General features: G+C 62.8%; 49 protein-coding genes and 4 pseudogenes (1 of these 53 running past the window's edge). 32 read left to right on the forward strand and 21 right to left on the reverse strand.

The genetic code is table 11. From position 1 onward, the window contains the following. The first annotated feature begins 813 nt into the window (after positions 1–813). From J8I87_RS25100 to J8I87_RS25130, 7 genes and pseudogenes are all read left to right on the forward strand, one after another. Positions 814–2,469: a sialidase family protein gene (locus tag J8I87_RS25100; protein WP_209934728.1), complete on the forward strand. Its 1,656-nt coding sequence runs from the start codon at positions 814–816 to the stop codon at positions 2,467–2,469. A gap of 701 nt (positions 2,470–3,170) precedes the next feature. Beyond that, a pseudogene (locus J8I87_RS25105) lies at positions 3,171–3,370 on the forward strand (HEAT repeat domain-containing protein); the annotation flags it as partial. Beyond that, positions 3,367–3,741, forward strand: coding sequence for a gamma-butyrobetaine hydroxylase-like domain-containing protein (locus J8I87_RS25110; RefSeq protein WP_245254142.1), 375 nt, complete (start codon positions 3,367–3,369; stop codon positions 3,739–3,741). The pseudogene J8I87_RS25105 and the gene J8I87_RS25110, both read left to right, overlap by 4 nt. Positions 3,742–3,828: 87 nt before the next feature. Next, the gene (locus J8I87_RS25115) at positions 3,829–4,905 is read left to right on the forward strand and encodes an LLM class flavin-dependent oxidoreductase (protein ID WP_209934729.1); all 1,077 of its coding nucleotides are present in this window, start codon (positions 3,829–3,831) and stop codon (positions 4,903–4,905) included. Positions 4,906–4,924: 19 nt separating this feature from the next. After that, positions 4,925–5,746 carry a class II aldolase/adducin family protein gene (locus J8I87_RS25120; RefSeq protein ID WP_209934730.1) on the forward strand — a complete coding sequence of 274 codons (822 nt, stop codon included), beginning with the start codon at positions 4,925–4,927 and terminating at the stop codon, positions 5,744–5,746. Beyond that, on the forward strand, positions 5,746–6,342 hold the full coding sequence (locus tag J8I87_RS25125; RefSeq protein ID WP_209934732.1) for a cysteine dioxygenase: 597 nt from the start codon (positions 5,746–5,748) through the stop codon (positions 6,340–6,342). The genes J8I87_RS25120 and J8I87_RS25125 overlap by 1 nt, the downstream gene beginning before the upstream one ends. Then, on the forward strand, positions 6,339–7,946 hold the full coding sequence (locus J8I87_RS25130; protein WP_209934733.1) for a rhodanese-related sulfurtransferase: 1,608 nt from the start codon (positions 6,339–6,341) through the stop codon (positions 7,944–7,946). Before J8I87_RS25125 ends, J8I87_RS25130 begins: the two co-directional genes overlap by 4 nt. A gap of 24 nt (positions 7,947–7,970) precedes the next feature. Here the strand turns inward: J8I87_RS25130 and J8I87_RS25135 are convergent, their stop codons facing one another. Continuing rightward, positions 7,971–8,639: a substrate-binding domain-containing protein gene (locus J8I87_RS25135; protein WP_313065788.1), complete on the reverse strand. Its 669-nt coding sequence runs from the start codon at positions 8,637–8,639 to the stop codon at positions 7,971–7,973. Between the two features lie 15 nt (positions 8,640–8,654). Between J8I87_RS25135 and J8I87_RS25140 the strand changes: the two are divergent. Beyond that, positions 8,655–9,332: pseudogene (locus J8I87_RS25140) on the forward strand (aliphatic sulfonate ABC transporter substrate-binding protein); the annotation flags it as partial. 43 nt (positions 9,333–9,375) lie between these two features. Then, complete coding sequence (locus tag J8I87_RS25145) at positions 9,376–10,578, forward strand: acyl-CoA dehydrogenase family protein (protein WP_209934734.1); 1,203 nt, start codon at positions 9,376–9,378, stop codon at positions 10,576–10,578. Positions 10,579–10,633: 55 nt separating this feature from the next. Here the strand turns inward: J8I87_RS25145 and J8I87_RS25150 are convergent, their stop codons facing one another. Continuing rightward, positions 10,634–11,113 (reverse strand): alpha/beta fold hydrolase, encoded by a 480-nt coding sequence (locus J8I87_RS25150; RefSeq protein ID WP_245254143.1) that lies wholly within the window; start codon positions 11,111–11,113, stop codon positions 10,634–10,636. A 38-nt stretch (positions 11,114–11,151) separates the two neighbouring features. Here J8I87_RS25150 and J8I87_RS45730 point away from each other — a divergent pair, with 38 nt between their 5' ends. Then, the gene (locus tag J8I87_RS45730) at positions 11,152–11,280 is read left to right on the forward strand and encodes a hypothetical protein (protein WP_280923095.1); all 129 of its coding nucleotides are present in this window, start codon (positions 11,152–11,154) and stop codon (positions 11,278–11,280) included. A gap of 18 nt (positions 11,281–11,298) precedes the next feature. Here J8I87_RS45730 and J8I87_RS25155 read toward each other — a convergent pair whose 3' ends face one another. Genes J8I87_RS25155 through J8I87_RS25170 form a run of 4 tightly spaced genes read right to left on the reverse strand, consistent with a single transcriptional unit; the run spans position 11,299 to position 15,249 of the window. Beyond that, the gene (locus J8I87_RS25155) at positions 11,299–12,336 is read right to left on the reverse strand and encodes an ABC transporter substrate-binding protein (RefSeq protein ID WP_209934735.1); all 1,038 of its coding nucleotides are present in this window, start codon (positions 12,334–12,336) and stop codon (positions 11,299–11,301) included. A gap of 38 nt (positions 12,337–12,374) precedes the next feature. Then, positions 12,375–13,187, reverse strand: a complete 813-nt coding sequence (locus J8I87_RS25160; protein WP_209934736.1) for an ABC transporter ATP-binding protein — start codon at positions 13,185–13,187, stop codon at positions 12,375–12,377. Beyond that, positions 13,181–14,227, reverse strand: a complete 1,047-nt coding sequence (locus tag J8I87_RS25165; RefSeq protein ID WP_209934737.1) for an ABC transporter permease — start codon at positions 14,225–14,227, stop codon at positions 13,181–13,183. The genes J8I87_RS25160 and J8I87_RS25165 overlap by 7 nt, the downstream gene beginning before the upstream one ends. Positions 14,228–14,253: 26 nt before the next feature. Then, positions 14,254–15,249: an ABC transporter substrate-binding protein gene (locus tag J8I87_RS25170; protein WP_209934739.1), complete on the reverse strand. Its 996-nt coding sequence runs from the start codon at positions 15,247–15,249 to the stop codon at positions 14,254–14,256. 244 nt (positions 15,250–15,493) lie between these two features. Here J8I87_RS25170 and J8I87_RS25175 point away from each other — a divergent pair, with 244 nt between their 5' ends. Beyond that, positions 15,494–16,489: an aliphatic sulfonate ABC transporter substrate-binding protein gene (locus J8I87_RS25175; RefSeq protein ID WP_209934740.1), complete on the forward strand. Its 996-nt coding sequence runs from the start codon at positions 15,494–15,496 to the stop codon at positions 16,487–16,489. Positions 16,490–16,553: 64 nt separating this feature from the next. On the opposite strand, the gene J8I87_RS25180 is transcribed toward J8I87_RS25175, so the two are convergent. Next, positions 16,554–16,868, reverse strand: a complete 315-nt coding sequence (locus tag J8I87_RS25180; RefSeq protein WP_209934741.1) for a ParB/Srx family N-terminal domain-containing protein — start codon at positions 16,866–16,868, stop codon at positions 16,554–16,556. 330 nt (positions 16,869–17,198) lie between these two features. Between J8I87_RS25180 and groES the strand changes: the two genes are divergently transcribed. The 6 genes from groES to J8I87_RS25210 all read left to right on the forward strand — a co-directional run bounded on the left by groES (position 17,199) and on the right by J8I87_RS25210 (position 23,461). After that, positions 17,199–17,489 carry a co-chaperone GroES gene (groES, locus tag J8I87_RS25185; protein ID WP_209934742.1) on the forward strand — a complete coding sequence of 97 codons (291 nt, stop codon included), beginning with the start codon at positions 17,199–17,201 and terminating at the stop codon, positions 17,487–17,489. Between the two features lie 13 nt (positions 17,490–17,502). Beyond that, positions 17,503–19,143, forward strand: a complete 1,641-nt coding sequence (groL, locus tag J8I87_RS25190; protein ID WP_209934743.1) for a chaperonin GroEL — start codon at positions 17,503–17,505, stop codon at positions 19,141–19,143. 440 nt (positions 19,144–19,583) lie between these two features. Further along, on the forward strand, positions 19,584–20,423 hold the full coding sequence (locus J8I87_RS25195) for an ABC transporter permease subunit (RefSeq protein WP_209934745.1): 840 nt from the start codon (positions 19,584–19,586) through the stop codon (positions 20,421–20,423). Next, a complete protein-coding gene (locus tag J8I87_RS25200) occupies positions 20,420–21,151 on the forward strand; it encodes an ABC transporter ATP-binding protein (protein WP_209934746.1) in 732 nt (243 codons plus the stop codon). The genes J8I87_RS25195 and J8I87_RS25200 overlap by 4 nt, the downstream gene beginning before the upstream one ends. A gap of 40 nt (positions 21,152–21,191) precedes the next feature. Beyond that, a complete protein-coding gene (locus tag J8I87_RS25205) occupies positions 21,192–22,196 on the forward strand; it encodes an NrtA/SsuA/CpmA family ABC transporter substrate-binding protein (RefSeq protein WP_209934747.1) in 1,005 nt (334 codons plus the stop codon). Between the two features lie 17 nt (positions 22,197–22,213). Continuing rightward, positions 22,214–23,461, forward strand: coding sequence for an acyl-CoA dehydrogenase family protein (locus tag J8I87_RS25210; protein WP_209934748.1), 1,248 nt, complete (start codon positions 22,214–22,216; stop codon positions 23,459–23,461). Positions 23,462–23,510: 49 nt separating this feature from the next. Here the strand turns inward: J8I87_RS25210 and J8I87_RS25215 are convergent, their stop codons facing one another. From J8I87_RS25215 to J8I87_RS25240, 6 genes and pseudogenes are all read right to left on the reverse strand, one after another. Next, on the reverse strand, positions 23,511–24,575 hold the full coding sequence (locus J8I87_RS25215; RefSeq protein ID WP_209934749.1) for an LLM class flavin-dependent oxidoreductase: 1,065 nt from the start codon (positions 24,573–24,575) through the stop codon (positions 23,511–23,513). A gap of 26 nt (positions 24,576–24,601) precedes the next feature. Continuing rightward, positions 24,602–25,768 carry an FMNH2-dependent alkanesulfonate monooxygenase gene (gene ssuD, locus J8I87_RS25220; protein WP_209934751.1) on the reverse strand — a complete coding sequence of 389 codons (1,167 nt, stop codon included), beginning with the start codon at positions 25,766–25,768 and terminating at the stop codon, positions 24,602–24,604. Continuing rightward, positions 25,765–27,183, reverse strand: coding sequence for an LLM class flavin-dependent oxidoreductase (locus tag J8I87_RS25225; RefSeq protein WP_209934752.1), 1,419 nt, complete (start codon positions 27,181–27,183; stop codon positions 25,765–25,767). The genes ssuD and J8I87_RS25225 overlap by 4 nt, the downstream gene beginning before the upstream one ends. Continuing rightward, on the reverse strand, positions 27,183–28,427 hold the full coding sequence (locus J8I87_RS25230; RefSeq protein ID WP_209934753.1) for an SfnB family sulfur acquisition oxidoreductase: 1,245 nt from the start codon (positions 28,425–28,427) through the stop codon (positions 27,183–27,185). Before J8I87_RS25230 ends, J8I87_RS25225 begins: the two co-directional genes overlap by 1 nt. 3 nt (positions 28,428–28,430) lie before the next feature. Continuing rightward, positions 28,431–29,681 carry an SfnB family sulfur acquisition oxidoreductase gene (locus J8I87_RS25235; protein WP_209934754.1) on the reverse strand — a complete coding sequence of 417 codons (1,251 nt, stop codon included), beginning with the start codon at positions 29,679–29,681 and terminating at the stop codon, positions 28,431–28,433. Positions 29,682–29,843: 162 nt separating this feature from the next. Then, positions 29,844–31,017, reverse strand: a pseudogene (locus J8I87_RS25240) (acyl-CoA dehydrogenase family protein). Between the two features lie 306 nt (positions 31,018–31,323). Between J8I87_RS25240 and J8I87_RS25245 the strand changes: the two are divergent. Continuing rightward, a complete protein-coding gene (locus J8I87_RS25245) occupies positions 31,324–32,355 on the forward strand; it encodes an aliphatic sulfonate ABC transporter substrate-binding protein (RefSeq protein ID WP_209934755.1) in 1,032 nt (343 codons plus the stop codon). Between the two features lie 16 nt (positions 32,356–32,371). Next, positions 32,372–32,863: a hypothetical protein gene (locus tag J8I87_RS25250; protein ID WP_245254144.1), complete on the forward strand. Its 492-nt coding sequence runs from the start codon at positions 32,372–32,374 to the stop codon at positions 32,861–32,863. A 451-nt stretch (positions 32,864–33,314) separates the two neighbouring features. Here J8I87_RS25250 and J8I87_RS25255 read toward each other — a convergent pair whose 3' ends face one another. The 3 genes from J8I87_RS25255 to J8I87_RS25265 all read right to left on the reverse strand — a co-directional run bounded on the left by J8I87_RS25255 (position 33,315) and on the right by J8I87_RS25265 (position 36,876). Further along, complete coding sequence (locus tag J8I87_RS25255; RefSeq protein WP_245254145.1) at positions 33,315–34,931, reverse strand: glycoside hydrolase family 32 protein; 1,617 nt, start codon at positions 34,929–34,931, stop codon at positions 33,315–33,317. Between the two features lie 14 nt (positions 34,932–34,945). Continuing rightward, positions 34,946–35,212 carry a GntR family transcriptional regulator gene (locus J8I87_RS25260; RefSeq protein WP_209934757.1) on the reverse strand — a complete coding sequence of 89 codons (267 nt, stop codon included), beginning with the start codon at positions 35,210–35,212 and terminating at the stop codon, positions 34,946–34,948. 101 nt (positions 35,213–35,313) lie between these two features. Next, entirely contained in the window at positions 35,314–36,876 is a 1,563-nt protein-coding gene (locus J8I87_RS25265; RefSeq protein WP_209934758.1) for a glycoside hydrolase family 68 protein, read from the reverse strand. 196 nt (positions 36,877–37,072) lie between these two features. Here J8I87_RS25265 and J8I87_RS25270 point away from each other — a divergent pair, with 196 nt between their 5' ends. Together J8I87_RS25270 and J8I87_RS25275 are read left to right on the forward strand one after the other, a co-directional pair. Further along, positions 37,073–38,086: a substrate-binding domain-containing protein gene (locus J8I87_RS25270; protein ID WP_209934759.1), complete on the forward strand. Its 1,014-nt coding sequence runs from the start codon at positions 37,073–37,075 to the stop codon at positions 38,084–38,086. Between the two features lie 175 nt (positions 38,087–38,261). Then, positions 38,262–39,221: a substrate-binding domain-containing protein gene (locus tag J8I87_RS25275; RefSeq protein ID WP_209934760.1), complete on the forward strand. Its 960-nt coding sequence runs from the start codon at positions 38,262–38,264 to the stop codon at positions 39,219–39,221. A 52-nt stretch (positions 39,222–39,273) separates the two neighbouring features. On the opposite strand, the pseudogene J8I87_RS25280 reads toward J8I87_RS25275, so the two are convergent. Beyond that, positions 39,274–39,703: pseudogene (locus tag J8I87_RS25280) on the reverse strand (IS5/IS1182 family transposase); the annotation flags it as partial. 974 nt (positions 39,704–40,677) lie between these two features. Here J8I87_RS25280 and J8I87_RS25285 point away from each other — a divergent pair. Next, positions 40,678–41,919 (forward strand): polyhydroxyalkanoate depolymerase, encoded by a 1,242-nt coding sequence (locus J8I87_RS25285; protein WP_313065803.1) that lies wholly within the window; start codon positions 40,678–40,680, stop codon positions 41,917–41,919. A 304-nt stretch (positions 41,920–42,223) separates the two neighbouring features. Next, the gene (argP, locus tag J8I87_RS25290) at positions 42,224–43,180 is read left to right on the forward strand and encodes an HTH-type transcriptional regulator ArgP (protein WP_245254146.1); all 957 of its coding nucleotides are present in this window, start codon (positions 42,224–42,226) and stop codon (positions 43,178–43,180) included. 385 nt (positions 43,181–43,565) lie between these two features. Here the strand turns inward: argP and J8I87_RS25295 are convergent, their stop codons facing one another. Beyond that, the gene (locus tag J8I87_RS25295) at positions 43,566–44,852 is read right to left on the reverse strand and encodes an MFS transporter (RefSeq protein ID WP_245254147.1); all 1,287 of its coding nucleotides are present in this window, start codon (positions 44,850–44,852) and stop codon (positions 43,566–43,568) included. Beyond that, complete coding sequence (locus J8I87_RS25300; RefSeq protein ID WP_209934761.1) at positions 44,842–45,927, reverse strand: LLM class flavin-dependent oxidoreductase; 1,086 nt, start codon at positions 45,925–45,927, stop codon at positions 44,842–44,844. Before J8I87_RS25300 ends, J8I87_RS25295 begins: the two co-directional genes overlap by 11 nt. A gap of 343 nt (positions 45,928–46,270) precedes the next feature. Between J8I87_RS25300 and J8I87_RS25305 the strand changes: the two genes are divergently transcribed. From J8I87_RS25305 to ssuE, 9 genes are read left to right on the forward strand one after another with little or no spacing between them, the layout of a single operon-like run. After that, positions 46,271–47,446, forward strand: a complete 1,176-nt coding sequence (locus J8I87_RS25305; RefSeq protein ID WP_209934762.1) for a DUF1611 domain-containing protein — start codon at positions 46,271–46,273, stop codon at positions 47,444–47,446. Beyond that, positions 47,443–48,825: a 3-phosphoshikimate 1-carboxyvinyltransferase gene (locus tag J8I87_RS25310; RefSeq protein WP_209934764.1), complete on the forward strand. Its 1,383-nt coding sequence runs from the start codon at positions 47,443–47,445 to the stop codon at positions 48,823–48,825. The genes J8I87_RS25305 and J8I87_RS25310 overlap by 4 nt, the downstream gene beginning before the upstream one ends. Before the next feature lie 16 nt (positions 48,826–48,841). Beyond that, the gene (locus tag J8I87_RS25315) at positions 48,842–49,717 is read left to right on the forward strand and encodes a phytanoyl-CoA dioxygenase family protein (protein ID WP_209934765.1); all 876 of its coding nucleotides are present in this window, start codon (positions 48,842–48,844) and stop codon (positions 49,715–49,717) included. A gap of 10 nt (positions 49,718–49,727) precedes the next feature. After that, entirely contained in the window at positions 49,728–50,855 is a 1,128-nt protein-coding gene (gene hisC, locus J8I87_RS25320) for a histidinol-phosphate transaminase (RefSeq protein WP_209934766.1), read from the forward strand. Beyond that, entirely contained in the window at positions 50,852–52,096 is a 1,245-nt protein-coding gene (locus J8I87_RS25325) for an acetyl-CoA carboxylase biotin carboxylase subunit family protein (RefSeq protein ID WP_209934767.1), read from the forward strand. The genes hisC and J8I87_RS25325 overlap by 4 nt, the downstream gene beginning before the upstream one ends. A gap of 6 nt (positions 52,097–52,102) precedes the next feature. Further along, positions 52,103–53,467, forward strand: a complete 1,365-nt coding sequence (locus J8I87_RS25330; RefSeq protein ID WP_209934768.1) for an acetyl-CoA carboxylase biotin carboxylase subunit family protein — start codon at positions 52,103–52,105, stop codon at positions 53,465–53,467. Continuing rightward, positions 53,464–54,207 carry an iron-containing redox enzyme family protein gene (locus J8I87_RS25335; protein WP_209934769.1) on the forward strand — a complete coding sequence of 248 codons (744 nt, stop codon included), beginning with the start codon at positions 53,464–53,466 and terminating at the stop codon, positions 54,205–54,207. The genes J8I87_RS25330 and J8I87_RS25335 overlap by 4 nt, the downstream gene beginning before the upstream one ends. A gap of 53 nt (positions 54,208–54,260) precedes the next feature. Continuing rightward, entirely contained in the window at positions 54,261–54,542 is a 282-nt protein-coding gene (locus J8I87_RS25340) for a 2Fe-2S iron-sulfur cluster-binding protein (protein WP_209934770.1), read from the forward strand. Positions 54,543–54,556: 14 nt separating this feature from the next. After that, the gene (gene ssuE / locus J8I87_RS25345; RefSeq protein ID WP_209934772.1) at positions 54,557–55,171 is read left to right on the forward strand and encodes an NADPH-dependent FMN reductase; all 615 of its coding nucleotides are present in this window, start codon (positions 54,557–54,559) and stop codon (positions 55,169–55,171) included. A gap of 810 nt (positions 55,172–55,981) precedes the next feature. Here the strand turns inward: ssuE and J8I87_RS25350 are convergent. Then, positions 55,982–56,905 (reverse strand): helix-turn-helix domain-containing protein, encoded by a 924-nt coding sequence (locus tag J8I87_RS25350; protein WP_209934803.1) that lies wholly within the window; start codon positions 56,903–56,905, stop codon positions 55,982–55,984. 463 nt (positions 56,906–57,368) lie between these two features. Continuing rightward, positions 57,369–57,671: the 3' portion of a hypothetical protein gene (locus J8I87_RS25355; RefSeq protein WP_209934773.1), read on the reverse strand. The gene runs 36 nt beyond the window's last position; 303 of the gene's 339 nt are visible here — the last part of the coding sequence; its start codon lies off the right edge, out of view; it ends in the stop codon at positions 57,369–57,371.

Raw genomic sequence — 57,671 nt, forward strand, 5'->3', positions numbered from 1 at the left:
GTCTGTTTCATGCGCTTATTGTGCCTGGCAGGCTTCGGGTTGAACAGCATGATATGGGCGAGTTTTGAACACTTTCCCTAACGACGTCAATACTTATTTTCGATCCTATTCCCGCGGGTTAGTCGGCGATCTTGGAACTTTAATCGATGAATTGTCAACTATCTCCGCACCGATATCGAACGCTTGCCGTTAATTGCTAATCGGTGTGCAATCGACGAGAGTATTACGCGAATGGCAACGCACGACCTCCGTTGCTGCGGCTCGCAAGTTCATCTCGTCAATGTCTACAACGAGTCGTAGATCTACTCCGAGGCAGTGGCGCCAGACTGGCCTTTGGTGTTCGGTCGTGACTTGGCGACCGCGCAAAGCGGGGCTTATTGCACAGCTCCGTAATAAGAGCTCCTGATGCTTCGATGATGCTTTTCAAATCGCCTTTAAGACCGAGACACTGATGTAGTCAGCATCTTCACGCCATGAGGCTGATCGGGCGCGGTACGGAGGGCAGTTGAATTGAGGCGCCCTTCTGCTTCTTCAAGCACATACATGCTTCCATCGCCCTTCTGCAAACCCCATACCAAGTCAATAGCGATGGGGACGGCGCTTCATGGACCTGCATCCGTGATGAATTTTTCACACGGTCTCTGCCTCCGGGATCTAGTGTGCTTCAGTAGGCGCATCGGAGGTGTATCGGTGCATCTCTTGACGGGAAGTAGCAAGCGTTGGATTTGCGGTTGAGCAAGTCGCTTTCGCATGGCGCGGATGACGGGAACCCGGCAATGCGCAGGCGTTTTATCCTTTTTCAGGAGGCACAAAATGAAAATCAATCTTAGACGCCTGTCCAGCTTTGTTTGCCAGGGCATCGCAGCTGGCGGTGTCATCGCGGTTACGTGCCTGATCGGGCCAGGCTCCCAGGCGCAGACGCTAGGATCAACCGTCACCGTGGCTCAGGGCGATCCATTCAGCGGATGCACGGCAGACCAGTTGCAAGCGCAGGAGTCAGCATTCGGGAGCGTCCTGTTTCCGGCCACATCGATCGAGCCATGGGCGGCAACCGATCCGACCAACCCGTCTCGCCTCCTCGTCGGTCACCAGCAGGACCGCTGGAACAATGGTGGCTCGCGCGGACTCGTCGGCGTCGTCTCCAACGATGCGGGCGGCACCTGGACTAACTCGATCCCATCCGGCGTTACTGACTGCACCGGGGGCAAATTCCGTCGCGCGTCCGATCCTTGGGTAGACTTCGCGCAAGACGGAACGGCATTCTTTTTCTCGCTGGTGTTGGACCCCGCGCAGCCGACGACTCCGTTTGGCGCACGCAATAGCGCGATGCTGGTCAGTCGCTCCACCGATCACGGCGCGACGTGGCAACCGCCCGCTACGCTGATTCGCAACAACTCTCCGCACGTGCTCAATGACAAGAACGCCCTCACCGCTGATCCGACCGCGAACAAGTACGTCTATGCAGTGTGGGATCAGCTGAGCGTGTTCCCACAAACGAAGGAGGCCGCCCAGTTGCTCGCGGAAAACGATGGTGTCCTGATCGCGCGCAAATTGCGTGACGCTGCAGCGTCGGCAGCGGGCGGCGCTCCAGTTTTCAAGTTTAATTTCACTGGCCCGAGTTTCTTCTCGCGATCCACCGACAACGGTTTGACCTGGAGCACAGCCACCCCCATTTACCGGCCGGGCACGAACGCACAGACCATCAACAACATTGTGCGGGTGCTGCCTGACGGGACCCTGCTCAATTTCTTCACCGCGATCAACGTGACGCAGTCGGGTTTAAGCATTGGGTATATAAAGTCGGCAAATAAAGGCGTGAACTGGACGGGGCCGACGTTCCCCCACGACATCAGCGTGGTCGGAGTGGTAACTCCGGATAGCAGCGAGCCGGTACGCGATGCTTCCATTCTCTACAGCGTCGCTGTGAACCCAAAGTCGGGGGCGATCTATCTCACCTGGCAGGACGATCGCTTTTCAACTGCGACCTGCACCACCCCCACAGGATCGATTCCGATCGACGGGATCGTCTTCAGCGAGTCAGATAACGGTGGGGCTACATGGTCGACGCCCGTAATGATCAACAAGACGCCGTCAAACGGGACGAACCCCTGCCGTCAGCAGGCTTTCATCCCTGCGGTGGTAGCCTCGGGCGACGGCAATACGATCGTGGTGACTTACTATGACTTCCGTAACGACACTAACACCTCTGCCGGCTTCGAGGGCACCGATTATTTCGCGGTGTTCTGCTCCACTGCCACCGCGTGCACCAACCCTGCCAATTGGGTCAATGAGCGACGACTGACCGACGCCTCGTTCAACATGCTTGACGCTCCCGTGGCGGGTGGCCATTTCCTCGGCGATTACATGGGTCTGACCGCCAGCGGACCCGCAACCGTCTACCCTGTATTCGGCACAGCCACGAGTCCCAACGTAACGGCCGAATTTACCCGTAAGATCACCTTGCCGTGAGCGCAACCGGCGGCGACTAAGGGAGGTCGCCGCCGATTCCCCACAACAGCTCGTTCGGTGACGAGAATCGGCGGATTCGCGACGATGCTGAGAGAACGTCAGTAGCGGGATATGAATCGGACGTTTCCATGAGCGGTCACCAGCCTGCGCGAAGGACCACTCATGGCCGAAGCTTAACGATCGTCCCGTCACGCGTGAGCTTCCCGGCCGTGCAAACGCCCGTCGGGCCGTGGACGACCCGTTGCGGCCGGTCGAGCCCCCGAGGTGCAAGGGGCTGGTATCAGAGTTGAGCGGTCGCTCGGAACGGCCATTCGTGGACAAGTAATCGGTTCCTTCTTGTTCACACGGCGCACCCGCAACTCCTGCCATGCCCACCGAGTACAAATGCTATAAACACCGCCGCGATCGGCCGAATCGCTGCCCCACGGTGAATGACCTGCGACCCGAAACGACGGGTCCCCTGCCAGTTCAGCAGTCCACTACATATCGTGATTGCACTGGTGTCCGGAGATCAAGCGCGAATGTGCGCTAACACACAGTCTTTTCCAACCGGATGCGCTTTAACTTGCGCGAAGCTTACGCGTTGACCGGCCCGAAAACGGTTTAGGTCTTGGACAGTCGTTCACTTTCAACGTCGACGCGCTTTCGCACGAACATAACGAGAAGCAAGCGGGCGACTTCTAGCACATCGCACTTACTCAGAGCGCGCCGCCGCGCAGCCGGTGGCCGTGCTGCTGACGCATGCAATAGCAACCTGCGCAAGGAAGCGGCGCTCGCGCTCGGCGAACTGCGCGAGCCGTCCACGTTGGCCGCATTGAAAGAAGCACTCGACGACGCCGACCCCGAAGTCCGGAAGGCCGTGCGGATCGCGTTGCAGCAGATCGCGGACGCCACGCAATGAAAACGCCCCTGCGCATCGAAATCGACGGCACGGCGCACACGCTGATCTTGCATTGGCCGGACGGCGCGACGCAGCGCATCGCGCATCGTCTGTTGCGCCAGCATTGTCCGTGCGCCGAATGGAAACGCGTCCGTCTGCATGGCGCGCAACCCACAGCACCCGACGACATCGCCGTGCTCGACGTACACGCTGCGGGATACGGCGTGCAACTGCTGTTCAGCGACCGCCACGAGCGCGGCATCTTCCCGTGTGGGCCTTTCTGGCGCAACTGCCCGGCACGCATTGACACTTGCGCATGTCACGTCACGTCTAACATGCGCACCCGATATCTTTATCTGAATTTACTATTTAAATTCTGCATAACGCGGTGATAGCCTGATTTCGACCCGTAGACGCCGAGCGCGTCTGCTTTCGCATCTCAACGTCCGTCGAAGCGGAACATCCGGCAAGGAGCCAACGTGAGCGTCGAATTCATCGGCATGATCCAGCAGCGCAAGGTATCGGAAACGCATCTTCCTCAAGGCCCCGCGATCGATACCGATTACGTGCGCACCTTCGCTCAGGCCCACGAAGACGCGGGCTTCGACCGCATCCTCGTGCCGCACAGCTCGACCAGCCCCGATGCGACGATCACGATAGCCTACGCCGCGAGCGTCACGTCGCGCGTGCATTTCATGCTCGCGCATCGTCCCGGCTTCGTTGCGCCGACACTGGCTGCGCGGCAACTGGCGACGCTGGATCATTTCTCCGGCGGACGACTCGCCGTGCACTTCATCTCCGGCGGCAGCGACGAGGATCAACGCCGCGACGGCGACTTTTTAGCACACGACGAACGCTATGCGCGCACCGACGAGTACCTGCAGATTCTGCGGCGCGTCTGGACAGAGAACGCACCGTTCGATCATGAAGGCCGTTTTTATCGCTTCGAAAAGGCCTTTTCCGATGTGAAGCCGAAGCAGACGCCGCACGTGCCGATCTACTTCGGCGGTGCGTCCCAGGCGGCCCTTGCCGTCGCGGGCAAGCATGCCGCTGTCTACGCGTTGTGGGGCGAATCGAAACAGCAGGTGGCGGAACTGATTGCACGCGTGCGCGGCGAAGCGGCCAAACATGGGCGCACCGTGCGTTTCTCCGTGTCGTTCCGTCCGATCCTCGCCGCGACGGAAAAGGCGGCATGGGAGCGCGCCGAGCATATTCTCGAAGAGACGCGGCGTCTGCGCGTCGAACAGGGCTTCTCGCGCGGCGGCCCGCAACAGAGTGAAGGCGCAAAGCGCCTGCTTGCCGCAGCGGGAGACGGCGTGCGCGCCGACGACCGCTTGTGGACGGCTGTCGCAAAGGAGATCGGCGGACGCTCGAATTCGACGGCGCTGGTCGGCACGCCCGCACAAGTCGCGCAAACGCTCTCCGAGTATTACGACATCGGCGTGACGACGTTTCTCGTGCGCGGCTTCGATCCCCTCGAAGATGCAATCGACTACGGCCGCGAACTGATTCCCGCGACGCGCGAGCTGACTGCGCGTGCACGCCGCGCCGCTTGAGAACGGAGCGCATCCACGCATGAGCACCGCACTCCACGATACGCCCGCGTCCGCGCTCACGTTGCGCGACACGCCCGTCCGCAAATTCTGGTTCGACGACGACAACGCACCGCAGCGCACGCTCGCCGAAGAGCGCCGCCATCGTCAGGAGCGCCTTGCAGGCGCATTCCGTCTGTTCGCGCGCTATGGCTTCGCGCAAGGGCTCGCGGGGCACATCACCGCACGCGACCCCGAATGGACCGATCACTTCTGGGTCAATCCGCTCGGCAAGCATTTCGGCCGCATTCGCGTGTCCGATCTGCTGCTCGTCAATCGACATGGCGAAATCGTTGTCGGCGATGGCCCCGTGAATCAGGCTGCATTCGCCATTCACGCCGCGATACATGAAGCACGGCCCGACGTCGTCGCAGCCGCGCATACGCATTCACTGTACGGCAAGGCGTGGTCCACGTTAGGACGCAAGCTCGATCCGCTGACGCAGGACGCCTGCTCGTTCTATGAAGACCATGCAGTGTTCGACGACTTCCGCGGCGTCGTACTCGATACCGACGAAGCCGCGCGCATTGCGCACGCGCTCGGACAGCAAAAGGCGGTGATTCTGAAGAATCACGGCATTCTGACGGCCGGTCCAAGCGTCGAAGCGGCTGCGTGGTGGTACATCGCGCTCGACAACGCCTGCCATGCACAACTGCTTGCGCTGGCTGCCGGCACGCCTCAACCGATTCCGCACGACATCGCCGTCCTGACGCACCGGCAGGTCGGCCGCCCGGGCGGCGCACAGCATGCATTCGAGAGCCTCTACGAAGGACTGGTCGAAAAGGAACGGGAGTTGCTCGACTGATGCCGAATCACAAACTGCGCCATTTTGTCGGCGAAATCGCGGCGCTGATCGACGCGAAGCCTGCCGAACCGGAGCTGCTCGAACGCGGCGCCGCTGCATTGAAAAACCTGATCCGCGTCGACGACTGGTTGCCCGATGCGTTCGCCCAGCCGTCCGCCGAACGCTATCAGCAATACCTGCTGTATGCCGACGTACAGCAACGCTTTTCGGTTGTCAGCTTCGTCTGGGGACCTGGACAGGCAACGCCGATTCACGATCACACCGTGTGGGGTTTGATCGGCGTGTTGCGCGGCGCTGAACTCGCCGCGTCGTTCGAACGGCAAGACGACGGCGTGCTGCGCCAATGGGGCGAAGAAATGCGACTTGAAACTGGCGCTGTCGAAGCCGTTTCGCCGCGCATCGGCGATATTCACCGCGTGCGCAATGCGTACGACGATCGCGTATCCGTCAGCATTCACGTGTATGGTGCGAACATCGGCGCCGTTGAGCGCTCGACGTATACGCCCGACGGTCTCGGCAAGCCCTTCATCTCCGGCTACTCGAACGAAACCATCCCGAACCTGTGGGACCTCAGCAAGGAACGTCGTCATTCATGAAGTCATATCCCGTGCGTACATATGAAGAGGTGCGCGACGCGCTGCTGGCAAAGCGTGAGATCGCGCTGCTCGATGTGCGTGAAGAAGATCCGCACGCGCAGTGCCATCCGCTTTTTGCGGCCAATCTCTCGCTATCGCGCATCGAACTCGACGCGTGGACGCGGCTGCCGCGTCGCGACGTGCCTATCGTGCTGTTCGATGCAGGCGAAGGCTTCGCCCAACGTGCCGCCGACACGCTGACCTCGCTCGGCTATACGAACGTCGCGTTGCTCGCAGGCGGACTCGACGGCTGGATCAGCGCGGGCGGCGAAGTGTTCCGCGACGTCAACGTGCCGAGCAAGGCGTTCGGCGAATTCGTCGAAGCGCAGCGGCACACGCCGTCGCTGTCGGCGGAAGCGGTCGATGCACTGCTGAAGAATGGCGACGACATCGTCGTGCTCGACGCGCGCCGCTTCGACGAATATCAGACGATGAACATTCCGGGCAGCATCAGCGTGCCCGGCGCGGAACTCGTGCTGCGCGCGCGTGCGCTCGCGCCTGAGCCGACCACACGTGTGATCGTCAATTGCGCGGGACGTACGCGCAGCATCATCGGCACGCAGTCGCTCGTGAATGCGGGGCTGCCGAATCCCGTCGCGGCGCTGCGCAACGGCACGATCGGCTGGACGCTGGCCGGCCAGCAGCTCGAACATGGCAGCGAGCGGCGCTTCGATCTCCATGCGGGCCGCGACGGCGCGCAGCTCGACGCGTCGCGGCGCGCGTCGCTGGCACTCGCGCAACGCGCAGGTGTGAGCCGCACGACGCTCGACGAAGCCGCGCGCTGGGCCGCCGATTCCGCCCGCACCACGTATCGTTTCGACGTGCGCACGCCCGCCGAATACGAGCACGCGCACGCACCGGGCTTCCAGGGCGCGCCGGGCGGCCAGCTGGTGCAGGAGACAGACATGTTCGCGCCCGTGCGCGGTGCGCGTGTCGTGCTGTTCGACGATGACGGCGTGCGCGCGAACATGACGGCTTCGTGGCTTGCGCAAATGAACATCGACACCTACGTGGTGGACGGCGCATCGGCGGACGATCTGACCGCGAGCGGAGCGTGGCAGGCTGCCAGGCCGCAGCCCGCCTGGACACCGACGCTCACCCCGCAACAACTCGCCGCGCTGCTCGCGGATACGGCGAGCGGAACGGTCGTGCTCGATGTGACGACCAGCGCGAATCACGTGAAGGCACATATACCCGGCGCTCACTGGATCGTGCGCTCGCGGCTGTCGAACGCTTTCGACGATCTACGTGCATTGCCCGATGCGAAGCGCTATGTGGTGACGTGCGGCACGAGTGCGCTCGCGCCCTATGTCGCGCCGGACATTACGGCGCTGACGGGTAAGCGCGTGCAGGTGCTCGATGGCGGAACGTCGGCATGGGTACACGCGGGGCTACCCGTCGAAAGCGGCGAAACGCATCTCGCGTCGCCGCGCATCGACCGGTACCGGCGTCCGTATGAAGGCACCGATAATGCGCGCGAAGCGATGAATGCGTATCTGGAGTGGGAATACGGACTCGTCGCGCAACTGGAGCGCGACGGCACGCATGGCTTCTTCGTGATCTGATCTGCGCGTTCGTCGCGCAACACTTCATGCCGCGCGCGACAAACGCGCGGCTTTGAAGCTCCTTTCGATACTCGCGGCCAGTACCGTCAAGGCCGACTGCATCTTGCCGAGCGCGCGCGAGCGCACCATCCACACGGCGATTTCCGGCCTGAAGTCGCTGAGTGGAATCACGTCGAGTTGCGCCGCATGGGGGCTTGCATGCAGCAGTGGCAACGGTACGAGCCCCAACCCGACGCCATCCGCGACGAGGCCGAGTTGCAGCTCGGTGCCGAGCGTTTCGAGATTCAGTTTCAATGCGTAGCCTTGCGCAGCGAGCGCATGCTGCAAGCCCGCGCGAAAGCCACAGCCGTCGGGATTCAATACCCAGCCGTGCGCCTGACACTCGGCGAGCGTATGCACGCGCTTCTTCATGCTGCCCTTGCGCGCGACGACGGCCAGCTTCAACGGCCCGAGCGACTCGCCCAGCAGCGTGTCCGGCAGCGCACGATTGGCGGGCAGCAGCACCACGGCGGCGTCCAGTTCACCGTCTTCCACCTTTTGCAGCAGCGGATTGCCCCAGCCCGTCGACACGCGCGCCTGCAGTTCCGGATGCGCTTCGCGCAATGCATGCAAGGCCTTGAGCATCGCCACGTCCGCGACCGTCTGCGCGACGCCGATGCGCAGCACGCCCGCCAGCGGTGCATCGTCAGTCACGAGGTGTTTGAGCGCTATGCGGCCGGAGCCAAGGTGCGCGCGGTCGCGGTAACGCGCTCGCAGCCCATCGACCTCGCGATCATCGTCCCCTACCGGTCGCCGATCAAAAGCGCCGCCGATCTGAAAGGCAAGCGCATCGCCACGACACGCGGCTCGATCGGTCACTACCTTGCCATCGCGACGCTGGAGCGCGCGGGCATCGAACTGTCGGATGTATCGCTGCGCTTCATGCAACCCGCCGATGCCAAGGCCGCACTCGCGTCGGGCAACGTCGATGCGTGGTCCACGTGGGACCCGTACGTCGCGCTCGCCGAACAGCGCGATCACGACCGCAGCATCGCAAATGGCGTGAATCTGTCGTCGGGGCTGAGCTTTCAGGCGGCAACCGAAGAGTCAATCAAAGCCAAGCGCGCGGAAATCGCGGATTTCCTGAAGCGCGTCGCCGCGGGACAGCGCTGGGCGTTGTCGCATCCCGATGAAGTCGCCGCGATGCAGTCGCACGTCACGGGCTTGCCGCCCGATGTGTTGAAGACGGTCTATCAGCGCGCGCAGTTGCATCCCATCGCCATCGACGATCATGTGATCGCCGAACAGCAGAAGACCGCCGATCTCTATCGACGCGCCGATGTCATCAAGACGCGCCTCGATGTAGCGCCGAGTTTCGACCGTGAGTTTCCGCTGGATGCGCAATGATCTCATGCCGCTTCTTTTGCCAAGTCGATATTGATAGCCTGGTATGACTCGCCGCCACCCCGATACTGCGCTCATCGATACCGCGCGCGACGCCAATGCCCTCGAAGCGCTCGCGGACCTCGACAGCCCGCGCGCCGATGCCTGGCTCGCCGCGCTGACGAACGAATTCGCCGTCGGCGCCGCCGCGCTCGACGCCGGTCCACATTTCCCGCACGACAATCTGGCGACGCTGCGGCGCGCCGGGCTCCTCTCGCTGACCGTGCCGCGCGCGCTCGGCGGCCGCGAGGCGACGCTCGCGCAGACGCTGAAAGTGATACGCGCCATTGCGCGCGGCGAGCCGTCGACGGCGCTGATCGTCGTGATGCAATACCTTTACCATCTGCGGTTGCAATCGAATCCGAACTGGCCGCCAGCGCTCAAGGAGCGCATTGCGCGCGACGCCGTGGAGCACGGCGCGTTGATCAACTCGCTGCGCGTCGAGCCGGAACTCGGTTCGCCGTCGCGTGGCGGACTGCCTGCGACGATCGGCAGAAAGGAAAACGAACACTGGGTGCTCAACGGCCGCAAGCTGTACTCGACGGGCAGCCCGGGGCTGACGTGGTTCGCCGTCTGGGGCCGCACCGATGAAGCATCGCCGCGCGTCGGCACGTGGCTCGTGCATCGTGACATGCCCGGCATCCGCATCGGCGAACCGTGGAATCATCTCGGCATGCGCGCAACGGGCAGCCACGAAGTGATCTTTGACAACGTGCGCGTGCCGCTCGATCATGCTGTCGATCTGCAGACACCGGGGCCCGCGAACGGCATGGACCCCGTTACCAGCCAGTGGATGAACGTGTTGTTGCCGTCGATCTACGACGGCATCGCGCGCGCGGCCCACGACTGGTTCGTGAAATGGGCGGCGCAACGGGTGCCGTCCGGCCTGAATGCGCCGCTCGCGACGCTCGACAGCTTTCAGCAGACGGTGGGACGCATCGACGCGTTGCTGTTCAACAATCGCGTATTGCTCGACGCTGGTGCAGCCGGTCACGTGAGCGCGACGGAAGCGCCGACAATCAAATATTTCGTCAGCAAACATGCAATCGATGCCGTCGAGCTTGCGCTCGAAGCGAGCAGCAACCCAGGGTTGAGCCGCAACAATGCGCTCGAACGCCACTATCGGGATGTACTGTGCGCGCGTATTCACACGCCGCAGAATGACACGGTGCTGGGCAATCTCGGGCGCGCGGCGTTCGCGGCACTTTGATGCGACGAAGTCCAGTCGGCGCCTCTATGGCCGGCGGGACATGCCTATCCCCCTGCTATGCCTGAATGAACTGCAGCAGATCGGCGTTGACCAGATGCGCGCGCGTCGTGCATATGCCGTGCGGCGCGCCTTCGCAGACCTTCAGTTTGCCGTTCGGCACCAGCATCGACGACAGCTTGCCCGAATCGTCCCGCGGCACGATCCGATCGGCGTCGCCGTGCAGCCCAGCGTAGGCATGATCATCTTTTTCGGGTCTTCGATGAAGCCGTTTCCGAGAATGCAATGATGCAGTCGTAAGCGCTCTTGTTCGAGCATTGCATACCGGCAAACCCGCACGCGTCGCGGGATTGGCGGGCGTCTTCAGCATCAGCGGCAGAACGGCAGCAATCAGCACCGCCTTGCGCACGCGCTGCGTGTCGTGCCGTCCGATATCGCGCGCGAGCCCGCTGCCGCGCGTCGAGTGCCCGGCCAGCACGGCATCCTTCAGATCGAGATGTTCGATCAGCTCCGCGAGATCGTCCGTATAGCGGCTCATGGCCGACCGCGACGACGCTCGCGCATCAGGCGGCACAAATGCAGGCGCTTCTGCTGCAAAACACCGAGTCGACCGAATTGACGCGTGATTTGACCGAACATATCGCCCGGCTCACGCATGACGTCCGCGAGAAACTCGCACGCGACAAACATGCCAAGGTCGCTTGAAACGGAAAGCCGAAACGATCAGGCAAGCACATCCGAAAACACACGCGTGGCAAAGCGGCTCGAGTCCGTCCCGGCATTGACGACGCCGACCGATTTCAGATCGTCGGCATACAGCGCGATCTCCTTCTTGAACGCATCGCCTACAGGGTGATGGTGGTCTGTGTGGCTCTTCAGCATCGCCGTCAATTGCGCAACGTTCGCGCTCGGCGCATTCGGTGCGAAGATCGCCGCGGCCTCGGCAGGATTGTTCGCGGTCCATTCCGTCGCATCCAGCAGCGCCTGCGTGAGCGCCTGCGCCGTCGCGCGGTCCTTGCGGATCAGCGAACCGCGCACGCCCAGCACGCAGCACACGCGATTCGCGTATTCGCCGCACAGATTGTTCGATACCTCCTGCAGATGATCGGACTCGCGCAGCGTCCAGATGGTCGGGTCGCCGTCGGCAATCGCGTGCACTTCGCCTTTTTTCAAGGCCTCGCCGAGCAGAGTTGCCGGGTATTGCCGCCAGTGGACGTCACTCTCGGGGTCGACGCCGATCTTCTTCAGCGAGATCGCGAAGAAGTTCTTCGCCGGGCTCGCCATGTCGCTCACGCCGACCGTGCGTCCTTTCAGCCCTTGCAGATCGACGATGCCCGACGCTTTGGTCGCAAGCAGCCGCATGCAGCCGCCGTGGATGCCCGCCGTCAGCTTCACGTCGAAACCCTGTTCCAGCGGCTTGATCCAGCGCAGTGCCATGCCGACGCCCGCATCCGATTTGCCCGTCGCGATGGCTTCGAGCAGCTGATCGGTGGAACCGGCAAAGTTGATCAGCTCAACATCGAGTCCGTGCTTGCGGAAGAAGCCTTGCTTGACGGCCACGGGCACGGGCGCCGTGCAGATCGCGCCCGCGTTCCACGAGAGCTTGAGTGGCTTCAGGCCTTCGTCGGCGTAGGCGCGCACGCCGGGCAGGAATGATGCGCCGCCCAGCGCGGCCGCGCCCGCCGTCCATGCGGCCTTGCGCAGCCAGGCGCGGCGCGATGGATCGATGGCGGTTGGATGAGGGTTGTGATCGCGTTTCATGTGGTTGTTGTTCCAGTGCGTAGTGTGGTCGTGCGGATTCAGGTATCGAGGCCGAGTTGCGCGAGGACTTCGCGGCGCAACGCGACAAGTTTCGGATCATCGCGATGACGCGGATACGGCGCGTCGTTGCGCACTTCTGCGACGATGCGCGCCGGCCGCTCGCTCAGCACGATCACGCGGTTCGCGACATACAGCGCCTCTTCGACGTCATGCGTGACGAGCAGCACCGAGAAGCGCGCGGCCTGCCACAGGCGCACGAGCTCCCCTTGCATGCGGATGCGCGTCAGCGAATCGAGCTTGCCGAACGGCTCGTCGAGCACGAGCAGTTGCGGATCGTTGACGAGCGCGCGCGCCAGCGCCGCGCGCTGCGCCATGCCGCCCGACAGCTGATGCGGGAACGCATCCCCGAATTCACCGAGGCCGACCAGTTCGAGTGCGGCGTCGATGCGCGCCGCCGCATCCTCACGCGCTGCGCGGCCGCGTCCCGCCCGCTGCGCCTGCGGGCCGAGCCCGACGTTGTCGCGCACCGTGCGCCATGGAAACAGCGTCGGGTCCTGAAACACCACGACGCGCGACGGGTCCGGCCCGGCAATCGGCTCGCCGTTTGCATGCAGCGCGCCGCGCGCGGGCGTATCCAGTCCCGCCACGAGGCGCAGCAAGGTCGATTTGCCGCAGCCGCTCGCCCCGAGCAGCGCGACGAATTCGCCGGGCTCGACAGTCAGGCTGATGTCGTCGAGCACGGCCAGCGCCTCGCCGCGCAGCGCGAACTGATGACTGACGTTGCGCACGTCGATGCGCGCGCCCTGCCGCGCGTCCGTACGCGCGTGCAACGCTTGAGTAGCGGCTACCATTTGAGCAATCCCTTTTGCCAGGCCAACAGACGGTCGCGCACCTTGAACAGCAGCGTGATCAGACCGGAACACATCAGCGCCATCACGAGCAACGCGGCGTACATGTTCGAGTACGCGGCCCAGCCCTGCGCCCATTGCAGATACCAGCCGAGCCCCGCCTTCACGCCCATCATCTCCGCGACGATCAGCACCGAGAACGACGCGCCCAGCCCCATGAACAGGCCGACGAACACCGACGGCAACGCGGCAGGAATCGCCACGCGCAAGATCAGGAACGATGCGCGTGCGCCCAACGTGCGCGCAACGTCGTAGTACGCGGAGTTCACGCCCGCCACGCCGGACCACGTGAGCACCGCGACGGGAAATGCGCTGGCGAGCGCGATCAGAAAGACGCTGGCGCTGAAGCTCGACGGAAAGAAGAAGAACGCGAGCGGCAGCCACGCGGTGGCAGGCAACGGCCCGATCAGCCGCAGCACAGGGTGCAGCCAGTAACCGACCGCACGTGACCAGCCGATGCTCACGCCGATCACAAAGCCCGTCAGCGCGCCGAGCACGTAGCCATAAGCGAGCAGCACGAACGAATGTCCGACGCTCGATGCAAGCCGCGGCAGATCGTCGAAGTAGACCGCGATCAACGCCTGAGGCGGCGCGAAGAACGGACGCGGCAACCATTCGAGCTGCGCCGTGACGACTTCCCACGCAGTGATGCCGAGCGCGAGCGCGAGCAGCCACGGCGAGGCCGCCAGCCATCTGTCGATGCGCGCCTGCTGCGCGTCCGCTTGCGGCTTGAGCGGGCCGGTCGCTCGCCACGCACGCACGCCGATGGCCGCCGACAGTGCCGCCAGCGCGAGCTTCAAGATGATGAGTTCGCGCGTGTACGGCCAGTCGTCGAGCGCGTGCCACCATTGCGTGACGGCCGCGCCGCCGAGCCACGCGAGGGTCGCCAGCGCGGCGACGATCTGTCGCGTCGCTGCGCGCGGCGCGGCGGCGTTATCGGCGTGCAGGCGGGTGAGATCGATTGCCTGGGGGTTTGAGGACATGTCGATACGCTCCTTGAAATTGCGGCTCAGGCGCTGCCGATGGTCGTATCCGAGATCGCGCGCACGTCGATGCGGCGCGGCAGAATCGCATCGCGATACGCGGCGTCCGCAACCTTTTGCAAAACCGCGATATCCGCGTCGGACACGAAGTGCTGCTTCAGCGACGCGCGCTTCGTGATCTGCTTCGCCGCGTCGAGCGGCGAGCGCGTGAGCGTCGCGTAGATTTGCGCGTACGCGTCGGGATTGACGACAGCCCAGTCGCCCGCGCGCTGATAGCGCTGCAGCACGTCGGCAATCGCGGCGCGCTTGCGCGTATCGGCGAGCGCCGCGCCCGATGCGGTGATAAAGCCCAGCCCGCTGTTGATGCCCGTGCCGTCCCGCAGAATACGTGCGCCGCGTTGCAGCGCGATGCCGTAGTACGGATCGAAAGTCGCCCATACTTCGATCGAGCCGGACGCGAACGCGGCAAACGCATCGACAGGCAAGATGAAGCGCACGGATACATCGTCCCTCGACAACCCGGCTTCAGCGAGCGCGCCGTATAGCTGGAACTGTGAAATGCTGCCGCGCGCCGATGAGACGAATACCGTGCGCCCCTTAAGATCCGCGACCGTGCGGATCTTCGAATCCTGCGCGACGAGAATGCCGAGCTGCGCGCCGGAGCCGACGCGCGTCGCGACGATCTTCAAGGTCGGATCGCCAACCGCAGCCGCGAGAACGGGCAGATCGCCGGCGGGCGCGAGATCGACGGCGCCCGCGCGCTGCGCTTCGAACAGCGGTGCAGCGCCCTGAAAGTTCGCCCAGCGAAACGCATACGGCGTGCCGTCGAGTACCTTGGCGGCCTCGGCCAGCGCGCGCGTGCCACCGGCCTGATCGCCTAGCACGAGGGTGGTCGACGCCGCGTCGGCTGCCTGCGCACTGCGCACGGGCGATAGCGAAACGGCGGCAACGGCAGGCGCTGCCGCGAGTGCGCGCAGCACACGCCGCCGCGCGGAAAAAGACGTTGGAACAGAAGCGCTCATGGGCCCTCACAGTCGATATGCAGGCAAGCGTAACGACGAAGGACCACAGTGAGAATTATTCTATTTATATATGTTTATCTCACGGCAATATTTATGTTTTGCATGTTTCAAAGCATGCGCACGCTTATCGTCAGGCGTGTGATCCATAGCTGAAAGCGTCGCTTAGAAAGCGGCGATTCCGTTGCTACGATGGCGAACCGATCCATTGCTTCATTCGGCTCAACCTGGAAAACGGAATACACGTATGGCGCCCATCACACGCCGCGCGTTCGCGCGCCTCGCACTCGCTTCGCTGTTTGCACTGACGTCGGCGCACAGTTTCGCGCAAGCTTCGGCTTCGCCTATTGCGCTGCGCATCGGTTATCAGAAATCGTCGACGCTCATCACGCTGCTCAAGGCGCGCGGTTCGCTGGAAAAAGCGCTCGCGCCGCTGAACGTGCGTGTCACATGGAACGAGTTCACGAGCGGCTTGCCATTGACGGAAGCCCTCAATGTCGATGCCGTCGATTTCAGCGCCGACGTGGCCGACACCGTGCCGATCTTCGCGCAGGCCGCGCATGCACGCTTCGTGTACGTGGCCCAGGAAGCGCCTTCGCCGGGCGCGCAGGCCATCATCGTCAAGAACGACAGTCCGCTCAAAACGCTCGCCGATCTGAAGGGCAAACGCATCGCGGTGACGAAAGCGGCGGGCAGCCACTATCTGTTGCTGGCCGCGTTGAACAAGGCGGGGCTCGCAGCGACGGACGTGAAGATCAGCTACCTCACCCCCGCCGACGGGCGCGCGGCATTCGAACGCGGCAGCGTCGACGCGTGGATCACCTGGGACCCGTACGCGGCGTCCGTCGACAAGAACGCCGACGTGCGCATTCTTGCGAACGGCAACGGGCTCGCCTCGTATCAGCGCTACTATCTCGCGTCGCGCACGTTCGCGGACGCGCATCCGGACGTGGTCCAGGTCGTGTTCGATCAACTGAAGGAAGCGGGCGAATGGCTGCGCGCGCATCCCGATGATGCGGCCAGGACGCTCGCGCCCGTGTGGGGACTCGACGCTGCGACGATCGAACGTGCGAATGCGCGGCGCAGTTATCTGGTGCGCGCGGTTGCCGCGCAGAATTTCGGCGAGCAGCAAATCATCGCCGATACGTTCTACAAGAACGGGCTGCTGCCCGCGCGCGTCGAGACGAATCAGGCGCAGTTGTGGGACTTTGCCGCGAAGCGGGCGCAGGCGGTCGGCGGCTAGCGCGGGCAGGGTCGGCGATGAATCTCGTCCTTCATTGTCAGTGCTTGCATAAGTCTTCCGGGGCCTAGTTGACCATATCGTTGCCCGTGAAGCTATCGATCTCCTTGACCTGAGACCAGTCCGCATGCGGCGTCGGTTCGGTCGCGGAGGAATCGACCATTCGAATCTTGGCTCTCTCGGCCATTGCCGCTGCGAACCGATGGTGTCCATCGGTGAGCACCAGCTTGCCATCGTGACTCCGCTCAGCAGGGACCGGTTCCAACTGCTCTCCATTTCGAATTTTTGGACGCGCGAGTTCTGCCACCTGCGCCAGCTCCTGTTGATTGGCCGGTGTTACGTGCTCGAATACAGGCGCAAAGCGCGCGTCGAGTTCCCGCATCGTCGGCGCCGCGCGCGGCGTCGTGCGGGGCGGCGGGAATCGTACTCATCGACACTCTCCGGACAGGTTAACAGCCCGCCAGACTAAGCGCCGTCAACACGGCGCCGCAACCAACAAAAGCCGATAACGATATGCGCCAGATCATGTAGCGCACCTTGATGTCTTTAGGCCGCTACGTGCATTGCTAATCTCGTGCGGCCGGTTAAGTTTCTGCAAAACGATTATTGGAGCGCACACAGGGCGCTTTTTATACTCGGCTCTCAGTCAGCACTTGTCGCATGAGAGTGCCAGCGAGATTCCCATTTCTATATGTCTTGAAGGAAGAAACAGATGAGTTTGCGTCCGTTACATGATCGCGTGATCGTGAAGCGTCTCGATCAGGAAACCCGTACTGCATCGGGCATCGTGATTCCCGATAGCGCCGCCGAAAAGCCCGATCAGGGCGAAATCGTCGCCGTCGGGCCGGGCCGTCGCAGCGACGACGGCAAGCGTATCGAACCTGACCTGAAGGTCGGCGAGCGGGTGCTGTTCGGCAAATATGCGGGCCAGTCGGTGAAGGTCGACGGCAATGAACTGCTGGTGCTGCGCGAAGAAGATATCGTCGCGGTCGTTCAATCCTGAGGAGAATGCAATCATGGCAGCCAAAGAAGTCGCTTTCAGCGATCACGCGCGCTCGAAACTGGTGGAAGGCGTCAACCTGCTCGCCAATGCGGTGAAGGTGACGCTCGGCCCGAAAGGCCGCAATGTCGTGCTCGAACGGAGTTTCGGCAGTCCCATCGTCACGAAGGACGGTGTGTCGGTTGCGAAAGAAATCGAACTTGCGGACAAGTTGCAGAACATCGGCGCGCAACTCGTGAAGGAAGTCGCGTCGAAAACCAGCGATGCTGCCGGTGATGGCACGACGACAGCCACTGTGCTCGCGCAGGCCATTGTTCGCGAAGGGCAAAAGTACGTGGCGGCCGGACTCAATCCGCTCGACCTGAAGCGCGGCATCGACAAGGCCGTGATCGCCGCCGTCGAAGAACTGAAGAAGATCAGCAAGCCAAGCACCACCAGCAAGGAGATTGCACAGGTTGCGACCATCTCGGCGAACGGTGAAGAATCGATCGGTCAACGCATTGCAGAAGCGATCGACCGCGTCGGCAAGGAAGGCGTGATCACCGTCGAAGACGGCAAGTCGCTGGCCGACGAACTCGACGTGGTCGAAGGTCTGCAATTCGACCGCGGCTATCTGTCGCCGTACTTCATCAACAATCAGGATCGCCAGCTCGCCGTGCTCGAAGAGCCGTTCATCCTGCTGCACGACAAGAAGGTATCTAACATCCGCGATCTGCTGCCCGTGCTCGAACAGGTCGCGAAGTCGGGACGGCCGCTACTGATCATCGCGGAAGACGTGGAAGGCGAAGCGTTGGCGACGCTGGTCGTGAACAACATTCGCGGCATCCTGAAGACGGTGGCCGTGAAGGCGCCCGGCTTCGGCGACCGTCGCAAGGCGCTGCTCGAAGACATCGCGATTCTGACGGGCGGCCAGGTGATCGCCGAAGAGACCGGCCTGACGCTCGAAAAGGCGACGCTCGCCGAACTCGGCCAGGCCAAGCGCATCGAGGTCGGCAAGGAGAACACCACGGTCATCGACGGCGCGGGCGAGAAGGTCAACATCGAGGCGCGCGTGAAGCAGATTCGCGCGCAGATCGCCGAGGCAACGTCCGACTACGATCGCGAGAAGCTGCAGGAACGCGTGGCGAAGCTCGCTGGCGGCGTGGCCGTCATCAAGGTGGGCGGCGCGACTGAAATCGAAGTGAAGGAGAAGAAAGACCGCGTCGACGATGCGCTGCACGCTACGCGCGCAGCTGTCGAAGAAGGCATCGTGCCGGGCGGCGGCGTGGCGCTGATCCGCGTCAAGCAGGCGATCGCCGAACTGAAGGGCGCGAATGCCGATCAGAACGCCGGTATCAATATCGTGCGGCGCGCGCTCGAAGAACCGTTGCGCCAGATTGTCGCGAATGCGGGCGAGGAAGCGAGCGTGATTGTCGCCAAGGTCGCCGAGGGTTCGGGCAACTATGGCTACAACGCCGCTACGGGTCAATACGGCGATCTCGTCGAAACAGGTGTCGTCGATCCGACCAAGGTTACGCGTACCGCGCTGCAAAATGCGGCATCCGTGGCCAGCCTGCTGCTGACGACGGACGCCACCGTGCATGAAGCGCCCAAGGATGCAGCGCCCGCCCCTGCGCCGGGCGGTCCCGGTGCGGGGGGTCCTGGGTTCGATTTCTAAGGCACGTTTGAGAGGGTTCGCTGACGTTGTGAAGCGTCAGCACAAGAATGCCGCGCGTATCGATGAGATTCGCGCGGCGTGTGAGTTAAAGAGGTATTAGCAGTCTGTTAAGTTCAAGTCAGCGCGCGCATGTTTATCTTTATCCACAACCCGATTACGTGCGTCACACGCTAGCGCGCACATCGAGTCCTGATACGCCTGCTTTTTCAAAATCACCCTGCGACATCGTGTCGAACCATGCGCTCGCCACGGTCCTGCTGAACTGAAAAGCAAAGCACAAAAAAGCGTTTGTCTTCACAGCGCTAACCAGCTTTTAATATCAGCCTCGCCTTCGCGAGACGCGCACCTTTCCCGACACATCGCCTGTCGTCTTCGGATGGATTGCCCGTCACAACTCCGCAGCCGAGCGTTCTCTTTTTTACCGCGATCATGGAGCGCATGTGTCTGATCTGACTTCCTCGCGTCATGGGCATGTTTCGCCAGTACGCGTGCGTGCTGGCGTGTCGAAAGTCACGTTGCACACGTGGCTTTCGTGGGCCGTGCCCGCGCTCGTCGTCGTGCTGTGGGAAGCCGCTGCACGCCTTGGCCTTATCACGCCGCAGGTTCTGCCGGCGCCGAGCAGCGTGCTCGGAACGGCAATCGACCTTGCGCGTAACGGCGATCTGTTCGTTCACCTCGGCGTATCGCTGCTGCGTGCCGCCGCGGGCTTTGTGATCGGTGGAACGATCGGGCTTGCGCTCGGCATACTCGTCGGCTTCTCGCCGTTCGCGCAGGCGCTGTTCGACCGCTCGATCCAGATGGTGCGCGCCGTGCCCTTTCTCGCGATGCTGCCGCTCGTCATCGTGTGGTTCGGCGTCGGCGAAGCCGCGAAGATTTTTCTCGTCGCGCTTGCGGTGCTCTTCCCCATTTACATCAACACGATGCTCGGCATCCGCCAGATCGATCCTAAGCTGATGGAGCTCGCAAAGGTGATCGGGCTCGACTGGACGGCGATCGTGCGGCGAATCATCCTGCCCGGCGCCATGCCCTCGATCCTCACGGGCGTGCGATACGCACTCGCCCACGCATGGCTCGCACTCGTGATCGCCGAAACGCTCGCAACAACCAAAGGTATCGGCTTTCTCGCGATGGATGCCCGCGAATTCCTGCAAACCAATGTCATTCTGCTGACCATGATCATCTACGCGATCATCGGCGTGATCGCCGACGCACTGGTGCGAACGCTCGAAGCCCGCTTTCTGTCGTGGCACGCGAACTACGCGCAAGGAGTGCGCAAATGAGTGCGAGTCTTGCTCTCGTCCGTGAACCGGATGTTCTTGAACGCAATGAAGAGCGTGGGCTCGCCGTATCGGTGCGCGGCCTGCAACGCCGTTACGGCACGCGGGTCGTGATCGATGCGCTGGATCTCGACATTCATCAGGGCGAATTCGTCGCGCTGCTGGGTGAAAGCGGATGCGGCAAGACCACGCTGCTGCGCGCACTGGCCGGCCTCGATCAGCCCGACGCGGGACAGATCCGTGCGCCAGAGCGGCCCTCCGTCGTGTTTCAGGAGCACCGGCTGCTGCCGTGGGCCACGCTATGGGAAAACGTCGCGCTCGGCCATGAAACGACGGTCGGCCGTGCGGGTGCCGCGCATGCGTTGAACGAGGTCGGTCTGTCAGGCCGCGAAGACGACTGGCCGCGCAACCTGTCAGGCGGCCAGGCGCAACGCGTTGCGCTGGCGCGCGCACTCGTGCGCGATCCCGCGCTGCTGTTGCTCGACGAACCGTTCGCGGCGCTCGACGCGCTCACGCGCATCAAGATGCATGGGCTCGTCAAGGAACTCGTGGCGCGCCATCAGCCTGGCGTGCTGATCGTCACGCACGACGTCGACGAAGCGCTCACGCTCGCAGATCGCATTCTGGTGATGCGCGCGGGGCGCATCGCCGCTTCCTTCCAGCCAAAACACCACACGCCGCAGAAGTTGCGCTCCGTCCTGCTCGACGAGCTGGGCGTACGCGCGCCCTGATCGGATCGCTTTCCAGCATCACCTCGAGGACTTTACAACAATGAACGATCATTCATTTGGCCGCCGCCAGGTTTTGCGGGCGGCGGGCGGACTGCTGGCCGGTCTCGCCGCAAGCAGCGTGCTGCCCGTGCGCGCCGGCGAAGCGCGTAAGCTGAAGCGCAACACCGACACGGTTCGGATCGGCTGGGGCTACGGTAGCCTGCCTGATATCGCGAAGCAACGCGGCGTGTTCGAAAAGACGCTTGCCGCGAAGAACATCAAGGTCGAATGGATCGGCCCGTTCCCGAACCATGCGCCGTCGATTCAGACCGTGGTCGGCAACAGCGCGGACTTCGGTTTCTGGGGCTCGACGACGCCGGCGCTCGCCGCGATGTTGGCCGGCTCGCCCATCGTCTTCACCGCGTTCGACGTATATTCGCCGCGCTCGACGGCCATCATCACGAAGAAGTCGAGCGGCATCAATTCGGTCGCGGATCTGGCGGGCCGCAAGGTCGCCGTCAACCGTTCGGGGCTCGGCGAGTTTCTGCTGATCGCGGCGCTGGAGAAGAACCACATTGATCGCGACAAGGTTCAGTTCGTCTACCTCAATCCGCCCGATGCCGCGCCCGCCTTCGCGCAAGGCAAGGTCGACGCATGGTCGATGTGGTCGCCCGCCGTCGATATCTCGCGCTTTTCGAACGACGCGAAAGACATCTTCAACGAAGGACGCGACCTCGAATTCCTGATCGACTACAGCTCGCTGGTGACGCGCCGGAAGTTCGCCGAAGAAAATTCGGAACTGGTGCGCGCGGTGATCGACGCGTACTACGTAGAAGGTGCATGGCAATCCGCGCACCCGGTCGAATCGGAACAGCTCGTGCAGCGCGAAGCGAAATACCCGGACCAGGTCCGCGATTATCTGGCGAGCCTCAAGCGCGTCAACCAGTTCCACGAACCCGACGACGTGGCATTCATCGCGCAGCTGCAGCGCGCCGCGGACTGGCTCGCCGAACGCAAGATCATCAACTCGCGCATCAAGGTCGCGGATTACAGCGTCAAGGTTTGACGAAGAGGACGATACGCATGGCTGACTCCGATCCTGTTATCGTCCATAGCGGACAGCCGAAACTGGTTTCGCCGCTGTCCGCTGCGCTCGGCTTGTCGCAGATCATTGCTGAGTTCGCATCGACTGCGGCGGAGCGTGAACTGGCGCATCGTCTGCCGCACGACGAGATTGCGTCGCTCAAATCGCACGGTTTCGGTTCGCTGCGTTTGCCTGCTGAAAATGGCGGACGCGGCCTCAGCCTGAGCGAACTGCTGACGGTAGCCCGCGATGTTGCCGCAGCGGATTCGAATATCGCGCACGCGTTTCGTAATCATCTGTGGCAAGTCGAAGCGGCGCTAAGGCGGCGAGACCATCCCTTTCACGCTCACGTGCTCGCATTGACGGCGCAGAAGAAAACCATCGGGCTGAGTTTCGCCGAAACCGATGCGCCCGCAGCAGGCGCGCGATCGAGCCGCGTGCTGAGCCGGCTCGAATGGAACGAGGCTGAACATCACTATGTCGGTTCAGGCGACAAGGTCTACGCGACGGGCAATCTGTATAACGATGCGTTCCTCGGTGTCGCGATAGAAAGCCGCGAGGGTCGCACCGTGCAATATGTGCTCGAACGCGGCGAAGGCGTCAGCGACGATGACGACTGGCAAGGATTCGGCCAGCGCCTGACGGGTTCGGGCACCGCGAAGTTTCGTGCGGTAGCAGTGCCCGCAGCGCATGTCTATCCGCAAGATCCGCCGCGCTCCAGCGACGCCGCGCCATGGGGATTTACCTTCCATCAGGTGTATCTGACGAACTGCATCGCGGGCATCGCACGACGCATCGCACTGGATGCAGTGGAAGTGCTGCGCGCACGCAAACGCAACTTCTATCACGGCGACACCCCGCATCCCGCCGACGAACCTGTGTTGCAAGCCTTGCTTGGCCGCATCCGCGCCTATGCCGCGAGTATCGAAGCAACGGCTGATCGCGCAATCGGCGCATTGCAACGCGCGTGGGACGCTTACGGCACGCGCGACGAACACGACGCGACGCTTGCCGCAACGCTCGCGGCATCGGAGGCCAAGGTCGTGATCGACGATCTCGCGCCGCAGATCGCCAGCTGGCTGATCGATCTCGGATCGGGCTCGGTTGTTTCGCGCGCCGGTGCGCTGGACCGTCACTGGCGCAACATCAAGGTGATCGCGTCGCACAATCCGCGGCTCTACAAGGAGCGGCTGCTTGGGCAAAACCTGTTGAGCGGGCAGCTTCCGCCAACGGGCGCATTCTTCTAGAAACAGCGGGCCGCATTGCAGCGTGGCCTGCTGTCTCGTCGGGAATATTTCAGTCGGACAGCAGGCGTCGCGCGCGCGGGACTACTTCTTGCGCGAAAGCGCGCATGTCGGCTTCGAAGGGCTGAAACTGCAGCATGAACAGTTCGATGCCCGCACGATGAAACGCCGCGATACGCTGCGCCACCGTGTCGTAATCGCCGACCAGCCCCGCCGCCGTGCCGCCGTTCGAACCTACGCGCGCCGATTGCGCGAACGTCTGGATCATCACCACGTTGGGATCGATATTCGCTTTCTGCCGCTCGCGCAACGGCTTGTCGAGTTCGGCGAGTGCAAAGAGATGCGCGAGGTGCGCCTCGGCTTCAGCCCGCGTCGGCCGCGCGATCACAAACGCGGAGAGGCCGAAGCGCAGCGGCGCCTGCCCCGCGCGCCGCGTACGCGCGGATACATCGGCGATCAAACGCGCGACATCGTCATGCGGCTGACCGTTGATGAACCACACATCGCCATGCGCCGCGACCAGCGAGCGCGCCGGCTCCGATTCGCCGCCCACATAAATACGCGGCCGCGCGCGAAATGGATCGGCGGGCCGCAGCGCGTAGTCGTCGATACGAAAATGATCGCCGTGATGATTCAGCGTTTCGCCGCGCAACAGCGCATCCACCACTTCGATCCATTCGCGGCCATACGCGTAGCGTTCATCGTGCTCGGGAAAGCCGATGCCCGCACGTTCGAGTTCCGGACGATTCCACGCGTTCACCAGATTGATCGCGAACCGTCCGCCGCTGATGTGCTCGATCTGCTGCGCCATCTTGGCCAGCACGACGGGATGATAAAGATAGGGCTTGATCGCAGCGATGATCTCGATACGCGAGGTCAGCGCCGCGAGTGCCGCCGATGCCGTCCACGCTTCGAGCTGATCGAGCGAAGCATCGTGCGGATTGATCGTATGCTGCGCGACCAGCACTGAATCGTAGCCGAGTTGCTCTGCCTCCAGCACCAGCGCCTTGTTGCGGGCCCAGGAAGCGTCGTAGGGTTCGTCGGCGTCCTGCAGGGCTGCGCGGCTGCCGTGCACGAGCGCCCATATACCGAAGCGCGGAAGTGAAGTGGTTGCCATCGGTGACTGATCGCCAGGTTGTGCTGCTATCGATTTGTCGAATCAGCATGTTGCCGCTCTGCCGCCGTTGCAGCCTGGCTCGCTCGCACATCGAACGCGCCGCCCGTGAGCACCTGATCGCGCAGTGTCACCGGTTTCTTGCCGGGCAGGAGCGGAAATACCAGCTCCGCAAAACGAATCGATTCTTCCAGATGCGGATAGCCGGACAACACGAAGCTGTCCGCGCCCGCATCGACGTATTCCTTCAGCCGCTGCGCCACCGTCTGCGGATCGCCGACCAGCGCCGTGCCCGCACCGCCACGTACCAGCCCAACTCCGGCCCAGAGATTCGGGCTGATCTCCAGCCTGTCGCGACGTCCGCCATGCAATGCCGCCATGCGTTGCTGACCGACAGAATCCATGCGCGCGTAGTTTTCCTGCGCGCGGCGAATGTCCTCGTCGTCGAGCTTGCTGATGAGACGGTCGGCTTCCGCCCATGCCTCTTCGTTGGTCTCGCGCACGATCACATGCAAGCGCACGCCAAGGCGCAGCTTGCGTCCATGCCGCGCGGCGCGGCGCTGGACGTCCGCGAATTTTTCAGCGACGGCGGCGGGCGGTTCGCCCCACGTCAGATACGCATTGACATGCTTCGCAGCGAGTTCATGCGCAGCCGGCGACGAGCCGCCGAAATACAGCGGCGGATACGGCTGCTGCACAGGCGGATGAAAATTGCGCGCCTGCTCGACATGTACGTACTTGCCCTTGTAGTCCACCGCCCTGCCTGAAAGAAGTTCGCGCCACACAGTCAGGAATTCATCTGCGGCGGCATAGCGTTCGTCGTGCGGAAGAAACACGCCGTCGGCGGCCAGTTCCGTCGCATCGCCGCCCGGCACGACGTTGAGCAGCAGGCGTCCGTTCAAAGCCTGATCGAGCGTCGCCGCCTGGCGTGCGGCCGCTGTCGGCCCCATGATCGACGTGCGCAGCGCGACCAGCAGCTTGATGCGCTGTGTCACAGGGATCAGGCTTGCCGCCGTCACCCATGGGTCATGACAACTGCTGCCGGTCGGAATCAGCAAACCGTCGTAACCGAGCTGGTCCGCCGTGACGGCGATCTGGCGCATGTATTCGTTGGTCGGCGCGCGGCCGAAATCGGATTTGCCGAGATAGCGCGTGTCGCCCGAAGTCGGCAGAAACCAGAAGATGTCGAGACTCATGAATGTTCCTTTGCGAGGCGCTGCGAGGCACCTGTCGTATCGGTATTCGTATGCTTCGCGGCATGACGGCGGAACGCCGCTGTCGTGTGGCGTTCCGGGAGTTGATCGCCTTCGCCGAACAGGCGCCGCCGCAGTGTGCCATCGGCGTAGGCGGTCTTGTAGAGGCCGCGGTTCTGCAACTCGGGCACGACGAGATCGATGAAATCCTCGTAGCTCTCCGGCACCACCGTGCGGCTCAGATTGAAACCGTCGATCCCCGTTTCGTCGATCCACGACTCCAGTTCGTCCGCAATCTGCGCGGCGCTGCCGACGATGGCCGGATAGCGCCCGCCAAGCTCGAACATCTCCAGCAGCTCGCGGCGCGTCCAGCCGTGCTGTTCCGCGGTGCTCGTGGCGGACTCGATCGCATTGCCGGGCGCGTAATCGACGGGCGCGTCAAGATCGTATTGCGAATAGTCGATGCCCGTGCTCGCGGCAAAATGCGCAAGCCCGGCTTCGCGGCTCGCGTAGCGCAGATAGTCGGCGTATTTCTCGCGCGCTTCGTGTTCGGTTGCACCTGCAACGACTGCGGCGCCAGCAAACACCTTCACGTCGTCGGGGCGGCGTCCGGCCTGCACGAGTTGTTCACGCAAGGTCTGCACCGTTTCGCGCGCGACCTTGCGATTCGGCGGCGAGATGAACACGCATTCGGCGTGGCGCGCGGCGAAACGCTGGCCGCGCCCGGAACTGCCCGCCTGGAACAGCACCGGCGTGCGTTGCGGCGATGGTTCCGCGAGGTGATAGCCATCGACGTTGTAATAATGCCCCGTATGCCGAACGCGATGGACCTTCGCCGGGTCCGCATACACGCGCGCGCTCCTGTCGCGCTGCACGGCATCTGCTTCCCAGCTGCCTTCCCACAGCTTGTAGAGCACGTCGAGATATTCATCCGCGCGTTCGTAGCGTTCGTCGTGCGGAAGCTGTTCGCTGAGGCCCATTGCGCGCGCCGCGCTGTCGAGATAACCGGTAACGATATTCCAGCCGATGCGTCCTTGCGTCAGATGATCGAGTGTCGAGAAACGGCGCGCGAGCAGATACGGCTGTTCGTAGCTGAGATTCACCGTTACGCCGAAGCCGAGATGGTTCGTCACGGCCGCCATCGCCGAAACCAGCAGCAACGGGTCGTTGACGGGCAACTGGATCGACTCGCGCAGCGTGACATCGACGTTGTGCTGATAGACGTCGTACACACCGACGATATCCGCCAGAAAAAGACCATCGAACAGGCCGCGTTCCAGCGTGCGGGCAAGATCGGTCCAGTACGGCAACTGCCGATAGTCGACGGAACGATCGCGCGGATGTGTCCACAGTCCGTGATTGATGTGGCCGACGCAGTTCATGTTGAACGCGTTCAGCAGAATCTGTTTGCGTGCCATTACAGGGCTCCGTGCCGTGGCGGCAGCGTGTCGTTGAGGTAGTAGTTGCCAACCGCGTGATACTTCCATCGCACCGGGTCATGCAGCGTGTGCGTGCGCGCGTTGCGCCAGAAGCGGTCGAGACCGAGGCCATCGAGTGTCGCGGACGTGCCGGCCAGTTCGAACAGTCGCGAGCCTGCATCGAGCGAAATCGTCGTGGTGAGCACGCGCGCCTCCGCCACCGCGACGGATGCCTCGGCCACCGAACGCTCCGTCGGCCCCGCCTGCGCGGCATCGATGAAGCGCGCCGCGCGACGCACCAGCGCCTCGGCCGCACGCAAACGTACGGCGAGATCGCCGAACTGCGCGACGGTCAGCGGGTCGTCGGTGGCGCGATCGACCTTTGCATCGACCCACGGTCGCGAACGTTCGCGCACGAACTGCAATGCGGCCTGGAAAGCGCCGCGCGCCTGGCCCAGATCGATGGCTGCGTGCATGATCTGTGCGAGCGGACCAATGGTGGTCGGTCGTTCGAACGACGCCTGAAACGGGACGACCCATTCGGGCTCGACGCGCACATGATTGAACTGCACCGAGCCGCTGCCCGTCACACGCTGGCCGAAACCGTCCCAATCGTCGATCACCTCGACGCCTTGCGCATTGCGCGGCACGAACGCGAGACAGGTGATATCGCGCCCGCGCTCTTCCGTGATGACCAGCGCGGGAATCCAGTGTGCGTACAGCGCGCCCGTGCAATAGAACTTGCGGCCGTCGATATGCCAGCCGGCCGTCGTGCGCGTGAGCCGCGTGCGTCGCTTGAAATCCTTGTGGCCGGTTTCGGCGAGCGCATTGCCGAAGCGCTCGCCCGCCAGCACACGGTCATAGAAAAAGCGCTGCTGTCCGGTGCTCGCGCCGACGCGCAGCACTTCGAGCGCATAGAAATGGTTCTGCGGAATCTGGCCGAGCGAGCCATCGGCGGCCGCTATCGTTGCCGTCACTTCGGCGAGCGTAGCACTGCTCACGCCCGCACCGCCAAACTCGCGCGGCACGGTCATACCCCACAAGCCGCTCGCGACGAACGCGTCGAGTTCGGTCCATGGCAGACGGCGCTCGCGGTCGCGCGCCGCCGCTTCAGGTGCGAACGCATCGGCGAGACGTTTCGCGACACGCAGCGCGTGAGCATCGTCGGCAATAAGGTCGGGCGCGCGCTGCACCTGGCGTGCGTGCGTCTGCGCAGCAGTCTCTTCAAAAATATCGGTGCTCATGTTTCAGTTCCACGAATGCCGCGCTGGCAACACATGATTCAGGTGATAGTTGCCGAGCAGATGCAGTTTCCAGCGCACGGGATCGTGCAGCGTGTGTGTCCGCGCATTGCGCCAGTGACGATCGAGGTTGTGCGCCGCTCGTGTCGATGCGGAACCGGCCAGTTCGAACAGCTTTTCGCTCGCTTCGAGGGCGATGCGCGTGGTCAGCACCTTCGCCTCGGCCACGGCGACCGATGCTCGCGCGCTCGCCTCGGCATCGATGGGTGCGGCGGCGATCGCGTCGAGCGTGCGGCCGGCGTCGAGCAAGACCTCGCGTGCGGCATGCAAATCGATCTGCAAACGGCCTACGTCGGCGATGATGTAGGGATCGTCGGTCGCGCGCTCCAGTCCCGAATCGATCCACGGACGCGCACGCTCGCGCACGAAGGCGAGCGTATCGGCAACGGCGGCTTCGGCGATGCCCTGATCAATGGCGGCCTGTATCAGCTGCGAATTGGGGCCGAACAGGCCCGGACGATCCGCGAGTTGCCAGAGCGGCAGCACATCTTGCGGATCGACGCGCACATTGTCGAAAATCACGCTGCCGCTCGCCGTGGTGCGTTGGCCAAACGAACGCCAGTCGTCGATCACCGTGAGGCCCGGCGCATCGCGCGGCACCCAGACCTGCACCGCGCGTCCGGCATCGTCGGTGGCTCGCGCGGGGACGCGATGCGCGAACAGCGCGCCCGTCGAATAGAAGCGCTTGCCGTCGAGGCGCAAGCCATCTTGCGTCTCACGCAGCCGCGTGGTGCCTTGCAGCACCGTCGACACCGCCGCCGAACGACGTTCCGGTCCCGCGTTGCCGAGCCGGTGGCCCGCCAGCACTTCGCCATACAGGCGCGCTTTCTGCGCCGGTGTGCCGATTTCACGCAGCACGCCCAACACGCCGAAATGATTCTGCGGAACCTGTCCGAGCGCGGGGTCGGCGGCGCAGAGAATCACGAACACTTCGGCGAGCGTCGCAAACGATACGTCCGCGCCGCCGTATTCACGCGGCACGGTGATCGCACCAAGGCCGCTCTCGGACCACTCGTCGAGTTCCGCCCAAGGCAGAATGCGCTGCCGGTCGCGCTCGGCCGCTTTCGCTGCAAAGCTTGTAGCGAGCGTATGGGCGACGGCCAACGCGTCGGCGTCGCTCGCAATGCGCTTGGCGCGCGCGGGATCGGGACGCTGCGGCGATTGCGCAGCGGCAACAGGAGATTCGACAGTAGACATGATGGCTCACACGAAGACGGAAAAGCCCCTCGAGCCCATCGCGGCTCGCTTCGAACAGGGCCAATCCTGTATTGGATCAGCCCAGACGTGCCAGCCCTACTATCGAATTTGCAATTGCTTATGACAGGCGCCGATTTTCTCGATCATCCGGCGCTCAGCCGTTCAGGAATAGAACGACGGCGTCGGCAGTTCGTCGTTGACGGCCCATTCGCCGAGTTCCTGCAGCTTGTAGTCGACGGGATCGTGCAGCGTTTGCGTGCGCAGATTGCGCCAGAAGCGGTCGAGCCGCAGCGCGCCGTGCGTGGCGCGTGCGCCCGCCACTTCGAATAGCCGGCTGCTGAGATCGAGGCCGACACGCGTCGCGGCCACCTTGGCCGTGGCGACGGCAACGGCCACGTGGCCGCGCGCCGTCTCGTCGAGCGACGCACCGCGCGCCCACGCTTCATCGAACATCTGCACGGCGCGCGCGGCCAGCAGACGCACGCTTTCCAGTTCGGCCCAGAACTCCCCATAGTGACGCAACGTACTGGCCTGCTGCGCGGGAGACTTGAACCACGGGCGCGATTCATGGCGCGTGTAGTGCTTCATCTCCGCGAACACGCCCTCGCCAATGCCAAGAAACATCTGCGCGAAGATCAGTTGCGCCAGCAACGGGCGTAGGCACGCGAAAGGCGTGCTCAGCGGCCCGGACTCGAGTAGCAATTCGTTCTGGTCGATTCGCACGTTTTCGAACAGCGCGCTGCCGCTGTCCGTCTGCCGCTGCCCGAAACTGTTCCAGTTCGTGAATCAACGTGATGCCGGCGCGCGATGTCGGAATTGCCGCGATCAGCAGCTTGCGGCTCTCGGCGTCCAGGCCCGATGCGACCAGCATGTCGGAATCGAGCGCGCCCGAGCAGAAGCTTTTCCTGCCCGAGAACTCATAGCCGCCGTCCGTTCGTTGCGCGACGGTGCGCGTGTCCAGCGGGTTGAGCGTATTACCCCAGAACCAGTTGTTGCGCGCAGTCTGTTCCAGCCACGGCTCCCATTGATCGGGGCGTCCGAACAGTCGCACGGTCGCGAGCAGCAGATGGTGAAAGCCGAACAGATGCGCAATCGAACTGTCGACCCGCGCGAATGTTCTGACGACATCGAGTGTCTCGGCCCACGTGGCGCCCGTTCCGCCGTATTGCGCGGGAATCGACAGCGCCAGCAGGCCGCTTGCCCTGATCGCGTCACGCTCGGCCTTCGGGGTGCCGCCCTTTTCGTCGCGCTCGACGGCACTCGCGGCAAATTGCTGCGCGAGTGCTTGCGCTGTTTCGTTCTGCGCTGCGTGATTTGGTTCAAGCTGTGTTGACATGATATGCAAGACCGAAAAGACATCAGGCGGCGCGAATCGGCGCCGCTTCGAAGCGGACTGCGTGCGACACACGAGACAGACCGCGGCTAACCGGCAAGTGTAAGAACGCCTTCGGCATGCTGCCTACTATCGGGTACTTGAATGCTTATATGAATCTGTGCCTTAGACGCGTGAACCGTTGGGATCGAAGCACCATTTCTGCCATAGCGCCAGGACGGCTTTGATTCTGAACTTTTATTGGTTCGCGGATGCGATCGGCTTCGTTACATTGAAAGCTCATATCACACGCATCCATAAGGACAATCGATGGCATCGGTTCGGGGCTTTGCATTCTTCGCACGCGCGCGCCGCGCGTCCGTGCTGCGCAACTTCATGACCACGGTGGCCGCCGCGCTCGCACTGTGCTACTTCGGCAGCACGCAGGCCGCACCGCTCCCCGAACTGAAGCTCGACTACGCGTACTACTCGCCGGAAAGCCTCGCCATCAAACGCAATGGCTGGCTGGAACAGGAATTCGCCGCCGATCACACGCAGGTCAAGTGGGTGCTGAGCCTTGGCAGCAATCGCGCACTCGAGTACCTGAATAGCGGCGCGGTCGATATCGACTCCACTGCAGGTCTCGCCGCCGTGCTCGGCAAGGCGAACGGTAATCCGATTCGCGCCGTGTACGTCTTTTCGCGTCCCGAATGGACCGCGCTGGTGGTACGCAAGGATTCGCCCATCAAGAGCCTCGCCGATCTGAAGGGCAAGAAGATCGCCGCGACCAAAGGCACCGATCCGTTCCTCTTCACATTGCGCGCACTGCATACCGTGGGCCTCTCACGCGATGACGTCGAGATCGTGAATCTGCAGCATCCCGATGGACGCACGGCACTCGTCAACGGACAGGTCGACGCATGGGCCGGCCTCGATCCGCACATGGCCGCGGCCGAGATCGACAATGGCGCGCGTCTGCTCTATCGCAATGTCGACGTCAATACATGGGGCCTGCTCAACGCACGTGAAGACTTTATCCGCGAGCATCCGGAAGCGCTTGCCCGCGTGTTGAAGGTGTATGAGAAAGCGCGTGTCTGGATCGCCGCGCATCCCGCCGAGACGGCGAAGATCGTCTCGGAAGAATCGAAGGTTTCGCTCGCGGTCGCGAAGCTGCAACTGAGCCGCAACGACTTCAGCCATCCGCAGCCCGGCGCGCAGCAGATCGCCGCGCTGAAGGCCGCCGCGCCCATTCTCGTCGAGGAACAGCTCGTGAAAAGCGGCACCGATCTCAATCAGGTTATCGATGCGTTGATCGATTCGAAGGTTGCGCAGCCGGTGATCGCAAGCAACAGCGCGAAATAACGCACAGGTCCGGTCGATGCAAGTCACTGAACAGACGCTTGCGCTGAAAACGCACGGTGCAAAGCAGCATGCGTTGCAAGCGGGGCCACGCGATACATTGCGCCTGTGGCGCTACGCAGGCTTTGCGTTGCCCGTCGTCTTTCTTGCGGCAATCGAAGCGCTGGTGCGCACATCCGTGCTGCCGATGCATCTCGTGCCCGCGCCGAGCACGATCTTGGAGTCACTTTGGGATCTGGGCGGCGCACGCGTTGCGCGTCATATCGGTGCGAGTGTCGCGCGCGTTTATGCGGGCTTCGGGCTCGGCTCGTTGCTTGCGCTGATGATCGGCGCGGCCATGGGACTCGACGAATGCGTATATGTAAATCCAGCCAGAATCATGTGCGCGCCAGGATCGGACGACGCGTTTTCGCACGGCCGGCTTCGGTTGCCCGAGAACGTGCCGTGCGGCGCAACGCTGAGCAAGCGTGGCCAGCACTTCGTCGCGCTCTGCGATGCCCCAGCAGACTGACCACTCCTTTTAAGGTGACTGCTCGCCAGCGGCAGACCCAAAGTCCCGTTGCGGACATACAATCCCTGCAAAATTTCGCAGCGAACTGTTCTATTAAGATAAGTTTTCTTATCATAACGGCGCTGTTTCTGCGCTAAACTCGGGCATGCAAAAATGGCTGCCGCCCATGGCGCCACATCGCGCGTAGGTCGGTATGATAGGCGCAGATTCCTACGCTCGGATCGGATGGCGTTGAGTTCGTTTCCCGCTATTGCGCGGTCATGGTGCTCTACGCGTTCTTCCTGGCACCAGGACTTTCGCGCGAACCGCCGGAATTGCACGAACAGAACAGTTGCGCCAGCCCGCCTCGTCGGCTGCGCCAAGACAAGTCTGCAGGCGCGCGCGACTGATCGTTCCGATTATGCGGCGCTCAAAGCGCCGCAGAGAAAGGTTCTCGCTGGTGCCGCTGACATCAATCGGTATTCGTTATAGCAACACCGCTGAACGTTGCATCGCCGCCTTCCGCGAAAACGCGGACGCGGTCGTCGCCGATTGCCGGGAAGATCAGGTCCGTGATGACCGTGCGACCGCGATCGGCAAATACCTCAACCGAATTGCGGTCAAGCACCACCTGCAGATCAAGCCTGCCGTCGTGCAGCGGCAGATTGACAATGTGTGTCTTGCTGAAGGCGCCCGAAAACCATGTGTTGCCCGAACGCGACCGGTCCAGGTTCAGCGTCTGCGTGCTGGTGTCGTAGAAAATCCGCGTGCCCACGTCACCACTGGCTGAAGCCCGCACGATCAGACCGGCGCGCTGTGCCGTGCCGGGCCGGATGGTCAGCTCGATGTTCTGCACGTCGCCACGCGCCGACGCCGCGAGGTCGCGCGTTGCCGACGACACGTCGAACGCGTCGATGCGCGTTGCGGGAAGCTGCTTCACCATCGACACATACGATGACGGCGGCACGGACGTCAGCTGCGGCCTGCCGTCGATGGTCTTCAGCGCGAGTTCGCGCGGCAATGCCATCGCGCCTTTCCAGGGCGCGGTCGGCACGTGGCTCGCGTAATCCCAGTTGCTCATCCAGCCGATCGTCACAGCCTTGCCTGACGGCGCGTTCGAAAACGTCCCTGCCGCGTAGTAGTCCGCGCCATGATCGAGCCACTGGTACCGCGCGGGATCGGAGCCGGCCGGCGCAACGTCGTCTGCGACGAAGCGCGTGCCGTCGAACTGCCCGACAAAATACATTGCGCCCGATCCGCCCGCGATTGACCATGGATTCACGTTGACAATCATCACCCACTTCCGCCGTGACGGGTCGCCATCGAGCGGCAGGGCAAACAGGTCGGGCATTTCCCACAGCGCGCCCCGATGCGGCACATCGGGTAGCGTGAAGTCGCTCAGAAACGTCCAGTCAATCAGATTGTCGGACCGGTAGAACTTGACGACATGCGCATCGGCGACAACGGTCGCCATCAGCCAGTAGCCGCCAGGCGCGAACCACGACACCTTCGGATCACGGAACTGCTTTGACTCGGGACTCAGCGTCAATACCGGGTTATGCGCGTACTGATGCCAGGTCACGCCGTCATCGGTGCTGTATGCAATCGACTGCGCCTGAACGCCGGCTTCATGCCCGGAGCCCGCCTTGTAGGCACTGGTATAAAGCGCGACGAGCGCCGGCGCCTTTGCAGAGCCGAGCCCCGACGTGTTGCGCTCATCGACGACGACCGAGCCGGAGAATATCTCCTCGGCCTGGCTCGCGCGCAGGGCAACGGCCTGTTCGTCCCAGTGAATCAGGTCGCGGCTCGTCGCATGGCCCCACGACATGTCGCCCCAGAAGTTCCCATGGGGGTTGTACTGATAGAACAGGTGATACCGGCCTTTGTAATAGACGAGGCCGTTGGGGTCGTTCATCCAGTTGCGTTGCGGCGTGTAGTGAAGCGCGGAGCGCCATTGTGGCGTGTCGGCTGTGTTCGCCGCAAAGGACGAAGATGGCGGCGCGCAGCCTGTGACGGTCGCAGCCAGCGCGGCAAAGAGCCACGACGACAGCACGGGCGGCCTGAAGAATCGGTGTTGCGGGGCGTGCATCGAATGTCTTTTAATCAGGGAAGGCGTTCTTGCCTGGATGGCCCGCACACGACCGTGCCATGCCGGCGGTTTCCGGCAGTCAGGCCGCGGCGCGCGGTCTCGCGTAACGCGCGGTTGACCGTATTGACGTGCAGACCCAAAAAATCAGCGAGCAGACGTTGCGGTGGCAACGCCTCGCCAGGACGCAACGTGCCCGCGTGAATCGCAGCTTCGATTTCGCGTGCCACGGCCAGATACACGGGACGCGTGCGGGTGGTCAATTCGGGAATCCAGAACTTCATGCGGCACTCGTAAGGAGCCGGCGCGAGCATGTCGGCAGCGCAAGCGCGTCGAGGCGATCGAGGCTTGCAGCAAGCTGCGGCTGCAAGCCTCGCGAGCAGGCTTACTGGCTGTTGCCGCCCTGCCCGTTGCCATTGCCGGGCGCCGACTGGTTCGCCGGAATGTCGCCGTAGCCGCCGAGGCCGCCCTTGCCATACGTCCGGTCCACGACCGTCGTGTCACCCTTGATGTTGATCTTGACGGTCGGCGCAAGCGTGCCGCCGCGCCGCGAGCCGATTGCATCGATAAACGACTCGACGAGACCGCCCGGCATCACATAGTGCGAGTACGACTGGAACTCGCGCGGATTCTGGTTCGGGTCCTGCGCGTACGGCGCACCGGCCGGCGCGGAAAAGTCGGTAGGGTTGCCGAGTACGAGGCCGCTGCCGCCGTTCAGCGGCAAGAAGTCGCTGCGGATGCCGTTGCCGACGAAGCCGTAGACGCCGTCTGGCCCGTCGACACCCGCTGCCATCGTTGTGCGGTGGCTGATCGTGAACAGATAGTACTTGCCGTCCTTCAGGTAAATCTGCGGGCGCTCGGTCTGGTCATCGACGCAGTTCGCCGACAGGATTGGTGGCAGAAACTTCCATTCGCTCAGTTGCGGATTCGTCGCAACCGCGAGACCGACGTTGGCCTTTTGATACACCGCGCCCGAGTTCATAACGGCGTTCAGGTCTTCCCGTTGCGGATCGCTCGGCGCGTAGCCGAGGTCAGCTTCCGTGCAGGTGCGCGCGCCGCGCGGGCCGCCCGTGTTGCCTTCGAATACCATGTAGGTCTTGCCGGGATGTGCGGGATCGGTGAACACGAACGGATCACGGTATGAGAAATAGGTGTTCTGCTCGCCGGTCTGGTAGTAAGTGCCGTCCGGCTTGAGCAAAGCCTTGTGGTCATCGAAGCCTGAGAACCATACGTGACTGTCGTCGGCGTGGATGTGACCATCGGCGCGCGTGATGATCGCCTGCGGCGGCGTAATGTCGGCGCCACCGGGAGCCGACCGGTTGAACGACGTCGCGGTGTAGTAGAGGCTGACATTGTCGCCGTGCGTGAGACGCGCCGAGCCCGACCATTCGGCGTTATCGGTCATCGGCGACGTGCCGAATACCTTGACGCTCGCACCGTCCGGGAACAGATGACCGCCCCAGGTCCAGCCGCCGTTCGCGGGCCGCTGCGATGCGGGAACGCCCGCGCGGCGGTAGAAGAAGCCGATGCGCGCGTGAACGTGACGGTCGTCGAATGTATAGCCCGCATGCGGATCGGCTGTCAGGGAAAAGATCACCTCCCAGCCCTTGTATGCCAGCTGGTTCGCGCGCATGTCGGCCAGCGGCCACGTGTCCCACACCCAGACGTTCGAGTTGATCAACGGGAAATCCTGCTGGATGTCCGGCATGGTCAGCGAAAGCGGCAGCGAGTTCTTGTCTGTGGCCGTCGCGACATGCGACTGTGCCTTGATCTGACGGATGTCGGCACGCGTCCAGCGCATTGTGAAACTGCTCTCGGGGTCGTATGCCTGCTGCGAATGCGGCGTTGGCGCGGGAAAACCGGGCGTCGCAGTCTGAGCCAGCGCGGGTAGCGCAACAGCCGACAGTACCGCTGCCGACAGGAAGTGCACACGCAGGCGTGGGTTCATCCGGGTAATTCGCGAGTCATAGCAAGAGTACATGGGGAGCGTCCTTAGGAAGGTGTTACGGATGTTTTTCCAAACCGGTTTGGATGCTAGTTCAAACCGGTTTGAAAGTCAAAAATCTAATCAAATAGCGGTATGATGAGCAGGTTCTCTCATCACCCGGACACATGGCGACGGGAGCGAGACCGCAAGGGGAAAGATGAAAACGAATCTGAAGGCGCTGGCAAGCGCCTTGGGCCTGTCGAGGACGACGGTCAGCCGGGCGCTGAACGGCTATGACGACGTGAGCGAGGCAACCCGAAAGCGAGTGATCGAGGCCGCGCGGGCGCTTGGCTACCAGGCAGATCCGACCGCGCGCAGGCTGGCGACGGGCCGCGCCGACGCGATCGGCATCGTGTACCCGTTCGGAGCCGGCGATCTGGGCGATCCGCGCTTTTGCGAGGTGGTCGCGGGCATGACCGAGGCACTCGGCGAACGCGACATGGACCTGATCATTGCATCTGCCCGGCCGAACGCGGAACTGGAGACGTACCGGCGCCTCGTGGAAGGCCGGTCGGTCGACGGCCTGATCGTCGCGCGCACGCAGATGGATGACAGACGGATCGCGCTCCTCCAGGAGTGGGATTTTCCGTTCGTCGCTTACGGCCGGACTAATAGCGCGCGGCCCTACTGGTGGTTTGATTTCGACAACGAAACGGGAGCGCGAGCCGCGACGCAGCGGTTAATCGAGTTCGGCCATCGCCGGATTGCGTTGATCAGCGCGCCGCTTGCCATGACTTTTGCGGCCCAGCGTCGGGAGGGCTTCGAGAGCGCGTTGCGAAACGCGGGCATTGCTCCCTTGGCTGAACTGATGATCGAGTGTTCGTTTGACAGTGCAGGCGGCCATAATGCGGCGACCATGCTGTTAAGCCTCACCGAACCGCCAAGTGCGGTCCTTGTGGACAATAACCTGGCAGGCGCGGGCGCATTTCGCGCGATCGTCGACAGTGGACGCAAGCTTGGCAGCGATGTCTCGCTGATCGTCTATGACGGTGTGCCTTCGGAAGTTTCGCATCCGTACGCGGTAACGGCCGTCACGCAGCCGACGGGCCATGCGTCGGGAACCGCCATAGCCGAACTCGTATTGAACGCGATCAGAGATCGGGACCGTTGTGCGCATCGGCTTGCGTTACCCCGTATCGAGCCGGGCGATACAGACGGCCCGAGAATTTGAGGTCAGCTCAGCAATCGGACAATCTGGCCGGAAAACGGAATCCGAGGCATGAGTTCCGACGGCGCACATGAAGTGAAGGGAACACCAGCATGCACTGCCGTCCCAGCGGAAATGGGGGCGTACACTGGGACATCCTGGGCGGCCTGATGCCCGCAGCCTTCGAATCGATCCAGCCATGCTTGATGAACAACGCCGTCAATTCATCCTCGGGAGCACGCTTGGTGCAGCGGGGTTAGTCTGGACGAAAGCGTTGTGCGCTGCAAGCCGCAACGACACGATCGCGCTCGTGCTGAAATCCATGTCCGATCCGTTCACGAGAACGATGATCGATGCCGCCCAGGCGTTCCAAAGGCACTTCCCTCATCCGTTCCAGCTTGTCGTAGATGGCGCCCCAACTGAAACTGATGCCGACGAGCAAATACGCGTCATCGGCAACCTGATCTCGCAGCGCGTCAGCGCAATCGTGCTGGCGCCAGCAGACTCAAAGGCGCTGGTTCCCGTCACGAGCGAGTGCATAGGACGCGGCATCATCACGCTCACGATCGACAATCCTCTGGACCCGGATGCGCTGAACGCCGCAAATGTCCATGTACCGTTTGTCGGACCCGACAACCGTCGAGGCGCGAGGCTGGTTGCTAACTATCTCGCGAGTAGGCTTCACGGCGGCGATCAAGTCGGCATCGTCCAAGGTGTGCCGACAAGCCGCAACGCGCAGCAGCGCACGGCGGGGTTCACAGATGAGATGAAGGCTGCACATGTCCAGGTCGTTGCGCTCGAAGCCGGCGACTGGGAGTACAACAAGGGCAGATTGGCAGCATCGACGATACTCGCACGAAAACCTGAAATACGGGCGCTTCTGTGCGGCAACGACAATATGGCCATGGGAGCGGTCGACGCGGTTCGTGCGGCGAGAAGAACCGGAGCAGTCTTTATCACCGGATACAACAACAGCGACGCGATCAAGCCGCTGCTCAAAAACGGGCGAATCCTCGCGACCGTAGATCAGTTCGCGGCGAAGCAGGCCGTTTACGGCGTCGACGTGGCCTTGCAGGCGTTACTGCAACAGCAAAAACAGGGGGACCTGTCTGCTTTCATCGAGACGCCATTAACGCTGATTACACGCACCAGCGGGTAGCACTTGCACAAATAGTCGGGTCTGAATAATTCGTTTTGGTCGGCACTTGCCCTCACGCCAGGACAGTAGTGATTGAGCGGGTGCACAAGGCGATCAGAACAAGGGCGTAAAAAAGCCGCAGCTTCCTGAGGATCATCCGCAGGTTATGGCCGGCGCCGCATAGCACTGCATGTATCGCATCACCCAACGCACCTTTGAGCCAATTCCAATCGGGCATGCCGTCCGCCTTCATGTGACCGCTGGCCGGCTCGATCGCGCTTCGCCTGCGGATCATCGCGCGCAGGCCGCGCGTGATCCCGCATCGTAATCCCGGGTGATAGATCTTCGCGCCATCGACGACGACACCCTTGTAGATCAACAATGACCACTTCCGGCTTCACGTCGCTCAGGATCACCGCCTGCTCCAGGGCCGTCGGCCAGCGTATGGACGTCGTACGGATTGCCCGGCATGGCATCGAGCGCGCCCCGACCACGAGCCCTTCCGAATCTAGTTGAGATCGTCGCCCGAAGAAACCATTCGTGTCAGTTTGCTCTCGTCAAGCGTCAGGATTGCGAATCGTGGCTTCCGCACTGATCTCACGCCCTGGCCTTGCGTAGCATCGTCGGCGCTCTGCCCAGCGTCACGGTCGTGCTCGACCTCCTGATACCTTACTCTTCGCATACCGAAACATATCGTCGCATCTTCAGCATGCCGTACATGAAATGGATTTGCGCCTCAAGTTTGTTCGACCGCTCTGTACAAAATCAGCGTCGAAACTCGCAACCAGTTGTTAGTGTGAACACGCGGTAGTTACACCGCATCCGCGGACAATTCGATCTCGCCAAGCTGCGCCTCAAAGGTACCACTACGCCCGCTGTCTGGAAGGCCGTATTGGCCGCATGATGAAGTGACCGACCGAATGCGTTTCTCGCATCAACCGGCTATTTGCCCCAGAACCCGGAAGACCACGGATGGCAGGCAGGTGAAATCACGGGGCGCGCGGTTCTCGATGCCTTACAAGGTCTGCGCGGATGATAGCAAAAATCCAACAAGCCGAAAGCGTATGTTAAGGAGAAAGCGACACCTGCTCACGTGTCGAAAGGCACATTCGACGTCAGCTCGACCTCGCCACTGCCGCGAAGGGCGGAGCCCTCGCGAGAGTTTAGATGCTCCTGCCATCTCTGAAGCGCCCATCTGGCAAGCCATCCCGCGACGCCCGCAACCCTTTTAAGAGGGTACCGGATCTACCCGGCGCGGCCACCCGCATCGCCCCGCGTGGGGGCGGTCCGTTCGCTTTCCTAACTGGCATCTTTCCTGCATATATGTGAGCCGAATGCGAACCCGGCGCCGCTCTCCCGTCCCACTTTTGCAGACCCAACGGCGCCCACCTTGCACCCGCGGCATCGGCGCTTCGGTTACAGAACGGTGGTGTCAGATCAGTGTTTGAGTTGACTTCTATATACTTTGGATACCGAAGTGATTTACGAAATGCACGACCTGCAAATGACGCTGTGGGGATCGATTCTTCCGTGGGCGCAGGCGACCGCGACCCTCCTGGCACCGCTCCATCATGCGCCTTGCTTCACGCACTCCCGCCAGATCGCCGCTGGCTGCGAACTGCTGGTCCGGCTTTGCAGGCCCTACCCGAAGCCGGAATACGGTCTGACGGACACCGTAATCGACGGGGAGCGAGTGGCGGTGACGGAAAGCGTCACGTTGCACAAGCCATTTTGTCGGTTGCTGCATTTTGAGCGCGCCACCTCGCAGACTCCCCCCGTCGTGCTGGTCGTCGCTCCACTTTCTGGACACCACGCGACGCTGTTGCGGGACACGGTGCGGACGATGCTGCCCGATTTCGATATCTATCTCACCGAGTGGATCGATGCGCGCATGGTCCCGATGACAGAAGGTGGCTTTCACCTCGACGACTACGTCGCCTATGTGCGCGAGTTCGTTGGCTTCCTCGGACCGGACATCCATGTCGTGTCGGTCTGCCAGTCGACGGTGCCGGTGCTGGCCGCCATTTCGCTGATGGCAAACAATGGCGAACCCACGCCCAACAGCATGACCCTGATGGGTGGCCCCATCGACGCGCGTCGCGGCGAAACAAAAGTGAACCACTCGGCCGTCAGCAAGCCGCTCGATTGGTTCGAGCGCGAACTGATCGCGACGGTGCCGAGCAACTATCCCGGCGCCGGTCGAAAGGTGTACCCGGGATTTCTTCAACACGCGGCCTTCGTGGCCATGAATCCAGAGCGGCATCTGGTGTCGCACCTCAAGTACTACTTCGACGTGTCTACGGGCAACGCCGAGGCGGCCAGCGCGCATCGACGGTTCTACGACGAATACAACGCCGTGCTCGATATGGCGGGTGAATACTATTTGGAGACGGTCCAGTCGGTCTTCCATGAATTCCGCCTCGCACGGGGAGTCTGGCGGGTGTGCGGCGAGCATGTGCGTCCGCACGCCGTCAGGACCACCGCCCTGATCACCGTCGAGGGCGACCGCGACGATATCTGCGGGGCAGGTCAAACCCACGCTGCGCACGATCTCTGTACCGGCCTCGACGACTCGTACAAACACGCTGTGACGGCCCTCGGCTGCGGCCACTACGGCATTTTCTCAGGGAACGCCTGGCGCACCGCGATCTATCCGCAGATTCGGGAGCTGATCCACCGGTACCAATCACGCGAAGCTGCAGAATCGGGGGACGGGTAGCGTCAGGCGGAGGCGGCATAACAACGAGCATGCAGTTGGAGAAGACGGAGATGAACACGGGCGGAAAACCATTACGGACTGCAATCGAAGTGTGGCTTGCGCCAACTCCATTGCTGCCGATTCGCGTTACCCAATTGAGGCGCAGAGTTACCGTCCGAAACGCTATGTACGCTTCGACACATCTGGGCCTGCAGGACGACGCCGTCCTCACCATTCCACTCGGCCGACCCGTTACTCCCATCCTGCTTAATGCGCCCCGCGACGAGGCACCCGCGGGCGGACATGTTCCCCAAGGAGATCATCGATGATGCTCGATCGACACCAGTTGGAAGCCTTTGCAGCGGTCGTTGAAACACTAAGCTTCGAACGTGCGGCCGAAAGACTCCATGTTACGCGCGGCGCTATCTCGCAGCGCATCAAGGCACTCGAAGAGGCGCTCTCTGCCGTCGTGCTGGTGCGCGACAAGCCCCTCGCGCTCACTTCGGTCGGGGAGGTGCTGTTCAAGCACGTGGCCGCAGTGCGGCTCCTCGAAGCCGACACTTTCGGGCAGATCCGCTCTCACGGCGTCAGCGGCCGCGGCGGCATGACGCTCGCCATCGGTGTCGACGCGCACTCGATCGACACCTGGTTCTGCGCGGTCGTGCGGCGTCTGATCGAACGCAACACGGTTGAACTGGAGGTTGTCGTCGACGATGCGGACCCGGGGTTTCCGGCGCTGAGCCGCGGCGAGATCATCGGCTGTGTCTCCACGGTGCCGCGTCCTGCGCGCGGCTGCGCCGCCACGCCGATCGGTGACATAGCCTACCGCTGTGTGGCGAGCCCGGAGTTCATGCAGCGTCATTTCGCGAAAGGCTTCTGCCTGCATTCCGCCACCTCGGCGCCTGCGGTGTTGCTGGGGCGGCGCACCGCCCTGCTGGATCGCTACCTCGATGCGGTGTTCGGCGTGTCCGTCGGACGCTATCGAAAGAATTTTCTACCGTCTCCGGCGTCGCAACTCGAGGCGATCATGGTCGGCGTCGGCTACGGGCTGCTTCCGGAACAGACCGCGCTGTCGCGGCTCGCGAGCGGCGAACTCGTGGACGTGCTGCGCCACATGCCTTTTCCGGTGACCCTGTACTGGCACCACTGGCGCGCTGCGCCACCGATCTGCGAGTCGATCTCGTCAGAGATCATCGCCTGCGCACGCGAAATCCTGCAGGTGCCGCAGACGAAACAAACAATGCCAGTGTCGGCGCGGCACGACATTGCCTGGACGGGCTAAAGCATCCCCCGAACGCCAATGCGTGTCCACGCGACGGTCGAACCAGGCCATTGCCGCAAGCATGTCGAGGATCGAACGTCATGTCGCTTTAGAGGATTCAGGCACATAGCGAGCACTTTCGCCGGCATCGAGTTGATGCATCACATCCGAAAGTCGATTCGACCAGGTGAAGCCGGGCCGCAAGGATGCCACTGCGCGCGCTGCCTTGATCGCCGTTGTTTGCGCATGATGATGCAACCCACAAGCGTTCCGGTTTTCGTCACCACCATCCCCTTGCATCTGAGCCCCGTTGGGCACGCCAAAAGAAACCGGCTGCCAGGATCTGCCCCGACAGCCCACTTCGCGCTGTGTGTTCAGCCATCGTTTGAACCATGCCAGGATGGGGTCAGGCTTGCCCGGGGCCTTTGCGCGTGGTGGTGATCGCGCAGGCAGCGGTGCCCTCTTGCGCCGGCCCGCCCTCGAGTTTCGCCCGAAAGTGCCGCGCCGTCGTCCATAACAGCGCGGAACCGGGTAACGCGAGCAGCAGCGCCATAAAAAGGACGATGTTCTGGACGCCAAGTGCCGGCCCAAGGCTTGCCGTGATGACACCCGCGATCGGGTACGACAGAGAGTTGATTAGGTAGAACGGCCCGATGACCTTGCCTAGATGCTCTGGTTCGATTGCCTTGACGCGTTGCGTGCGGTTGAACACGTTGAACCACGCGACACCTGCCATCGCCGCAGGAAACGACGTCGCGTAGACCCACACATTACTCGCCGTGCCCATCCATACGAGGCCAAAGCACATCAGCGCGAAGCCGCAGGCACCGAGGCGATAGATGGACCATGAAGTCAGCAAGCGCGGAATCAGCAGCAAATTCAGGAATCCCAGCAGGCCCGCGCCGGCGTTCATCAGGCCGAAGATGCTGTCCGACGCCTGGAAAAAGCCGGTGATCAGGTACGCATTCGCACTGATCGCGATTGCGAACGCGAGGTTGATCGTGAAGTTCACGACAGCCAGCAAGACAACCGGACGGTTGGCGATCAGGAGCTTCCAGCCGAGCGCCAGGTCTTGCCCGATGCGGCTCGTCACGACGACCTTGCGCAAGCCAGACGGCATGTCGCCCCAGCACAGGGCCGCCAGCGCGAACGCGGTTGCGGCGACGAGCAGAAGCGGCAACTTGCCGAGCCAATGCGCCAGACCCGCGGCAAAGGCGGGCCCGAGCGCCCGCGAGAGCAACTCCCCATTCTGCACCAGCGACTGCAGGCGCGATAACTTGTCGCCCTCGGCAAGCGCCGGCACCGTCTTCTCGACCGACATGCGGATCGGTGCCATCAGTGCGGACAGAAAGGCGCTGTTGACCATCAGCGCGATGATCGTGACGGCCGGCGCGGCCCAACAGGTGGCCACCGCGACCAGCAGGCACAGCGCACGGGCCGCGTTCGCATCGAGGAACAGCCTGCGTCCGCCGAGCCGATCGGCCAGCATGCCCGCAAACGGGTAGGCCATCAGCGCCGGCACCCACTCGACGGCGAACGCGATGCCTGAATAGGCAACACTGCCGGTTTCCTGGAAGATGATCAGAGGGACCGCGAACATCACCGTTTGCTCGGCGACAATGCCCAGCATCAGGCCGGCGGCGAACCAGCGCAGGCGCCTCGCCCTGCGCACGTCAATGGCATCAGATGACAAGGGCGATCTCCTCTTGCTGTCCTTCGCGGGTCTCCAGTTCGCGGACGAGCGGCAGCACGTGCTGGCAGAAGCGCCGCATCTCGCCGCGCGTGGGCCAACCGGAGAAAATGAATTCGCTCACGCCAGCCTTCTTGTACTCGATGAGGTACTGTGCCACTTCGCTGTAGCTGCCGACCACGCAGAGCGCCGGCCCGCCACGGTAAGCCACCGCGCCTGACCACAGCATCGGCGACAACCAGTCGTTGGTCGCGCCTTCGGCGAGGCGAAACGAGGTCCTCACCGCCTCGGAGTCGCAGTTCCTGACGAAGTCGCGAACGTTCTGCCGGTGCTGCTCGTCCGGGTTGATCATCATTGCCTCGAGCTCGGCAAGAGCCTCGGCATGTGTCTCACGCGCCAACACGTGCATGCGGATGCCGACGTCGCGCCCCGAATGGAACACGTGGCGGCTGGCGGCCGCGACGCCCTCGGGCGTGTCGCCGTAGCGCAGCCAGCAGTCGCCCCAGTCGATCGCGCACTGTTGGGCTTGCCGCGATGCGCCGCTCAGATACAGACGCGGGCGCTCTCCATCCTTGTAGGGCAGGCCGAGCTTCGCGCCGGTGAAACGGTAGTGTTCGCCTTCGTGCGAGATGGGCGATTCGCCCCGCCAGAAGCGATGCAGGACCGAGAGGTATTCGTTGGTTCGCCGATAGCGATCGTCGTGCAACAGGTAATCCCCGTAATACGCTTGTTCCTCCGGGGAAATACCAGCGACGATATTCAGCGAAATCCGCTTGTTCGACATCCACGATATTGTGTTGACTGCCTGCGCAAACAAGGTCGGCGGCAGCAGGCCGGGCCGATATGCCAGGATGAAAGTGATCTTCCTGGTTTCCCGCACCAGCGCACCGATCAGCGGCAGAGGGTCCGGCAGGTGAAAGCCGATTCCCATCAACAGCGAGTCGATACCCAGGTCTTCCGCCTCCTGGACGAAATCCACCATGCCGTCCAGATTCAGCTCGTTCGCCAGATCTCTCTCCGACGCCTTGGTATTGCCGTCGCCCCGCGGGGCGCACCAGTGGATTCTTACGGGCCGCATGGTTCACTCCGCTTGGTCGTTGACGTTAGAACGAGCTTAGGCGGTGCAGGTGCAGGGCGGCAAGCGGCTCGGCGCCCATGCCACAAACTCTAACTAGTGGATATTTCCTCTGAACGAGAAACTCTCGATGCGTGGCGGCATTGTTGAGGATAGCCAAGCTTATCCTCGGTCATTCAATTTCAATGCAGATACTCTCACCGGGCAGCAGTTTTTCTATCTCTGCATTTTTTCACGCACCGTCAAATTCTCCGACGCAGCCGCTCGATCGATGAATCCTGATCTAAATTGCACTCACGGTTCGTTCCGTGACGGATCGATTGAATGATGACAGGAGCAAGAGCTTATGCTGCGTCTCAAAGACAAACGAGTGGTGGTATTTGCCGAGGGTTGTTTCGGCCCGGTTACCAGCAAGGTCGCCACCTCTTATCTGCGTTATCGCCATGCGGATTGCGTGGCGGTCGTCGACAGCCGCATGGCGGGGAAGGATGTCGGCGACATTCTCGGTTATGGCCACGGCATTCCCCTCGTCGACTCGCTCGAATCGGCGCTGCGCTTCGACCCGCAGATCCTGCTGATCGGCGTGGGCCTGTTCTCCAACGACTTACCCGTCGCATGGCGCTCGCAGATCGCGCTGGCGCTCAAGCGCGGTATCGACGTGGTGAGCGGCCTGCACTTTCGCATCGCCACCGACCCTGAATTCAGCGCTCTCGCAGCGGCATCCGGCAGCCGCGTCTGGGACACGAAGGAGCCGCCCGAGGTGCTGGCCACCAGCACGGCCAGGCTCGGCGAGATCGACAGCTTCATTGTGCACACCGTGGGCAGCGACTGCCGCGTCGGCAAAAAGACGAGCGCGATCGAGATCACGGAAGCCGCGAAGCGCAAGGGCTTCAGTGCCGGCTTCGTCGCCACTGGCCAAAGCGGCATCTACATCAGCGGTACCGGTGTCGCGGTCGACGCTGTGCCCGCCGACTTCATCGCGGGGGTCACGGAATCGATGGTGCTCGAGTCGGCCACGGACCATGACTGGGTCGTCGTCGAAGGCCAAGGATCGATCTCGCACCCCGCCTATAGCGGCGTCACGCTCGGGTTGCTGCATGGTGCGATGCCCCAGGCACTCGTGCTCTGCCACGAGGCGGAACTCGAGCACCACAAGGGCTGGCCCAACGCGCCGCTGCGTCCTTTGAACGAACTCGTCGCGGTGTACGAGCAACTGGCGTCGTACCTGCGACCCGCCAAGGTTGTCGGCGTCAGCGTGCATTGCGGTCAACTGAGCCGCGAGCAGGCTGCCGAGGTGGTCGAACGCATCGCAAGAGAAACCGGCTTGCCGACTACCGACGTCATCCAGTTCGGTGCCGACAAGCTCGTCGACGCGCTGGCGGCGCATCGCCGCCGCCTCCTCGCTGAGCGCGATGGCATGACGGGCCCGGCCCGCCCGGCTCGAGCCGCTCACATCCGTGACGACGCCGGCCCAACGTCGCCCAGTCCGCACTACCAATGCAGAGGGAGAAACCTCACATGAACGGTCATCCGATCTTGTTGCACGTCAAGCCAATCCGTACGTTGGCCGGCCGTGCCGTCACCCCGTCGTCCAAACCGGAAACGCAACGCGCCATCCTGGCCGCAACGCTGGCGCGCGGCCGGTCCGTACTGCACAACGACCTGCGCTGCGTCGAGACGAGCACGATGAAAAACGCGTGCCGTGCCGTCGGTGCGGTGATCGAGGACAAAGACGGCTACCTCGAGATCCACGGCGTGGGTCGCGAACTGCGCTCGGACCGGCGCGTGATCGACGCGCTCGGCTCTGGCCTCGTCTTTCGCACCTTCGCCGCGCTGACCTGCTTCGCGCCTTCGCCGGCCGTCATCACCGGTGACGCGATCCTGCGCGGACGGGTCATGAAGCCGCTGTTCGACGCGCTCACGCAACTCGGCGCGCGAATCGACTGCGTCGGCGAGGAAGGAAAGGCGCCGGTCGTGAACTGGGGCGGCGGCTTCAAGGGGGGACGGTGCGTCGTGCCGGGCAATGTCAGCTCGCAGTTCATCACCGCGATCATGTTCGCCGCGCCGATGGCCGAGTTGGCGACAGAAATCGCGATCGAAGGCGAAATCCTGTCGATCTCCTACATCCGCCAGACGATCGCGGCGCTCGAGCGTGCAGGCGTGGGCGTCGACGTGTCCTATGACCACTCGCTGATCCGTGTGTATCCGGGGGAATACCAGCCCGCCGAGTACCGCGTGAGCGGCGACTACACCTCGTCGTCGTACCTGATCGGCGCCGCCGCGATCTTCCCCGGCACCACCGTGCTCGAGAACATGAACAGCCACAGCCTGCAGGGCGAGTACGCCATCATCGACGTCGTGCGAAAGCTGGGCATCGAGGTTCACTTCGACGATGCGCACAACCGGCTCACGCTGGTCAACCGGTTGCCGCAGCTCGCCGGCGACTTCGAGTTCGACGCGAGCGACTGCCCGAACATCGTGCCGACGCTGGCCGCTATCGGTGCCTACGTGAAGGGAAGTTTCCGCGTCGTTGGCGGGTCGATCACGCGGCTGCACAAGTCACCCCGCATCAAGGCGATGGTGAGCGAGCTCGGCAAGCTGGGTGTCGACATCAAGGGCCTTTTCAAGGGCGGCGTCTACGACGGCTTCGAGATCCGCGGCCGTGGCGAAGACTACGCCGGCGGCGTCGAGCTGTCGAGCTGGGGCGACCACCGCATCTTCATGTCGCTGTTCGTCGCATCGCTGCGCTGCCGTCGCGCGAACCTGCTCGAGGGCTATCGCGATGTGAGCTGCTCCTTCCCCGACTTTTTTGCCCAATTCGAACGCCTCGGGGTCCAGTGCCACGAGGTCGGCGAGAGCCATGCTCGGGACAGCGAGCGCACCCTTCTGCAGGAAGCCTGAGCCAGGGAGAACCACGATGATCACCGATCAACAAGCCGGATTCTATGCCGACAACGGTTACCTCGTTGTCAAAGCACTCTTCGACAGCGAGCAGGTGGGCCGCGCGCTCGCGGCGATCGACGAATTGCTGAACCCTGACAACCCCGACAAGCCCTACGAGTTCGAGCCGCACGACGGCACCACCGTGCGCCGCATCTGGTCACCAACACAGAAGCACCCGGTGTTCTCGCAGATGGCGAGCGCTCCCCTGCTGCTCGATTGCATCGAGCGGCTTATCGGCAGGAACATCCTCTTCCACTACAGCAAGCTCAACATGAAGGGCCCGAAGGTGGGGAGCGTGGTCGAGTGGCACCAGGACTTCTCGTACTACCCGCACACCAACGCCGACCTGCTCAGCGCCCTCGTCTTCCTGGACGCTGCCAGCACGCAGAACGGCTGCCTGCGCGTGGTGCCAGGCTCGCATCGCGGCGGGCTGCGCTCGCACGAGGTCGATGGCTTCTTCCGCGGCAAGGTGCAGGGTATCGATGAGGCAAGCGCGGTCAACATCGAGGTGCCGCCCGGCAGTGTGGTGTTCCTGCATTGCCTGACGCTGCACGCCTCGGCGCGCAACGAATCGAACCTGCCACGCCGCACCTTCCTGCCGGCCTACCGCGCCGCCGACGCCTTCCCGATCTACTTCGGCCCGCACGCCGCGCACAACGAGCCGGGCATCAAGCTCCTGCGCGGCCAGCGCGCGAAGGTTGCGCGGGTGGAAGCCGGCGTGCACCTGCTGCCGATCGCCGAGCGCGAATTCGGGTCGCTCTATGAATTGCAGGAAGGCTCGCACCTGCGCAAAGAACTGTCGGCGATGAAGACGGCCGGATACGCGGTCGCCGACGCCGCAGCGCACTGAGGGGGCACACATGGACTGGTCGCAGCTCGTCGTTCCGTCTCTGCGTTCGCTCAACCCGTATCGGCCCGGCATCACCGAAGAGAAGCTGCGGCGCGACACCGGCTTGAGCGAAATATTCAAGTTTTCCAGCAACGAGGCGCCCGTGCCGCCGTCGCCCGCGGTAACCGCCGCGATGCGCGACGCGCTCGCGCAGGCCAACCGCTACCCGGATGCGCAAGCCCTGCTCGACAAGCTGGCACAGCGCCTGCGCGTGCCAGCCAGTCAGCTGGTGCTCGGCAACGGGTCGATCGACGTGATTGCCTCGCTGGTCCGCGCGTTCGTCTCGCCGCAACACAACGTCGTGCTCTCCGAGTTTGGCTACTGCGCCTACCCCGCCTTCGTGGAGGAACAGGGCGCAATGGTGCGGCTCGCTGCATCGGGTCGTCATTTCGGGCACGACGTGGACCGTCTGCTCGCGAAGATCGATTTGCGCTCGAGCATGGTGCTAGTCGACAGCCCAACCAATCTCTCCGGCCATGCATTGACCGCGCGCGAACTCCAGCGCCTCATCGACAACCTGCCGGATCGTGTTTTGCTGGTGCTCGACGAAGCCTACGCCGAGTTCGCCGACGGCGATGCGCCACGGGAAACCGAGCAGTTGCCGCTGCGCCATCCGAACGTCGTCGTCACTCGGACCTTCTCCAAGGCCTATGGCCTGGCCGCGCTGCGCGTCGGCTACGGCATAGCCGATGCAGGCCTGATCCGCTGGCTGAACCGAATCCGCCCGCCCTTCCCGGTCAGCCGCGTGGCGCTGGCGGGCGCGTCGGCAGCGCTCGACGATCGCGCCCACGTCGAGCACATCGTCGCGCTGGCTAGGGATGGCCGACGCCTGCTGGTCGATGCCCTCGACGCGATGAACGTCGCCGTCGTCGAGGGCAGCGCGAACTTCGTCCTGGCCGATTTCGGAAGTGCCGCGCGACCGGTCTACGAAGGACTGCTGGCGCGCGGCTTCATCACCCGCGCAATGCATGCCTATGGCCTGCCCACGCACATCCGCATCTCCGTGGGCACACCATGCGAGATCGAGCAACTCGTAACCGCGATGCAAGGCCTGCTGCAGGCCACGCCACCGGTCCACGCCATCGAGGAGGGTGTATGAACGTCCTCATCGTCAACAACCTCCCGCGCTTTCCCGGTACCGCGCGATGGGACTTCGATCTCGTTCGCTATGAGGATTTTATCGATCACCGCGCGCACCGGGTCAGCTATATTGCCAATCGCCGAGGCCTCTCGGCCATCACCGCGCCGGCGGACAGCTACCGCGTGTACGAATTCGATCGACTGGACGACGCGGCTGCCTACCGGCCCGTGCTGGCCGGGATTGCGCGCGAACACGGGCCGATCGACCGGCTCATCGTGTTCTCCGAGTCGTTGCAGGATCTTGGGGCGCAGTTGCGCCAGGAGTTCGGCATTCCGGGCAAATGGCCGGTGGAGAACCGGCTTGGGCGCGACAAGCTCGTGATGAAGCAAAAGGTTTCCGCGGCCGGCCTGCGCACACCGCGCTACACCGCCGTCACGGCCACGCAGGTCGACCACGCGATCGCGTTCGCAACCGACGCGGGCTACCCCGTGATCCTCAAACCGATCAATGGCCAGTCGAGCCGCGGCGTGCGCAAGATCGACAACGCGGCGCAGTTGCGCGTTGAGATGGCGACTCTGCCGGCAGAAGAGCAATGGGACCTGGAAGAGTACATAGCCGGCACCCTGCTGCATATCGATGGCCTGGTCGATCCGGTCGGCAAGGTCACGTTGCTCGTGCCCTCGCGCTACGTCAATACGTGTCTCGATTTCTCGTTCGGCGCGCCGTTGGGGGCGATCATGCTAGAGCCGGGCACGGCGCTGCATGCCAGGGTGAGTCGCTTCTCGAAGCAGTGCATCGAGGCGATCGGGCTAAAGGCGTGCCCATTCCACCTCGAACTGTTTCACACGGCCGACGACGACCTCGTGTTCCTCGAGGTTGGTGCCCGTGTCGGCGGCGCCGACGTGCCTTCGGTGATTCACCAGGCCACCGGCATCAATCTCTTTGGCGAGTGGCTCAACATGAGCCTTGGACAGCCAGCCACGCTAAGCGCACCGCCCCTCTCGATCGGCGCCTGGCTGATGTTCCCTCGCCCCGGCGGCCTGCCCTTGCGAGTGCGATCGGTGACGCGCTTTCACGGCCAGCTACGAAGCCTTTACCGCGAGCTCGTCCCTGAGGAAGGCGAGATCATCGAACACGAAGACGGTTACTGCTCAATGCAGTCCGGCCGCTTTCTGTTCGCCTCCTCCTCGGCCGACCAGGTCGTGAAGGATGTCGAACACGTCCTGAACGAGTTTTCCATTACCACCATCGAGCCCTGACACATCATGACGACACCCGCCCTCCTCCTGCTTACCCACCAGGCCCGCTCCTATGCGGCCCTGATCAAGGACTACGCCGACCGGCTCGGCGTCGCCGTGGTGGTTCTCAGCTCAAGGCCGCGAGACGTGCGCGACCTCGAACAGCTCGCCGCTCTGGGCATCGCGCGTCTCTGGCATGTCGACGACGAGCACCTCGACGAGTCGCATGTTGCGCCGGTGCTGGCGCAGGCAAGCGCCGAAGGCTTCACGATCGTCACGGCGCTTGCCACTTTCGAAGGCTACCGCGTACTGATGGCGCTGACCAACCAGCGGCTTGGCGCCATCGACGCTGACCCTGCGGCGCTGAAGAAGTGCATGGACAAGTTCCTGTGCCGCCGGTGTCTCTCCGAACGAGGCTTGAGCCGGTCCACCGCGACCGTGCTCGATGCGCAGACACTTCCGGCGCTGCGCATGAGCGGAAGAAAGCTGTTTGTCAAGCCGCGTCGCGGCGCCGGCTCGTTCGCCTGCTTCCGGCTCGACGACACGCTCACCATCGACAGGCTCCATGCGTTGCAGCAGCAGATGCGCGACGACCTGGCGTTCCGCGCGATCTTCGCCGGCCAGTTCGACTTCATCGCGGAAGACTACGTGCACGGCGACGAATACAGTCTCGAGGTGCTGGTTGTCGGCGGTGAAAGTCATGTCATCGGCGTGCATGCGAAATATCTCGACGACTCGAGCGGCACGACGCTCGAAACCAGCAATTCGCTCCCGGCGCCGCGCCTGAGCGATGAGCAACAGCTTGCCGGCGAGCGCTTCATCGATAGGTGTCTTTCTGCACTGCAACTGCGCGAAGGCTGTTATCACATCGAGGCGCGCCACGACCCGAGCGACGGGCACTGGGACATCATCGAGATCAACGCCCGCATGGGAGGTGCGTTGATCAATCAGAGCGTCGGTGTTTTCACCGGTGGCTTGTCGATGCTGGAGTTGTGGGTCAGGACGCTGTGCAGCGTAGCGGACGAAGCGCGCCTCGAGCTGCGCGGCCAGCTCGGTGCGCTTCGCGAAAGCACGCGCCGTCGCGACAAGAGCATGGAACATGGCACGGTGTTCTTCAGCCGCTACGGCGAGCGCAACCGCACGCTGGAAAAGCTTTCGATCGACCAACTGACGCCGCAGCCGGACATCGCCGAAATCCCGGTGCGCGAAGGAACCAGGCTACCCGATTCGGAGCGCGGCATCTTCATCCTGAATGCGCTGTGGAAGGTGCGCATTCCCGATATCGCCAACCAGTTGCAGGGGCTCTCGACGATGCTCGACGAGAAGCTCGTGGTGCGGTATTCCGACGCGGCCGCGAGCGCCGCCAATCTGACAGCCAAGGAGAAACCATGAATCGCGTGACCCACTGCGGCATCGAACGCCCAATTCCCTTCTACTCGCTCGCGGATGGCGAGCGCATCCGATCCCGGCTCGATCAGTACCTCGACATGAAGATGGCCGAATGGGCCGCCACCGTGCCGTATGCGAACCACCTGGAGAGCCGGAAGCTCGACAGCAAGTGGTACCGCCGTCATACGATCGAGCATGTGTGGCGCATCCGCCTGAGTCGCTCGGCGCACTGCAAGGCGCTGCACGCGATCACCAAGATCTCGCCCGAAGCCGCGCAGCTCTACGCCGAGTACCAGTCCGAGGAGATGAACCACGATGCGCTGTTCATGCAGGACTGCAAGGCGCTCGGCGTCACGCGAGAGGAGCTGTTGGCCACCGAGCCCTTCCTCGCCACGCGGCTGTTGCAGGGCTTCTTCTACTTCCTCTGCGAACATGAAAGCCCGATCGGCGTGATCGCATCGAGCTATCTCGTCGAGTACACCACGGCCAAGCTGACGCCGAGGCAGATCAAGACGATGAAGGAGACGCTGGGTGAGGAGAAGATCAAGGGCCAGCTCGCGCACATCAACACCGATGTCGGCGAAGATCACGCGGGCGAGATGTGGCGCATCCTGCGCTACCTGATCAGCAGCGAGGAGGACGTCGACAAAGTGCTGCGCTACTTCGACGACATCCAGACCATCCTCGCGATGTACTTCCGCGAGCTCTACGAGGCGACCGTCGAGGAAAAGGCTACGGCGTAAACCTTCAACGGACGGCCGCCGCGACTGGACGGCCGCCATCTTGCGGAGCGGACATGCACAAAGTACTTATCAGCACCACCGGCGAAGCGTTCTCGCTGCCGCACGACGCCTACCTGTCCGACGCGGCCGAACTGCAGCTCGCCGGGCTGGTCTTCGGATGCCGGGCAGGCATGTGCGGCATATGCGTCATCGAGGTGGTCGACGGCGCTGCCAACTTGTCATGCCCCGACGAGGACGAGAGCCTGTTCCTCGCCTCACTCGGTCACGCCGAGGAGTCCAAGCGCCTGGCCTGCCAATGCCAGTTGCGCGGCGACGTGACGATCCGACAATGTTGAGCAAGGAGCCAACTGTGTCCTATGTGGTGACGCTATCCGGAAGCCCCGCGGCCCACTCGCGCAGCACGCATCTGCTCCGTGTCGCCGAAGACGCCTTGCGTGCGCATGGCGTGGCGGTGCGACGCATCGATGCACGCGAACTGCCGGCGGCGTCCCTGATGCATGCCGACTTCGACGATCCCGCCGTTCGCGAGGCGCTAAAGCTGGTTGACCAGGCGCAGGCGGTGATCATCGCGACACCGCTCTACAAAGCGTCCTACTCCGGTTTGTTGAAGAGCTTCCTCGACCTGCTACCGCAGAGGGCATTGGCGCACAAGCCGGTGCTGCCTTTCGCGACCGGCGGGAGCCTTGCCCACCTGCTGGCGCTCGACTACGCGCTGAAGCCGGTGCTGGCCTCGCTCGGCGCGCGCCACGTGCTCGACAACGTGTTCGCGACCGAGCGCGACATGCTGGTAGTCGACGGCGCCTATGCGGTGACCGATGCGATCGCGCAACGGCTTGCCGATGCGATCGAGTCGCTGGTGCACGTGCTCGACGATGCCGCGGCGCTGCGCAGCTTGCGCGACGGCCGTCGCATGAGCAACGAGAGACGCACTCGAGAAACAGATCTTTTTCGTGCGTTGAGGTAAGGCGACGCCGTTTGGTTCTGGAGGAAATTGTTCGATTTACCCGGCACGTTTATTCGGCGCTGACCCAGTTCTGTTCGGTCGCTAGCCCCGCAGCACGGTAGTGTGACGTCAAACGCCCGTGTGTTGGCCCGACCTCTCTGCGCAGATGTCACTTCGGGCCAATAAGGGGGCTCAACAAGGTACGGGGGGCTCAACAAGGTACGCGCTTATCCTCTGCATGGCATAAGCGCGTATCCCGCTCAACCCTCTGCGCACCCGTTCCCGGTTCGCTTGCCTGATTGGTTGGACTACGATGATGCTCGCAAAAGAGCGCAGGCTGAGATTGTCGTATTGCATCTCCACCGCTGACCATATGGAATCCTGTTCTAATCGGCGTGACGGCGAGCTAGCGCAATTCTACTCGCTCACGATGTAAGCAGTCCTATTTACCACAGGCATTTTCTCATCCAACCTTCCTTATCACGACGCAACCGTCTTTCGAAGACCTCGCGCGTAAATCATCCGGTGCCAAGATTAGCGGGATTGTCGGTCAGGCGCATATAGCGCGGGTCGGGCCTAAGATTGCGTTGCAGGATATCTTCGTTAATCATTGCGGGACGGATCGACCGCGGATATCGGCCGATACACTTCTTATGCAAAAGAGTCAGGAAAAGTACATCGGGCAATACCAGTTTCGCGGCTGCCTTCACCTTCCTGAATCGCGGACATGGTCCTCATCCTGCTTCGACCTCGCGCTGATGCATTTGCTTCTTCTTTACCCGATCGCACTTCGTTCACTTATTGGCAATCCTTCCCGCTCCGGACTTCGGATCAGTAGATCAGCTTCGCGATTGGCGCGACCGCTTGCGTTCGGGCGGCGGAGACGCTTGTTGCCGCCGTACGCGGACGTTCGTCGCCTGAGAGATGTCGGAGCGCCCGGAAATTGGTCGGCGACACGCCGTAGCGCAGCCTGAATATGCGCCCCAGCCGGTTGCCGTCGCCCATTCCGCAGCGCCGGGCAATCTTGTCGATCGGAAGCTCGGTTTCCATCAGCATCGAGCAGACTACTTCGAAGCGCGTACGCTGCAGGTACTCGAGCGGGGTCATGCCGAATTCGCCTTTGAAACGACGCTGATAGTTCCGCGTGCTCATCGCGGCAGACTCGGCTGCGAGGCCGACCGAAATGGGCTTGCTGTAGTTCTCGCGAATCCAGCGGGCCGATTCGCGAATCTTCTCCGTCGTCGTCGCGATGTTCAGATCGTCTGCGTCAGGCCGCGCGCGCTCGGGGACGTTGGTCTGCAGCGCGCGTGCAACCTTGCGAGCCGTCTCCGCGCTCAGGTCGCGTTCGATCTGGGCGAGCGCCATATCCGTCGGCGTCGCACTGGAGGGGGGCTTTTCACACACGCCATCATCCAGCACGAATACGGGCACCGGCGATTGAGTCGGGGCGCAGGCGGGGTCGCTCTTCGGCTCGATGCTCGACGGCACACTCGAGCCTTGTCGGGACAACCAGGAAACGAGTGCCTCGCTGGCTGGCGCCGCGGCATCGCTACTGCGAGCTACATAGAGCGCGTTGAAGTCGGCGAGCCGGTATTGCTCGAACTTCTGCGTCCAGATCGAAAAGCACGGCCCGCCCGTCACGAAGCCACCGGACTCCGATAATACAGAGAATCGGTAAGGAACACGCTCTCCGTTGGCCTTTTCGAGTTCGTTGGCGAGACGAAAAGCGTCTCCAATGGCTCCCGCGGCAGCCATCGAGCAGTACTGCGAGATTAGCAGTCCGACATGTCTCTCGCCCATGGAATTAACTGGTCGTTCGTCTTCTCGCCACGGATGCGATCGAGCAAACCCATTCATATTTAGCTCTCCAGATTAATGCACGATACTTCGACGGGGATGAGAATACCGTACTGAAGGATCGGTTGAATAGCTGTCGGATTTGTTCGAAAGATTTGGCGTAATCGTCCGGATAGAGGAAATTTATACTTCTCGCGACACGATGCGTGTCGCATCTTTTCCGATTCCGGAAAGAATTTCACGGAAAAAATATCTTATTACTTTCGCAACGAGAGACCGGTCCCATTTCCTGCCGACCTTGACGGATAAGGGACATAAGCCTATTCATCCTCGCGCTTTCCGAAGCATGACGCAATGTACTGTCACTACATTTTCGTTGCGCGGTTTCGAGGGTGAACAGTATCAATCTGTTACACCAATTTCAGGTAGGCACAACTCTTATTTCCGAATGGCGGGATTTCTTAATGCCCTCGATCGATAGAGTGTGCGCGGTGCGCAGGCGCACCAGCGGCATGCGCTTGCGTGCCAGGTCTCGCGGCCCACGTTTCTCGCGCGGACAGACATGGACCGCAGGCAGTAACCCCGACCGCTGCAACTGGGCCAGAAAGGACGCATCGGCGAAATCGCCGCTGTGCGGACGTTGGCCGGCGAGCTGACGCGCGCTGGCTGCCAGGGTCTTGTTCGGCCGGAAGCGGTCCCGTGTCCGGCGACGGACGAGGTGGAG

Source organism: Paraburkholderia sp. LEh10 (assembly GCF_017814945.1).
Lineage (GTDB): Bacteria > Pseudomonadota > Gammaproteobacteria > Burkholderiales > Burkholderiaceae > Paraburkholderia.

Coding starts and splice junctions, on each gene's coding strand:
- argP (WP_245254146.1), top strand. CDS start 42,224: ATGATGCTCGATCGACACCAGTTGGAAGCCTTTGCAGCGGTCGTTGAA.
- J8I87_RS25200 (WP_209934746.1), top strand. CDS start 20,420: ATGAGTGCGAGTCTTGCTCTCGTCCGTGAACCGGATGTTCTTGAACGC.
- J8I87_RS25150 (WP_245254143.1), bottom strand. CDS start 11,113: ATGAGCCGCTATACGGACGATCTCGCGGAGCTGATCGAACATCTCGAT.
- J8I87_RS25255 (WP_245254145.1), bottom strand. CDS start 34,931: ATGCACGCCCCGCAACACCGATTCTTCAGGCCGCCCGTGCTGTCGTCG.
- J8I87_RS25205 (WP_209934747.1), top strand. CDS start 21,192: ATGAACGATCATTCATTTGGCCGCCGCCAGGTTTTGCGGGCGGCGGGC.
- J8I87_RS45730 (WP_280923095.1), top strand. CDS start 11,152: ATGCAGGCGCTTCTGCTGCAAAACACCGAGTCGACCGAATTGACGCGT.
- J8I87_RS25340 (WP_209934770.1), top strand. CDS start 54,261: ATGCACAAAGTACTTATCAGCACCACCGGCGAAGCGTTCTCGCTGCCG.
- J8I87_RS25145 (WP_209934734.1), top strand. CDS start 9,376: ATGACTCGCCGCCACCCCGATACTGCGCTCATCGATACCGCGCGCGAC.
- J8I87_RS25170 (WP_209934739.1), bottom strand. CDS start 15,249: ATGAGCGCTTCTGTTCCAACGTCTTTTTCCGCGCGGCGGCGTGTGCTG.
- J8I87_RS25250 (WP_245254144.1), top strand. CDS start 32,372: ATGCAAGTCACTGAACAGACGCTTGCGCTGAAAACGCACGGTGCAAAG.
- J8I87_RS25330 (WP_209934768.1), top strand. CDS start 52,103: ATGACGACACCCGCCCTCCTCCTGCTTACCCACCAGGCCCGCTCCTAT.
- J8I87_RS25125 (WP_209934732.1), top strand. CDS start 5,746: ATGCCGAATCACAAACTGCGCCATTTTGTCGGCGAAATCGCGGCGCTG.
- J8I87_RS25175 (WP_209934740.1), top strand. CDS start 15,494: ATGGCGCCCATCACACGCCGCGCGTTCGCGCGCCTCGCACTCGCTTCG.
- J8I87_RS25210 (WP_209934748.1), top strand. CDS start 22,214: ATGGCTGACTCCGATCCTGTTATCGTCCATAGCGGACAGCCGAAACTG.
- J8I87_RS25300 (WP_209934761.1), bottom strand. CDS start 45,927: ATGCGGCCCGTAAGAATCCACTGGTGCGCCCCGCGGGGCGACGGCAAT.
- J8I87_RS25230 (WP_209934753.1), bottom strand. CDS start 28,427: ATGAGCACCGATATTTTTGAAGAGACTGCTGCGCAGACGCACGCACGC.
- J8I87_RS25110 (WP_245254142.1), top strand. CDS start 3,367: ATGAAAACGCCCCTGCGCATCGAAATCGACGGCACGGCGCACACGCTG.
- J8I87_RS25120 (WP_209934730.1), top strand. CDS start 4,925: ATGAGCACCGCACTCCACGATACGCCCGCGTCCGCGCTCACGTTGCGC.
- J8I87_RS25155 (WP_209934735.1), bottom strand. CDS start 12,336: ATGAAACGCGATCACAACCCTCATCCAACCGCCATCGATCCATCGCGC.
- J8I87_RS25165 (WP_209934737.1), bottom strand. CDS start 14,227: ATGTCCTCAAACCCCCAGGCAATCGATCTCACCCGCCTGCACGCCGAT.
- J8I87_RS25260 (WP_209934757.1), bottom strand. CDS start 35,212: ATGAAGTTCTGGATTCCCGAATTGACCACCCGCACGCGTCCCGTGTAT.
- J8I87_RS25265 (WP_209934758.1), bottom strand. CDS start 36,876: ATGAACCCACGCCTGCGTGTGCACTTCCTGTCGGCAGCGGTACTGTCG.
- J8I87_RS25315 (WP_209934765.1), top strand. CDS start 48,842: ATGATCACCGATCAACAAGCCGGATTCTATGCCGACAACGGTTACCTC.
- J8I87_RS25310 (WP_209934764.1), top strand. CDS start 47,443: ATGAACGGTCATCCGATCTTGTTGCACGTCAAGCCAATCCGTACGTTG.
- groL (WP_209934743.1), top strand. CDS start 17,503: ATGGCAGCCAAAGAAGTCGCTTTCAGCGATCACGCGCGCTCGAAACTG.
- J8I87_RS25245 (WP_209934755.1), top strand. CDS start 31,324: ATGGCATCGGTTCGGGGCTTTGCATTCTTCGCACGCGCGCGCCGCGCG.
- J8I87_RS25335 (WP_209934769.1), top strand. CDS start 53,464: ATGAATCGCGTGACCCACTGCGGCATCGAACGCCCAATTCCCTTCTAC.
- hisC (WP_209934766.1), top strand. CDS start 49,728: ATGGACTGGTCGCAGCTCGTCGTTCCGTCTCTGCGTTCGCTCAACCCG.
- J8I87_RS25350 (WP_209934803.1), bottom strand. CDS start 56,905: ATGGCTGCCGCGGGAGCCATTGGAGACGCTTTTCGTCTCGCCAACGAA.
- J8I87_RS25100 (WP_209934728.1), top strand. CDS start 814: ATGAAAATCAATCTTAGACGCCTGTCCAGCTTTGTTTGCCAGGGCATC.
- J8I87_RS25305 (WP_209934762.1), top strand. CDS start 46,271: ATGCTGCGTCTCAAAGACAAACGAGTGGTGGTATTTGCCGAGGGTTGT.
- J8I87_RS25325 (WP_209934767.1), top strand. CDS start 50,852: ATGAACGTCCTCATCGTCAACAACCTCCCGCGCTTTCCCGGTACCGCG.
- ssuD (WP_209934751.1), bottom strand. CDS start 25,768: ATGAGTCTCGACATCTTCTGGTTTCTGCCGACTTCGGGCGACACGCGC.
- J8I87_RS25275 (WP_209934760.1), top strand. CDS start 38,262: ATGCTTGATGAACAACGCCGTCAATTCATCCTCGGGAGCACGCTTGGT.
- J8I87_RS25270 (WP_209934759.1), top strand. CDS start 37,073: ATGAAAACGAATCTGAAGGCGCTGGCAAGCGCCTTGGGCCTGTCGAGG.
- J8I87_RS25225 (WP_209934752.1), bottom strand. CDS start 27,183: ATGGCACGCAAACAGATTCTGCTGAACGCGTTCAACATGAACTGCGTC.
- J8I87_RS25160 (WP_209934736.1), bottom strand. CDS start 13,187: ATGGTAGCCGCTACTCAAGCGTTGCACGCGCGTACGGACGCGCGGCAG.
- J8I87_RS25215 (WP_209934749.1), bottom strand. CDS start 24,575: ATGGCAACCACTTCACTTCCGCGCTTCGGTATATGGGCGCTCGTGCAC.
- J8I87_RS25130 (WP_209934733.1), top strand. CDS start 6,339: ATGAAGTCATATCCCGTGCGTACATATGAAGAGGTGCGCGACGCGCTG.
- groES (WP_209934742.1), top strand. CDS start 17,199: ATGAGTTTGCGTCCGTTACATGATCGCGTGATCGTGAAGCGTCTCGAT.
- J8I87_RS25180 (WP_209934741.1), bottom strand. CDS start 16,868: ATGCGGGAACTCGACGCGCGCTTTGCGCCTGTATTCGAGCACGTAACA.
- J8I87_RS25235 (WP_209934754.1), bottom strand. CDS start 29,681: ATGTCTACTGTCGAATCTCCTGTTGCCGCTGCGCAATCGCCGCAGCGT.